The organism is Streptomyces sp. MUM 2J, from assembly GCF_022414535.1.
In the GTDB taxonomy this organism is placed as follows: Bacteria; Actinomycetota; Actinomycetes; order Streptomycetales; family Streptomycetaceae; genus Streptomyces.
Window position 1 is genome coordinate 1 of sequence record NZ_JADWYM010000045.1, and the last position, 53,922, is coordinate 53,922.

50 protein-coding genes, 1 pseudogene and 1 riboswitch are annotated in these 53,922 nt (G+C 72.0%); of the genes and pseudogenes, 32 read left to right on the forward strand and 19 right to left on the reverse strand.

Annotation, left to right across the window (positions count from 1 at the left end):
- Positions 1 to 176: 176 nt before the first annotated feature.
- The 10 genes from I3F54_RS27030 to I3F54_RS27075 all read left to right on the forward strand — a co-directional run bounded on the left by I3F54_RS27030 (position 177) and on the right by I3F54_RS27075 (position 10,389).
- The gene (locus I3F54_RS27030) at positions 177 to 785 is read left to right on the forward strand and encodes a CDP-alcohol phosphatidyltransferase family protein (RefSeq protein ID WP_240121536.1); all 609 of its coding nucleotides are present in this window, start codon (positions 177 to 179) and stop codon (positions 783 to 785) included.
- Positions 786 to 897: 112 nt separating this feature from the next.
- The gene (locus I3F54_RS27035) at positions 898 to 3,393 is read left to right on the forward strand and encodes a mannose-1-phosphate guanyltransferase (protein ID WP_240121537.1); all 2,496 of its coding nucleotides are present in this window, start codon (positions 898 to 900) and stop codon (positions 3,391 to 3,393) included.
- A 109-nt stretch (positions 3,394 to 3,502) separates the two neighbouring features.
- On the forward strand, positions 3,503 to 4,408 hold the full coding sequence (locus I3F54_RS27040) for a DUF881 domain-containing protein (protein ID WP_240121538.1): 906 nt from the start codon (positions 3,503 to 3,505) through the stop codon (positions 4,406 to 4,408).
- Positions 4,405 to 4,737: a small basic family protein gene (locus I3F54_RS27045; protein WP_003977440.1), complete on the forward strand. Its 333-nt coding sequence runs from the start codon at positions 4,405 to 4,407 to the stop codon at positions 4,735 to 4,737. Before I3F54_RS27040 ends, I3F54_RS27045 begins: the two co-directional genes overlap by 4 nt.
- Positions 4,738 to 4,742: 5 nt before the next feature.
- Positions 4,743 to 5,618, forward strand: a complete 876-nt coding sequence (locus I3F54_RS27050) for a DUF881 domain-containing protein (protein WP_240121539.1) — start codon at positions 4,743 to 4,745, stop codon at positions 5,616 to 5,618.
- 82 nt (positions 5,619 to 5,700) lie between these two features.
- The gene (locus I3F54_RS27055; RefSeq protein ID WP_240121580.1) at positions 5,701 to 6,585 is read left to right on the forward strand and encodes an FHA domain-containing protein; all 885 of its coding nucleotides are present in this window, start codon (positions 5,701 to 5,703) and stop codon (positions 6,583 to 6,585) included.
- Between the two features lie 44 nt (positions 6,586 to 6,629).
- Positions 6,630 to 7,367 (forward strand): MerR family transcriptional regulator, encoded by a 738-nt coding sequence (locus tag I3F54_RS27060; protein ID WP_240121540.1) that lies wholly within the window; start codon positions 6,630 to 6,632, stop codon positions 7,365 to 7,367.
- An 80-nt stretch (positions 7,368 to 7,447) separates the two neighbouring features.
- A complete protein-coding gene (locus tag I3F54_RS27065; RefSeq protein WP_004002801.1) occupies positions 7,448 to 7,921 on the forward strand; it encodes a bifunctional nuclease family protein in 474 nt (157 codons plus the stop codon).
- 275 nt (positions 7,922 to 8,196) lie between these two features.
- Positions 8,197 to 8,880 carry a MerR family transcriptional regulator gene (locus tag I3F54_RS27070; RefSeq protein WP_240121541.1) on the forward strand — a complete coding sequence of 228 codons (684 nt, stop codon included), beginning with the start codon at positions 8,197 to 8,199 and terminating at the stop codon, positions 8,878 to 8,880.
- Positions 8,881 to 8,967: 87 nt separating this feature from the next.
- The gene (locus I3F54_RS27075) at positions 8,968 to 10,389 is read left to right on the forward strand and encodes a DNA polymerase IV (RefSeq protein WP_240121542.1); all 1,422 of its coding nucleotides are present in this window, start codon (positions 8,968 to 8,970) and stop codon (positions 10,387 to 10,389) included.
- Between the two features lie 137 nt (positions 10,390 to 10,526).
- On the opposite strand, the gene I3F54_RS27080 is transcribed toward I3F54_RS27075, so the two are convergent.
- Positions 10,527 to 10,904 carry a PRC-barrel domain-containing protein gene (locus I3F54_RS27080; protein WP_240121543.1) on the reverse strand — a complete coding sequence of 126 codons (378 nt, stop codon included), beginning with the start codon at positions 10,902 to 10,904 and terminating at the stop codon, positions 10,527 to 10,529.
- A gap of 113 nt (positions 10,905 to 11,017) precedes the next feature.
- A riboswitch (glycine riboswitch) is annotated at positions 11,018 to 11,115 on the forward strand.
- 176 nt (positions 11,116 to 11,291) lie between these two features.
- On the opposite strand from I3F54_RS27080, the gene gcvP reads away from it, so the two are divergent.
- A complete protein-coding gene (gene gcvP, locus I3F54_RS27085; protein ID WP_240121544.1) occupies positions 11,292 to 14,177 on the forward strand; it encodes an aminomethyl-transferring glycine dehydrogenase in 2,886 nt (961 codons plus the stop codon).
- Positions 14,178 to 14,231: 54 nt separating this feature from the next.
- Here gcvP and I3F54_RS27090 read toward each other — a convergent pair whose 3' ends face one another.
- From I3F54_RS27090 to I3F54_RS27110, 5 genes are all read right to left on the reverse strand, one after another.
- Positions 14,232 to 14,651, reverse strand: coding sequence for a molybdopterin-binding protein (locus I3F54_RS27090; protein ID WP_240121545.1), 420 nt, complete (start codon positions 14,649 to 14,651; stop codon positions 14,232 to 14,234).
- Positions 14,652 to 14,678: 27 nt separating this feature from the next.
- The gene (locus I3F54_RS27095; protein WP_240121546.1) at positions 14,679 to 15,770 is read right to left on the reverse strand and encodes an ABC transporter ATP-binding protein; all 1,092 of its coding nucleotides are present in this window, start codon (positions 15,768 to 15,770) and stop codon (positions 14,679 to 14,681) included.
- Positions 15,767 to 16,612, reverse strand: coding sequence for an ABC transporter permease (locus I3F54_RS27100; protein WP_240121547.1), 846 nt, complete (start codon positions 16,610 to 16,612; stop codon positions 15,767 to 15,769). The genes I3F54_RS27095 and I3F54_RS27100 overlap by 4 nt, the downstream gene beginning before the upstream one ends.
- Positions 16,609 to 17,457 (reverse strand): molybdate ABC transporter substrate-binding protein, encoded by an 849-nt coding sequence (gene modA / locus I3F54_RS27105; RefSeq protein ID WP_374205969.1) that lies wholly within the window; start codon positions 17,455 to 17,457, stop codon positions 16,609 to 16,611. The genes I3F54_RS27100 and modA overlap by 4 nt, the downstream gene beginning before the upstream one ends.
- 164 nt (positions 17,458 to 17,621) lie before the next feature.
- Positions 17,622 to 18,023 (reverse strand): molybdopterin-binding protein, encoded by a 402-nt coding sequence (locus I3F54_RS27110; RefSeq protein ID WP_240121548.1) that lies wholly within the window; start codon positions 18,021 to 18,023, stop codon positions 17,622 to 17,624.
- Between the two features lie 283 nt (positions 18,024 to 18,306).
- Here I3F54_RS27110 and I3F54_RS27115 point away from each other — a divergent pair, with 283 nt between their 5' ends.
- Positions 18,307 to 19,095, forward strand: a complete 789-nt coding sequence (locus I3F54_RS27115) for a DUF4118 domain-containing protein (protein ID WP_240121549.1) — start codon at positions 18,307 to 18,309, stop codon at positions 19,093 to 19,095.
- Between the two features lie 133 nt (positions 19,096 to 19,228).
- Here the strand turns inward: I3F54_RS27115 and I3F54_RS27120 are convergent, their stop codons facing one another.
- Together I3F54_RS27120 and I3F54_RS27125 are read right to left on the reverse strand one after the other, a co-directional pair.
- Positions 19,229 to 19,435, reverse strand: a complete 207-nt coding sequence (locus I3F54_RS27120) for a DUF5999 family protein (protein WP_240121550.1) — start codon at positions 19,433 to 19,435, stop codon at positions 19,229 to 19,231.
- 359 nt (positions 19,436 to 19,794) lie between these two features.
- Complete coding sequence (locus I3F54_RS27125; RefSeq protein ID WP_240121551.1) at positions 19,795 to 20,385, reverse strand: hypothetical protein; 591 nt, start codon at positions 20,383 to 20,385, stop codon at positions 19,795 to 19,797.
- A gap of 556 nt (positions 20,386 to 20,941) precedes the next feature.
- Between I3F54_RS27125 and I3F54_RS27130 the strand changes: the two genes are divergently transcribed.
- Both I3F54_RS27130 and I3F54_RS27135 read left to right on the forward strand, forming a co-directional pair.
- Positions 20,942 to 22,459 (forward strand): glutamate-cysteine ligase family protein, encoded by a 1,518-nt coding sequence (locus I3F54_RS27130; RefSeq protein WP_240121552.1) that lies wholly within the window; start codon positions 20,942 to 20,944, stop codon positions 22,457 to 22,459.
- 118 nt (positions 22,460 to 22,577) lie between these two features.
- Entirely contained in the window at positions 22,578 to 23,357 is a 780-nt protein-coding gene (locus I3F54_RS27135) for a CPBP family intramembrane glutamic endopeptidase (protein WP_240121553.1), read from the forward strand.
- Positions 23,358 to 23,396: 39 nt separating this feature from the next.
- Here the strand turns inward: I3F54_RS27135 and I3F54_RS27140 are convergent, their stop codons facing one another.
- Entirely contained in the window at positions 23,397 to 24,206 is an 810-nt protein-coding gene (locus I3F54_RS27140) for a PhzF family phenazine biosynthesis protein (RefSeq protein ID WP_240121554.1), read from the reverse strand.
- 279 nt (positions 24,207 to 24,485) lie between these two features.
- On the opposite strand from I3F54_RS27140, the gene I3F54_RS27145 reads away from it, so the two are divergent.
- From I3F54_RS27145 to I3F54_RS27155, 3 genes are all read left to right on the forward strand, one after another.
- Positions 24,486 to 25,109, forward strand: a complete 624-nt coding sequence (locus tag I3F54_RS27145) for a PadR family transcriptional regulator (protein ID WP_240121555.1) — start codon at positions 24,486 to 24,488, stop codon at positions 25,107 to 25,109.
- A 304-nt stretch (positions 25,110 to 25,413) separates the two neighbouring features.
- The gene (locus tag I3F54_RS27150; RefSeq protein ID WP_240121556.1) at positions 25,414 to 26,421 is read left to right on the forward strand and encodes a DMT family transporter; all 1,008 of its coding nucleotides are present in this window, start codon (positions 25,414 to 25,416) and stop codon (positions 26,419 to 26,421) included.
- Between the two features lie 190 nt (positions 26,422 to 26,611).
- A complete protein-coding gene (locus I3F54_RS27155) occupies positions 26,612 to 27,568 on the forward strand; it encodes a DMT family transporter (protein WP_240121557.1) in 957 nt (318 codons plus the stop codon).
- An 84-nt stretch (positions 27,569 to 27,652) separates the two neighbouring features.
- Here the strand turns inward: I3F54_RS27155 and I3F54_RS27160 are convergent, their stop codons facing one another.
- Positions 27,653 to 28,285 (reverse strand): FMN-binding negative transcriptional regulator, encoded by a 633-nt coding sequence (locus I3F54_RS27160; RefSeq protein ID WP_240121558.1) that lies wholly within the window; start codon positions 28,283 to 28,285, stop codon positions 27,653 to 27,655.
- The gene (locus I3F54_RS27165; protein ID WP_240121559.1) at positions 28,285 to 28,965 is read right to left on the reverse strand and encodes a pyridoxamine 5'-phosphate oxidase family protein; all 681 of its coding nucleotides are present in this window, start codon (positions 28,963 to 28,965) and stop codon (positions 28,285 to 28,287) included. Before I3F54_RS27165 ends, I3F54_RS27160 begins: the two co-directional genes overlap by 1 nt.
- Before the next feature lie 47 nt (positions 28,966 to 29,012).
- Between I3F54_RS27165 and I3F54_RS27170 the strand changes: the two genes are divergently transcribed.
- A complete protein-coding gene (locus I3F54_RS27170) occupies positions 29,013 to 30,344 on the forward strand; it encodes an aminotransferase class I/II-fold pyridoxal phosphate-dependent enzyme (protein WP_240121560.1) in 1,332 nt (443 codons plus the stop codon).
- Positions 30,345 to 30,425: 81 nt separating this feature from the next.
- Here the strand turns inward: I3F54_RS27170 and I3F54_RS27175 are convergent, their stop codons facing one another.
- Positions 30,426 to 31,394: a DMT family transporter gene (locus tag I3F54_RS27175; RefSeq protein ID WP_240121561.1), complete on the reverse strand. Its 969-nt coding sequence runs from the start codon at positions 31,392 to 31,394 to the stop codon at positions 30,426 to 30,428.
- Positions 31,395 to 31,469: 75 nt separating this feature from the next.
- On the opposite strand from I3F54_RS27175, the gene I3F54_RS27180 reads away from it, so the two are divergent.
- On the forward strand, positions 31,470 to 32,393 hold the full coding sequence (locus I3F54_RS27180) for a LysR family transcriptional regulator (protein ID WP_240121562.1): 924 nt from the start codon (positions 31,470 to 31,472) through the stop codon (positions 32,391 to 32,393).
- Here the strand turns inward: I3F54_RS27180 and I3F54_RS27185 are convergent.
- Positions 32,380 to 32,847, reverse strand: coding sequence for a pyridoxamine 5'-phosphate oxidase family protein (locus I3F54_RS27185; RefSeq protein ID WP_240121563.1), 468 nt, complete (start codon positions 32,845 to 32,847; stop codon positions 32,380 to 32,382). The genes I3F54_RS27180 and I3F54_RS27185 overlap by 14 nt on opposite strands.
- A 248-nt stretch (positions 32,848 to 33,095) precedes the next feature.
- On the reverse strand, positions 33,096 to 33,530 hold the full coding sequence (locus tag I3F54_RS27190; protein WP_240121564.1) for a Rieske (2Fe-2S) protein: 435 nt from the start codon (positions 33,528 to 33,530) through the stop codon (positions 33,096 to 33,098).
- Positions 33,531 to 33,623: 93 nt separating this feature from the next.
- Here I3F54_RS27190 and I3F54_RS27195 point away from each other — a divergent pair, with 93 nt between their 5' ends.
- From I3F54_RS27195 to I3F54_RS27225, 7 genes are all read left to right on the forward strand, one after another.
- Complete coding sequence (locus I3F54_RS27195; protein ID WP_240121565.1) at positions 33,624 to 34,388, forward strand: HipA family kinase; 765 nt, start codon at positions 33,624 to 33,626, stop codon at positions 34,386 to 34,388.
- 29 nt (positions 34,389 to 34,417) lie between these two features.
- On the forward strand, positions 34,418 to 34,834 hold the full coding sequence (locus tag I3F54_RS27200) for a DUF3037 domain-containing protein (protein ID WP_240121582.1): 417 nt from the start codon (positions 34,418 to 34,420) through the stop codon (positions 34,832 to 34,834).
- 290 nt (positions 34,835 to 35,124) lie between these two features.
- On the forward strand, positions 35,125 to 35,886 hold the full coding sequence (gene fabG / locus I3F54_RS27205) for a 3-oxoacyl-ACP reductase FabG (protein ID WP_240121566.1): 762 nt from the start codon (positions 35,125 to 35,127) through the stop codon (positions 35,884 to 35,886).
- A 13-nt stretch (positions 35,887 to 35,899) separates the two neighbouring features.
- Complete coding sequence (locus I3F54_RS27210; RefSeq protein WP_240121567.1) at positions 35,900 to 36,664, forward strand: SDR family oxidoreductase; 765 nt, start codon at positions 35,900 to 35,902, stop codon at positions 36,662 to 36,664.
- Between the two features lie 205 nt (positions 36,665 to 36,869).
- Positions 36,870 to 38,459 (forward strand): ABC transporter substrate-binding protein, encoded by a 1,590-nt coding sequence (locus tag I3F54_RS27215; protein WP_240121568.1) that lies wholly within the window; start codon positions 36,870 to 36,872, stop codon positions 38,457 to 38,459.
- A 79-nt stretch (positions 38,460 to 38,538) separates the two neighbouring features.
- A complete protein-coding gene (ung, locus tag I3F54_RS27220) occupies positions 38,539 to 39,222 on the forward strand; it encodes a uracil-DNA glycosylase (RefSeq protein WP_240121569.1) in 684 nt (227 codons plus the stop codon).
- Between the two features lie 190 nt (positions 39,223 to 39,412).
- Complete coding sequence (locus tag I3F54_RS27225) at positions 39,413 to 39,895, forward strand: hypothetical protein (protein ID WP_240121570.1); 483 nt, start codon at positions 39,413 to 39,415, stop codon at positions 39,893 to 39,895.
- Positions 39,896 to 39,905: 10 nt separating this feature from the next.
- Here the strand turns inward: I3F54_RS27225 and I3F54_RS27230 are convergent, their stop codons facing one another.
- Positions 39,906 to 40,421, reverse strand: a complete 516-nt coding sequence (locus I3F54_RS27230; RefSeq protein WP_240121571.1) for a hypothetical protein — start codon at positions 40,419 to 40,421, stop codon at positions 39,906 to 39,908.
- A 259-nt stretch (positions 40,422 to 40,680) separates the two neighbouring features.
- Here I3F54_RS27230 and I3F54_RS27235 point away from each other — a divergent pair, with 259 nt between their 5' ends.
- A complete protein-coding gene (locus tag I3F54_RS27235; protein WP_240121583.1) occupies positions 40,681 to 41,592 on the forward strand; it encodes a Gfo/Idh/MocA family protein in 912 nt (303 codons plus the stop codon).
- On the opposite strand, the gene lnt is transcribed toward I3F54_RS27235, so the two are convergent.
- Both lnt and I3F54_RS27245 read right to left on the reverse strand, forming a co-directional pair.
- Complete coding sequence (lnt, locus tag I3F54_RS27240; RefSeq protein WP_240121572.1) at positions 41,510 to 43,084, reverse strand: apolipoprotein N-acyltransferase; 1,575 nt, start codon at positions 43,082 to 43,084, stop codon at positions 41,510 to 41,512. The genes I3F54_RS27235 and lnt overlap by 83 nt on opposite strands.
- A 259-nt stretch (positions 43,085 to 43,343) precedes the next feature.
- Positions 43,344 to 44,789, reverse strand: coding sequence for an MFS transporter (locus I3F54_RS27245; protein ID WP_240121573.1), 1,446 nt, complete (start codon positions 44,787 to 44,789; stop codon positions 43,344 to 43,346).
- A 414-nt stretch (positions 44,790 to 45,203) separates the two neighbouring features.
- On the opposite strand from I3F54_RS27245, the gene I3F54_RS27250 reads away from it, so the two are divergent.
- Both I3F54_RS27250 and I3F54_RS27255 read left to right on the forward strand, forming a co-directional pair.
- Positions 45,204 to 45,944, forward strand: coding sequence for an SDR family NAD(P)-dependent oxidoreductase (locus tag I3F54_RS27250; RefSeq protein WP_240121574.1), 741 nt, complete (start codon positions 45,204 to 45,206; stop codon positions 45,942 to 45,944).
- A gap of 410 nt (positions 45,945 to 46,354) precedes the next feature.
- Positions 46,355 to 47,209 carry an alpha/beta fold hydrolase gene (locus I3F54_RS27255; protein WP_240121575.1) on the forward strand — a complete coding sequence of 285 codons (855 nt, stop codon included), beginning with the start codon at positions 46,355 to 46,357 and terminating at the stop codon, positions 47,207 to 47,209.
- A gap of 235 nt (positions 47,210 to 47,444) precedes the next feature.
- Here the strand turns inward: I3F54_RS27255 and I3F54_RS27260 are convergent, their stop codons facing one another.
- Both I3F54_RS27260 and I3F54_RS27265 read right to left on the reverse strand, forming a co-directional pair.
- Positions 47,445 to 47,624, reverse strand: coding sequence for a hypothetical protein (locus I3F54_RS27260; protein ID WP_240121576.1), 180 nt, complete (start codon positions 47,622 to 47,624; stop codon positions 47,445 to 47,447).
- Between the two features lie 111 nt (positions 47,625 to 47,735).
- Positions 47,736 to 47,873: pseudogene (locus I3F54_RS27265) on the reverse strand (undecaprenyl-diphosphatase); the annotation flags it as partial.
- 234 nt (positions 47,874 to 48,107) lie between these two features.
- Here I3F54_RS27265 and I3F54_RS27270 point away from each other — a divergent pair.
- The 3 genes from I3F54_RS27270 (at position 48,108) to I3F54_RS27280 (ending at position 53,791) form a co-directional block, all read left to right on the forward strand.
- Positions 48,108 to 48,344, forward strand: a complete 237-nt coding sequence (locus I3F54_RS27270; protein WP_240121577.1) for a hypothetical protein — start codon at positions 48,108 to 48,110, stop codon at positions 48,342 to 48,344.
- Between the two features lie 223 nt (positions 48,345 to 48,567).
- The gene (locus tag I3F54_RS27275; protein ID WP_240121578.1) at positions 48,568 to 50,151 is read left to right on the forward strand and encodes an ATP-binding protein; all 1,584 of its coding nucleotides are present in this window, start codon (positions 48,568 to 48,570) and stop codon (positions 50,149 to 50,151) included.
- Positions 50,152 to 51,391: 1,240 nt separating this feature from the next.
- On the forward strand, positions 51,392 to 53,791 hold the full coding sequence (locus tag I3F54_RS27280) for a 2OG-Fe(II) oxygenase (protein ID WP_240121579.1): 2,400 nt from the start codon (positions 51,392 to 51,394) through the stop codon (positions 53,789 to 53,791).
- Positions 53,792 to 53,922: the final 131 nt, after the last annotated feature.

The window sequence follows — 53,922 nt, forward strand, 5'->3', positions numbered from 1 at the left end:
AGCTAAGCCTTACAGCGCCGATGGTACTGCAGGGGGGACCCTGTGGGAGAGTAGGACGCCGCCGAACTCCCTTTGGAGCTCTGGCTCTTGGGCATACAGCCCGAGAGCCAGAGCTTTTTTGCGTTGAGGTAGGGTCAGGGGGCATCGTCAGCTTGTTTCCCACTGGAGGCCCCCGGGTGGAGGTTCAGGAGACCCGTGTCCAGACGGACAGGGTCCTCACCATCCCGAATATTCTCAGCATGGCGCGGCTTCTCGGCGTGCCGCTCTTCCTCTGGCTGATCCTCAGGCCGGAGTTCGGAGGACCGAAGAGCGACGGGTGGGCGCTGCTCGTGCTCGCGCTGAGCGGCGTCAGCGACTACCTGGACGGCAAGCTCGCCCGCCGCTGGAACCAGATCAGCAGCCTAGGCCGGCTGCTCGACCCGGCGGCCGACCGGCTCTACATCCTGTCGACGCTGGTCGGACTGACGTGGCGTGAGATCCTGCCTCTTTGGTTGACGGCCGTACTGCTGGCGCGTGAACTGGTGCTCCTGGTGATGGTGGGCGTCCTCAGACGTCACGGCTATCCGCCGCCGCAGGTCAACTTCCTGGGCAAGGCGGCCACGTTCAACCTGATGTACGCCTTCCCCCTGCTGCTGCTCAGCGACGGAAGCGGATGGATCCCGTCACTCGCTGCTATTTTCGGATGGGCGTTCGCAGGATGGGGTACAACGCTGTACTGGTGGGCAGGAGTCCTCTACGTGGTACAAGTCCGCCGACTGGTCCGTGCGGACGCCATGGCCGACTGAACTCGCCCCTGGCGGTAATGGTGCCGCGATGGCCCGCGGCGGCAATGTGCGGGACAATCTGGACGGGGGAGGTCGGCCACTCCGTCGTCTCTTCGAGGAGGACGCTTCCGACATGAAGGCCGTCGTGATGGCCGGAGGCGAGGGCACACGCCTTCGTCCCATGACCTCCAGCATGCCCAAGCCGCTCCTGCCGGTGGCCAACCGGCCGATCATGGAGCATGTGCTGCGGCTGCTGAAAAGGCATGGGCTCAGTGAGACCGTCGTAACCGTCCAGTTCCTGGCGTCACTGGTCAAGAACTATTTCGGTGACGGCGAGGAGCTCGGAATGGAGCTCACCTATGCCAATGAGGAGAAGCCACTCGGTACCGCCGGGAGTGTGAAGAACGCCGAAGAGGCATTGAAGGACGATGCCTTCCTCGTCATCTCCGGCGATGCCCTGACCGATTTCGACCTGACCGAGCTCATCAATTTCCACAAGGAGAAGGGCGCGCTCGTCACGGTCTGCCTGACGAGGGTGCCGAACCCCCTGGAATTCGGCATCACGATCGTCGACGACGAGGGCAAGGTCGAGCGCTTCCTCGAGAAGCCGACCTGGGGACAGGTGTTCTCGGACACCGTCAACACGGGCATCTACGTCATGGAGCCCGAGGTCTTCGACTACGTCGAACCCGACGTGCCGGTCGACTGGTCCGGCGACGTCTTCCCCCAGTTGATGAAGGACGGCAAGCCGGTCTACGGCTTCGTCGCCGAGGGCTACTGGGAGGACGTCGGCACGCACGAGAGTTACGTGAAGGCACAGGCCGACGTCCTGGAGGGCAAGGTCGACGTCGAGATAGACGGCTTCGAGATCTCGCCCGGCGTCTGGGTGGCCGAGGGAGCCGAGGTCCATCCCGACGCCGTGCTCCGGGGCCCCCTCTACATCGGCGACTACGCCAAGGTCGAGGCCGGCGCGGAGATCAGGGAACACAGCGTCGTCGGTTCCAACGTCGTCGTGAAGACGGGCGCGTTCCTGCACAAGTCCGTGGTGCACGACAACGTGTACGTCGGGCAGCACAGCAATCTCCGCGGCTGCGTCGTCGGCAAGAACACCGACATCATGCGGGCGGCCCGGATCGAGGACGGCGCGGTCATCGGTGACGAATGCCTGATCGGTGAAGAATCGATCGTCCAGGGCAACGTGCGGGTGTACCCGTTCAAGACGATCGAAGCCGGCGCGTTCGTGAACACGTCGGTGATCTGGGAGTCGCGCGGGCAGGCCCATCTCTTCGGTGCCCGGGGGGTCTCCGGGATCCTGAACGTCGAGATCACACCGGAACTCGCCGTACGACTGGCCGGCGCCTATGCGACGACCCTGAAGAAGGGCTCCACCGTCACCACCGCGCGCGACCACTCCCGTGGCGCCCGCGCGCTGAAGCGGGCGGTGATCTCCGCGTTGCAGGCCAGCGCCATCGACGTCCGCGACCTGGAGAACGTGCCGCTTCCCGTGGCTCGGCAGCAGACCGCACGGGGCAGCGCCGGCGGCATCATGATCCGGACCTCGCCCGGGGTGCCGGACTCCGTGGACATCATGTTCTTCGACGGTCAGGGCGCGGATCTGTCGCAGGCGAGCCAGCGCAAGCTGGACCGGGTGTTCGCGCGGCAGGAGTACCGGCGCGCGTTCCCCGGCGAGATCGGGGACCTGCACTTCCCCGCCAGCGTCTTCGACTCCTACACCGGATCACTGCTGAGGAACGTCGACATCACCGGGATCGCCGACTCCGGCCTCAAGGTCGTCGTCGACGCCTCGAACGGCAGTTCCGGGCTGGTGCTGCCCAGCCTGCTGGGCAAGCTCGGTGTGGACTCGCTGACCATCAACCCCGGCCTCGACGAGTCCAGGCCCACCGAAACCGCCGAGGTGCGCCGGTCGGGGCTGGTGCGCCTCGGAGAGATCGTGGCGTCCTCGGGCGCGGCGTTCGGCGTGCGGTTCGACCCGGTGGGCGAGCGGCTGTCCCTGGTGGACGAGAAGGGCCGCATCATCGAGGACGACCGGGCACTGCTCGTCATGCTCGACCTGGTGGCCGCCGAGCGGCGCAGTGGGCGCGTGGCCCTGCCGGTGACCACCACGCGGATCGCCGAGCAGGTAGCCGCGTACCACGGCACGCAGGTGGAGTGGACGACGACCTCTCCCGACGACCTGACCCGGGTCGGGCGCCAGGAGGGGACGATCTTCGGCGGTGACGGCAAGGGCGGATTCATCGTTCCCGAGTTCAGCGGCGTCTACGACGGTACGGCCGCCTTCGTGCGGCTGATCGGGCTCGTCGCGCGGACCCAGCTCACGCTCAGCCAGATCGACGCGCGCATCCCGCGGGCACACGTCCTCAAGCGGGACCTGGCGACGCCGTGGGCCGTCAAGGGCCTCGTGATGCGCCGGGTCGTCGAAGAGGCCGGAGACCGGTCCGTGGACACCACGGACGGCGTGCGGGTGGTGGAGACGGACGGCCGCTGGGTGATGGTGCTGCCCGACCCGGCCGAGGCCGTCACCCACCTGTGGGCGGAAGGACCGGACGACGCCTCCGCCCAGGACCTGCTCGACGAGTGGTCGGCTGTCGTGGACAGCGCCGGCCGGTAGGCGGGGACCGCACACGCACGTGCCGGGCACGTGTCCCCGAGGGGGCACCGTCCGGCGCGTGGGTGGGGCCGTTCGGAGGTACGGGCGGCGACGTGCGACGATGTGCGGCATGCCGCAGCAGCCCCCCGTTCGGAGCAGTCCCACGCCCCCGGCGCGGCCGGACGCGTCCATGTCGCTGCTCACCAACGTCATGGACCACAGCCTCGACGACGGCTACGCCGAGGCCGCTGCCCGCCGGAAGTCCGAGGGCGAGGGCGGCCTGCCCAGAACCCTCCGGGCGAAGCTGGGGCTCGCGGCCGGACTGGTGCTCGCCGCGCTCGTCGTCACCGTCGGGGCGGCCCAGGCGCGGGTGGCCGCCCCCGTGGTGGCCAAGGAGCGCCAGGAGCTCATCGACCGCATCGACCAGGAGAGCGATGCGGCGGACAAGCTGGAGGGCAGCGTCGACGAGCTGCGGGACGACGTCAGCGCCCGGCAGCGCGAGGCCCTGAAGGAGAGCGGCGGCGACGACCGGGGGGAGCTGGTGGGCATCCTGTCCGGGGCCACGGCCGTGCACGGCCCCGGGGTGAAGCTCGTGGTCGACGACGCCAAGGAGGCGAGCACCGGCGGTGACGGTGATCCGCGTGAGACCAGCGGTTTCTCCGACACGGGACGGGTGCGCGACCGGGACATGCAGCGCGTGGTCAACGGGTTGTGGGAGTCCGGCGCGGAAGCCATCTCCATCAACGGGCAGCGGCTGACGGCGCTGTCGGCGATCAGGGCGGCGGGCGAGGCCATACTGGTCGACAACAAGCCGCTCGTGCCGCCGTACACGGTTCTCGCGATCGGCGACGGCCGGCAGCTGAGCACCGTCTTCCAGGGCAGTGCCGACGGGCTGTACCTGCACGCGCTGCAGGAGAACTACGGCATCAGAACCACTATCTCCGTCCAGGACGAGCTCCGGCTGCCCGCCGCGCCGAGCGTGATCGTCCGAACAGCACAGCCGAAGACCGAGCATTCCGAGAAGGGCACATCGTGATCGCCGTACTGGGCCTCGTCGTGGGAGTCGTGGCCGGCCTGTTGGTCCGGCCGGAGGTTCCGGCGGCCGTCGAGCCGTATCTGCCGATTGCCGTCGTCGCGGCGCTGGACGCCGTCTTCGGCGGTCTGCGCGCCATGCTCGACGGCATCTTCGACGACAAGGTCTTCGTGGTGTCGTTCCTGTCGAACGTCGTCGTGGCCGCGCTGATCGTGTTCCTGGGCGACAAGCTGGGCGTCGGCGCGCAGCTGTCCACGGGCGTCGTCGTCGTCCTCGGTATCCGCATCTTCTCGAACGCCGCGGCGATCCGCCGCCACGTGTTCCGGGCGTGAGGCCGATGAGCGACCGCAACGACCAGGACGACCTGAACGGCCAGGACGGCCAGAACGCGGTGCCCGAGACCCCGCCGCGCGAGGAGCCGTCCCCGGAGACGCTCCCGGCCGCCGAGCGGACCGCGCCCGCCCCGGAGGAGACGGTCGCCGAACCGGAGCCCACCGGCCGGCGGCGCCTGGTGCAGGGGCTGTGGCCGCCGCGGGTCACGCGCGCCCAACTCATCGTCGCGCTGCTGCTGTTCGGCCTCGGCTTCGGGCTCGCCGTGCAGGTCGCGTCCAACAGTGACAACGACAATGCCCTGCGCGGAGCGCGCCAGGAGGATCTCGTGCGCATCCTCGATGAACTGGATGACCGCACACAACGTCTTGAGGACGAGAAGGAAGGTCTCGAGAAGCAGCGGGAGGAACTGGAGAACAGCTCCGACCAGGCCGAGGAGGCCCGCAGGCAGACGGCCGAGAGGGAACGGCAACTCGGCATTCTGGCGGGCACCGTGGCAGCTCAGGGACCTGGCATCACGATGACGATCGACGACACGAAGGGAACGGTCGAGGCGGACATGCTGCTCGACGCGATCCAGGAGCTGCGTGCCGCCGGCGCGGAGGCGATCCAGGTGAACGGCGTCCGCGTGGTCGCGAACACGTATCTGACGGATTCCGGCAAGAGCGTGAGCGTCGACGGGAACAAGATCGCGCCACCGTATCGTTTCAAGGTCATCGGCAAGCCGCAGGACCTCGAGCCGGCCCTCAACATCCCTGGAGGCGTGGTTCAGACTCTGGAGAAGGAGCAGGCCACCGTGGCCGTCGAACGGGTTGACAAGATCATTGTGGACGCCTTGCGAGCTGCGAAGCGGCCTGACTACGCTCGGTCGTCCTCCCAGTGAATCGGGGGTGCATGGGAGGCGTCCGGCAAGGGCATGAGGTTGCGGGGGGTCGGCGCACCGATCGGGTGGTGCGTGGTGGAAACTGTCTGGGGGATACGGACGTTGTGAGGATGTCCGGGTCGACCGGTGTGTTCAGTCAGGGTGTGTCCTGCCCCACGGGCGGGTCTGTTTCGGTCAAGGGGAATCGCCCGTGAAGTTGTTTGCGAAGTTGTTCGGCAAGAGTGCGCGAGAGGGCAGCGACAACGCGACCGCCCGCCATCGCGCAGAGCCTGACGCAGCGGGCCAGCGCCCGCTGTTCCGGGACCAGGTGGGTGGTCCCGGGGGAGACGTGCCCGGAGGTCAGGGCGCGCCGTCGGTTGACCCTGCCCAGTCCGGCGGCATAGGTTTCGGACAACCGTCAACCTCAAGTACGGGTGGAGGGTTTTCCCCGATGTCGGCCCTGGTGTGCACGAGGTGCGGTAACCGCAACGCGGAGAACAGCCGCTTCTGCTCCAACTGCGGTGCGCCGCTGCGGGCGGGAGCCGTTCCCGAGCGGGCGTCCGAGACGACCTCGACCATTTCCATCTCCGGTCTCGAGGCCTACGACGCCGAGGTCACGGGGCAGACGGCGATGCCGTCGCTGTCGCCCGAGGCGCAGGCGGCCGTCGACGCGCTGCCGGCCGGCTCCGCGCTGCTGGTCGTACGCCGAGGGCCCAACCAGGGGAGCCGTTTCCTGCTGGACGGCGACCTGACCACGGCCGGCCGCCACCCGCAGAGCGACATCTTCCTGGACGACGTGACCGTCTCCCGGCGCCATGTGGAGTTCCGGCGCGGATCGGACGGCTCGTTCACGGTGGCCGACGTGGGGAGCCTGAACGGTACCTACGTCAACCGCGAGCGGATCGACCAGGTCGCTCTGTCGAGCGGCGACGAGGTGCAGATCGGCAAGTACCGGCTGGTCTTCTACGCGAGTCAGCGGGGCTACTGACCCGCCCCCGGACGCCGTCCGGGGGGAATCCCCAGGGAAGGCGCATGCTTCGAACACCGAGCGGCGGCGCCGGCAGCGGTGCCGCCGCCGCGGACAGTGGTCCGATGAGCATCGGCGCGGTGCTGAACGTCCTGCGCGAGGAGTTCCCCGAAGTCACCATCTCCAAGATCCGTTTCCTGGAGTCGGAAGGGCTCATCGAGCCGGAGCGGAGCCCGTCCGGGTACCGCAAGTTCAGTGCCGGGGACGTGCAGCGCCTGGCCCAGGTCCTCAGGATGCAGCGGGATCACTATCTGCCGCTCAGAGTGATCCGAGAGCATCTGGACGCCGTGGAGCGCGGCGAGGCGGTGTCCCTGCCCGCGCTGAGCCGGCAGCGGGCCGGGGAGCCCGTGCCGGAGTCGCCGGGGGAGCGGACCGCGGCCCGGATCGGGCGGGCCGAGCTGCTGGCCGCGGCGGAGATCGGTGAGCAGGACCTTCGGGAGTGGGAGTCGTACGGGCTCATCGCCCCGCTGGAGGACGGCCTGTACGACGCGGAGGCGGCCACCGTCGCCACCCTCGTCGCCCAGCTGGGCCGCTTCGGGATCGAGCCACGGCATCTACGGGTGATGAAGGCCGCCGCGGACCGGGAGGCCGGGCTGGTGGAACAGGTGGTGGCCCCCCTGAAGCGCCACCGCAACCCGCAGACCAGGATCCTCGCCGAGGCGCGTACCAGGGAGCTGGCGGGGCTCACGGTGAAGCTGCACACCGCGCTGGTGCAGACGGCGCTCGGCGTGCGGTTGCCCTGAGGGGCGCTCGCGGTGCGTGATCGGCCACGCGTTCTGGGCCCGACTACCCAAACGTCCCGGGCACGGCCTAGGGTTACTGTGTGAACGAGCTCGATGTCGTAGGTGTCCGGGTCGAAATGCCCTCCAACCAACCGATCGTGCTCCTGCGCGAAGTGGGAGGCGACCGCTACCTCCCCATCTGGATCGGGCCGGGGGAGGCGACGGCGATCGCCTTCGCCCAGCAGGGGATGGCCCCTGCGAGGCCGCTGACTCACGACCTTTTCAAGGACGTGCTGGAAGCTGTCGGCCAGGAACTCACCGAAGTGCGCATCACGGACCTGCGTGAGGGCGTCTTCTACGCCGAGCTGGTGTTCGCCAGCGGTGTCGAGGTGAGTGCCCGTCCGTCCGATGCCATAGCGCTCGCCCTGCGCACCGGTACGCCGATCTACGGCAGTGACGGGGTGCTCGACGACGCCGGCATCGCCATTCCGGACGAGCAGGAGGACGAGGTGGAGAAGTTCCGCGAGTTCCTCGACCAGATCTCGCCCGAGGACTTCGGTACCAGCAGCCAGTAGGGCCGGGGCGCCGCCGGCCCGGTGCGCAGGGGCGGTGGGGCGCCGTCCGGCGGCTCAGCGCCGCGTGGTGGGTGCCGATGTCCAGGCACATGCCTGAGGCCATTGCGGGCGTCCTGCGGCCCTCCGCGAGCGCATTCGGCTAGCCTTTCCCCGCGGCGGGGTACGGGAAACCACTCCCAGGGTGATTATCACTCGGCGTGCCGAGTGTGGCGGTCGTTGACGCACCCGTGGTGGCTGCCTACCGTCGAGGAGGCAGGTCAAGGACGGAGGTCGGCGTGAGAAGCAGCGGCGACGGTATGGCTGAGGACGCCCCCGGACCCGGTCCCGGGGCTGGCGGTCCGTACCCGCCCCAGAGCTCTCGGCTCCGCGCGGCCGGGGGGTATCCCCACCACAGCAACGCGGCCGATCACGCCCCGCAGCGACCGACGGCCGTGCCGAGCAGCGGAGGGGCGGCGTCCATGACGTCCGAGGAGATCGGCTACCGCGGTCCGACCGCCTGTGCGGCCGCCGGGATCACCTACCGGCAACTGGACTACTGGGCGCGCACCGGGCTCGTCGAACCGAGCGTCCGCCCGGCCTACGGATCCGGCACACAGCGCCTGTACAGCTTCCGGGACGTCGTCGTCCTGAAGATCGTCAAGCGTTTCCTCGACACCGGGGTGTCCCTGCAGAACATCCGCACCGCCGTCCAGCACCTGCGCGAACGCGGCTTCAGCGATCTGGAGCGCATGACCCTGATGAGCGATGGTGCCACCGTCTACGAGTGCACCTCGCCCGACGAGGTGCACGCACTGCTCCAGGGCGGGCAGGGCGTCTTCGGCATCGCCGTGGGCGTCGTGTGGCGGGACGTCGAGAGCGCTCTGTCCCAGCTGCACGGGGAGCGTGTCGACACCGGCGAGACCCTGGTCGGGCACAACCCCGCCGACGAGCTGGCGCGGCGGCGCAACCGGGCCGTCTGAGCGGTTTCCCGGGTACCGGGACGGCGCCACCGGCCTCAGGGCGGTCGTTCGGCGGCATTGTCAGTGCCGTGGTGCAGCATCGGAGATGTGAGAGCCGCGCCCACGATCCTGCATCTCGACATGGACGCCTTCTTCGCCCAGGCGGAGCAGGCCTCCAAGCCGAGTCTGCGGGGGAAGGCCGTCGTGGTGGGTGGGATCGGTCCCCGCGGGGTCGTGGCGACCGCCTCGTACGAGGCGCGGGTCTTCGGTGTGCATTCCGCCATGCCCACGGCCCAGGCGCGCCGGCTGGCGCCCCACGCCGCCTATCTCACACCGCGTGGCGGCTTCTACCGGTCGATCAGCGAACAGGTGATGGGGCTGCTGGGGCAGCTGTCGCCGTTGGTGGAGCCGTTGAGCCTGGACGAGGCGTTCGTCGATCTGGAGGCCGGGGGAGCGGCCTCGGACAGCACATCGGCGCGGCTGGTGGGGGTGCGGTTGCGCAGGGAGATCCGGGCGGTGACCGGACTGACCGGTTCCGTGGGCCTCGCCGGCTCCAAGATGCTGGCGAAGATCGCCTCCGAACAGGCCAAGCCGGACGGGCTGGTGCTGATCGAACCCGGGACCGAGCGGGCGCTGCTCGGGCCGATGTCCGTGCGGACCCTTCCGGGTGTGGGGCCGGCGACCGGGGACCACCTGCGGCGCGCCGGGATCGCCACGGTGGACGAGATCGTCGAGGCGGGCGAGGACGAACTGGTGCGCCTGCTGGGCAAGGCCCACGGGCACGGGGTGTACGCCATGGCGCTGGCGCGCGACGACCGGCCCGTGGTCGCCGAGCGGGAGGCGAAGTCGGTGTCGGTCGAGGACACCTACGACGTCGACATCCACGACCGGACGCGGATCGGGCTGGAGGTGCAGAGGCTCGCGGAGCGGTGCGTGCGCAGGCTGCGCCGCGCCGGTCTCTCGGGGCGCACGATCGTGCTGAAGGTGCGGCGCTACGACTTCTCCACGTTGACCCGCTCGGAGACGCTGCGCGGTCCCACCGACGACGTGGCGGTGGTGCGGGAGGCGGCGGCGCGTCTGCTGGACTCCGTGGACACCACGGGCGGTGTACGGCTGCTCGGCGTCGGCGTCAGCGGGCTCGCCGACTACACCCAGGAGGACCTGTTCGCGCAGGCCGCGGAGGCTGCGGACGCCGCGCGGGTGGCAGAGGCGGCGGAGACCCCGCCGCAGAACGCGGGGGGTGGTGAGGGGACCGGGGAGGACCGGCCGCCGGGGCCGGAGCGGGCGGCGCTCGTGGAGCGGCGGTGGTATCCGGGCCACGACGTGCGGCACGCCGCGTACGGGCCCGGATGGGTGCAGGGCAGCGGGCTCGGCAGGGTCACCGTCCGCTTCGAGACGCCGTACTCCGGGCCGGGACGGGTGCGCACGTTCCGGGTCGACGATCCCGACCTGGAACCGGCGGAGCCGCTGCCGCTCGTGCCGGCTCCGTCCGGCGGAGGAGGGGCCGCGGTGGACCGGACGCATGCCTGAGGGGCGGGGCCCTCCGTCCCGCGGGGCTCGCCTCTCCCGGCGCTTGCGGCACGGCACTGGGCCCCCGTGCACAGGCCCCTGTGCCCCCGTGCCCCGGTGCCGCGCCCGGAACCGCCGCGCGGACGCGGCGATTCCGATCAGGCGTCGGCGTCCTCCGTACCGGCGAGTCTGCCGAAGTCGCGGTCGGGCGGAGGGGGCGGCGCCGCGATGTCGAGGCCGTAGTGGTGGTACAGCTGGAGTTCCTGGTCGGGGGAGAGGTGACGGCCCACACCGAAGTCGGGTGCGTCCTTGATCAGGGCACGGTCGAAGGGGATGTGCAGGGTGCCCTCGATCAGCTCGCTGGGTTCCAGGGGGACGAAGGCGTCCCGGGAGAACAGGCCGGTGCGTATGGCGGCCCACTCCGGTACGCCGGTGGCGTCGTCGAGGTAGACCTCGTCAATGGTGCCGATCCTGACGCCGTTGCGATCGAACGCCTTGCGGCCTATCAGGTTGCGCGGATCGATGTCGGTCTGCACGGTCCCTCCACTCGGTCGCAACTCATCCGTAAGCACTACAAAAGAGCACATTCGGGCGAGCGGCCACTCGAAGGCCCGTACGGTGGGGTCGCTGGTACGCTGGCAGCGGCTGTTGACCCCGTGCGGGAGAGTCCTCCGGAGAGGTTCGCGGAGGCGCCGAAGGAGCAAATCCTCCCCGGAATCTCTCAGGCTCACGTACCGCACGGACGAGGTCACTCTGGAAAGCAGGGCGGGTGTCGACGGCTTCCGCTCTCACCGACGGTGAAAGCCGGGCGCCCTGGGGCGGCCCGGTGAAGCTCTCAGGTTGAGATGACAGAGGGGGAGGCCGTCCGGGCACCCGCGCCGTGGTGCCCCTCGAAGGTCGCGTCAGACCAGGAGGCCTCCGCAATGACCGCCCACCGTACCCCGCTCTCCGAGCTCGAACAGGGCATCCCCTTCGAGCAGCGCCACATCGGGCCCGACCAGGAGGCACGGGCCAAGATGCTCGCGCAGGTCGGATACGGCTCGCTCGACGAGCTCACCGCCGCCGCGGTGCCGGATGTGATCAAGAACGCCGATGCGCTGGACCTGCCCGGCTCCCGCACCGAGGCCGAGGTGCTGGCCGAGCTGCGCACGCTGGCCGACCGCAACCAGGTCCTCGACTCCATGATCGGCCTCGGGTACCACGGCACCTTCACCCCGCCCGTCATCCTGCGCAACGTCATGGAGAACCCGGCCTGGTACACGGCCTACACGCCGTACCAGCCGGAGATCTCCCAGGGCCGGCTGGAAGCCCTGCTGAACTTCCAGACCGTGGTCGCCGAACTGGCCGGTCTGCCCACCTCCGGCGCCTCGCTGCTGGACGAGGGCACGGCCGCCGCCGAGGCCATGGCCCTGTCCCGCCGGATGGGCAGGAACAAGAAGGGCCTCTTCCTGGTCGACGCGGACACCCTGCCGCAGACCGTCGCCGTCATCGAGACGCGGGCCGAGCCGACCGGCGTCGAGGTGGTCGTCGCCGACCTCGGCGACGGCATCCCCGCCGACATCGCCGCCCGTGAGATCAACGGCGTGCTGATCCAGTACCCCGGCGCCTCCGGCGCCGTACGCGACATCAAGCCGCTCATCGACCAGGCGCACGAACTGGGCGCCCTCGTCACCGTCGCGGCCGACCTGCTCGCCCTGACCCTGCTGAAGTCGCCGGGCGAGCTGGGCGCGGACATCGCCGTCGGCACCACCCAGCGCTTCGGTGTTCCGATGGGCTTCGGCGGACCGCACGCGGGCTACATGGCCGTGCGCGAGAAGTTCGCACGCAGCCTGCCCGGGCGGCTCGTCGGCGTCTCCGTCGACGCGGACGGGCACAAGGCCTACCGCCTTGCCCTCCAGACGCGTGAGCAGCACATCCGCCGGGAGAAGGCCACCAGCAACATCTGCACCGCGCAGGTGCTGCTCGCCGTCATGGCCGGGATGTACGCGGTGTACCACGGGCCCGAGGGGCTCCGGGCCATCGCGCGGCGCACGCACCGCTATGCCTCCGTCCTCGCGGCCGGACTGCGCGCCGGCGGTATCGAGGTCGTGCACGGCGCGTTCTTCGACACGCTGACCGTCAGGGTGCCCGGAAGGGCCGCCGAGGTCGTCGCCGCCGCCCGCGGCAACGGGGTCAACCTGCACCTGGCCGACACCGACCACGTCTCGATGGCCTGCGACGAGACCACCACCCGGGCGCAGCTCGCGGTCGTGTGGCGGGCCTTCGGGGTCGACGGCGACGTCGAGGCGCTGGACGCGGACACCGGGGACACGCTGCCGCAGGGGCTGCTGCGCACCGACGACTACCTGACGCACCCCGTCTTCCGCGAGCACCGCTCCGAGACCGCGATGCTGCGCTACCTGCGCAAGCTCTCCGACCGGGACTACGCGCTCGACCGCGGCATGATCCCGCTGGGCTCGTGCACGATGAAGCTCAACGCGACCACGGAGATGGAGCCGGTCACCTGGCCGGAGTTCGGTCAGCTGCACCCGTTCGCGCCCGCCGAGCAGGCGCAGGGCTACCTCACGCTCATCCACGAGCTGGAGGAGCGTCTCGCCGAGGTCACCGGCTACGACAGGGTGAGCCTCCAGCCCAACGCCGGCTCGCAGGGCGAGCTGGCCGGCCTGCTGGCCGTCCGCGGCTACCACCGGGCCAACGGCGACGACCAGCGCACGGTCTGCCTCATCCCGTCCTCCGCGCACGGCACCAACGCGGCCAGCGCCGCCATGGCCGGGATGAAGGTCGTCGTCGTCAGGACCGCCGAGGACGGCGAGATCGACGTCGAGGACCTGCGGGCCAAGATCGAGCAGTACCGCGACGAGCTGGCCGTGCTCATGATCACCTACCCGTCGACACACGGCGTGTTCGAGGAGCACGTCGCCGACATCTGCGCGCAGGTGCATGACGCCGGCGGCCAGGTGTACGTGGACGGTGCCAACCTGAACGCCCTGGTCGGTCTCGCCAAGCCCGGCCACTTCGGCGGGGACGTCTCCCACCTGAACCTGCACAAGACCTTCTGCATCCCGCACGGCGGCGGCGGCCCGGGCGTCGGTCCGGTGGCCGTGCGCGGCCACCTCGCGCCGTACCTGCCGAACCACCCGATGCAGCCCGAGGCCGGACCGGAGACCGGCGTGGGCCCGGTCTCCGCCGCCCCCTGGGGCTCCGCGGGCATCCTGCCCATCTCCTGGGCGTACGTCCGCCTGATGGGTGGAGAGGGGCTCAAGCGGGCCACGCAGGTGGCCGTGCTCTCCGCCAACTACATCGCCAAGCGGCTGGAGCCGCACTACCCGGTCCTCTACACCGGGCCGGGCGGGCTCGTCGCCCACGAGTGCATCATCGACCTGCGTCCCCTGACCAAGGCGACCGGCGTGAGCGTGGACGACGTCGCCAAGCGGTTGATCGACTACGGCTTCCACGCGCCGACCATGTCGTTCCCCGTGGCCGGCACGCTGATGATCGAGCCGACCGAGTCGGAGGACCTGACCGAGCTGGACCGGTTCTGCGAGGCGATGATCGCCATTCGCGCGGAGATCGAGAAGGTCGGCTCGGGCGAGTGGCCGGCGGAGGACAACCCGCTGCGCAACGCCCCGCACACCGCCCGCGCGCTCGGCGGCGCGTGGGAGCACCCCTACAGCCGTGAGACGGCGGTCTTCCCGGCCGGGGTGTCCGCCTCGGACAAGTACTGGCCGCCGGTGCGCCGTATCGACCAGGCGTTCGGTGACCGGAACCTGGTCTGCTCGTGCCCGCCGCTGGACGCCTACGAGGACTGAGCGACGCGTCGAAGGGGCCTCCGCCGGATACGGTCGGGGGCCCCTTCGTGCTGCTCAGAGGGTTGCGAGGGCGACCTCGGTCGCCTTGAACAGGGCCACGACGGCGGAGCCCTCGGCGAGGGCCAGGTCGTCGGCGGCGTCCCGGGTCACGGCCGCCGTCAGTTCGCCGCCGTCGACGGCGACCTTCACCGATGCCATGGCGGGGCCGGTGGCGATTCCGGTGACGGTGCCGGGCAGGCGGTTGCGGATGGACAGGCCCTGGACCGGGCCGGTGGCCAGTGAGACCTCCGTCGACTTCACCAGGGCCCTCACGGAGGACCCCGGGGCGAGCCCGAGGTCCTCGACCGCCTCCTTCGTGATCGCGGCGGTGAGCTGCCCGCCGCCGGTGAGCGCGACGCGGACGGTCGCCATGGCCTCGCCGGACGTCACGGTGGCGACCGTGCCGGCGAGCTGGTTGCGCATGCTCAGGGTCATGGCCGTCACCGTAGTGCCGGTGGCCGGTCAGGCCGGGTAGGCGTGGGTCTGCGTCGCCTTGACCGTCGCCCAGACCGGTGCACCCGGGTGCAGGTCCAGCTCGGCCGCGGCGGCCGTGGTCAGGTCCGCGGCGATCGGGAGCGCGCCGGTGAGGTCGGCGCGGATCTGGTCGCCGTGGATCTCCAGACCCTCGATCGCACAGTGCCACAGGTTGCGGGCGCTGGAGCCGGTGGGCCGGTCACGGTGCAGGGTCACGGCTCCCGGTGGGAACGCGACGAAGACCGGTCCGGTCAGCTCCTCCGCGGTGGTGATCTCGGATCCGGCGTCGAGCCGGACCGTGTGGCCCTCGGCCCGGCCCCGGTACAGGTTCAGGCCGACCAGCTGGGCGATGTAGTCGGTGCGCGGGTGGCGGGCGATGTCCGAGGGGGTGCCCTCCTGCACGACGCGGCCGTGTTCGACCACGACCAGCCGGTCGGCCAGGACCGTGGCGTCCAGCGGGTCGTGGGTGACCAGCACGGCGACAGCCTCGAACTCGGCGAGGTGCCGGCGGAGCTGGGCGCGGACCTCCAGCCGGGTGCGCGCGTCGAGCGCGGCCAGCGGCTCGTCGAGCAGGAGCAGGCGCGGCAGGGTGGCGAGCGCCCTGGCGAGGGCGACGCGCTGGGCCTGCCCGCCGGAGAGGTGGCGCGGCTTGACGCCGGAGTGACCGGCCAGGCCCATGCGGTCCAGCCACCCGGCGGCCCGGGCGCGGGCCTCGGCCTTGCCGGCGCCGCGGCAGCGCGGACCGAAGGCCACGTTGTCCAGGGCCGTCAGGTGCGGGAAGAGCAGGTAGTCCTGGAAGACGACGCCGACCGGGCGGGCCTCGGGCGGTGTGCGGTCCAGCTCCGCGCCGTCCAGCCGCAGGTGACCGCCGGTGAGCGGGTCGAGGCCGGCCAGGGCGCGCAGCGCGGTGGTCTTGCCGGCGCCGTTCGGGCCGAGCAGGGCGACCACGTCGCCGGGGGCCGCGGTCAGGGACACGTCGAGGCGGAACGGGCCACGGTCGACGATCAGGTGGGCGTCGAGGCCGCCGTCCCGGGCGCCGTGCGGGGCCGGGGCGGAGGTGGTGGGCGTGGCGTCGGTCATGAGGGGTGTGTCCAGCGGTCCCGGAGCCCCGCGAGGACCGCGACGGAGACCGCCAGCAGGACCAGGCTCAGGGCGATGGCGGCGGCCGGGTCGTTCTGCAGCGCGAGGTAGACCGCGAGCGGCATGGTCTGGGTACGGCCGGGGAAGTTGCCCGCGAAGGTGATGGTCGCGCCGAACTCGCCCAGCGCGCGGGCCCAGGCCAGGACGGCGCCCGCGGCGACCCCCGGGGCGATCAAGGGCAGGGTGACCCGCCGGAACGCGGTGAAGCGGGAGGCCCCCAGGGTCTGCGCCGCCTCCTCGTACCGCCGGTCGGCGGCCCGCAGGGTGCCCTCGACGGTGATGACGAGGAACGGCATCGCCACGAACGTCTCGGCGAGGACGACGCCGGCCGTGGTGAACGGCAGGGTGACGCCGAACCAGGCGTCCAGCCACCGGCCGATGATGCCGTTGCGGCCCAGGGCGAGCAGCAGGGCGACGCCGCCGACGACCGGGGGCAGGACGAGCGGCAACGTCACCAGGGCGCGGACCGGGCCGCGGCCGGGGAAGTCGGTGCGGGCCAGCAGCCAGGCGAGGGGGACGCCGAGTACGAGGCTGAGCGCGGTGGCGGAGGTCGCGCAGACCAGGGACAGCCTGAGCGCCTGCCACACCTCGGGGCTGGTCAGTTGCTCCGGCAGGCTGCTCCACGGGGCCCGGACCAGCAGGGCGGCCAGGGGCAGCACCAGGAACGCCAGTCCTGCCAGGGCGGGCAGCAGGAGCGGCAGCGGAACGCCGGTCCGGGCGCGACCGCGCCGCGGGCCGCTCCGGTGGACGTCCGCTGTGCCGGTCCTGAGGCGCGGCGTCATGGCGTGCGGAACCCTGCGTCGGTCAGTACCTTCCGGCCGTCGGCGGACCGCACCAGGTCGATGAAGGCACGGGCCGCCGCGGCGTTGTCCCCGTTCTTCAGCGCGACGATCGGGTAGTCGTTGACGGCCCGCGCCGACTCGGCGAAGTCCACACCCCGCACCTTGGCACCCGCGGCTCTCACATCGGTCCGGTAGACGAGGGCGGCGTCCGCCTCCTTGAGCACGACCTTGTTCAGGGCGCCCTTGACGTCCTGCTCGTAGGAGACCGGGGTGAGCCGCACACCACCGGCGTCCAGGGCCTTTCGCGCGGCGGCGCCGCACGGCACGGACGTATCGCACAGGACGACCTTGAGGCCGGGCCGGGTCAGGTCCGTGAGGGAGGCGATCCGGTCGGGGTTGCCGGGCAGGGTGGCGATCTCCAGCTGGTTGCGCGCGAAGGTGACCGGGGCGCCGTCAGCGGCCCCCTCGTCCGTCACGACGGCCATCGTCCGGGTGCTGGCGGAGGCGAAGACGTCGGCCGGGGCACCGCCGGTGATGCCGGCGGCGAGGGTGTCGCTGCCGGCGAAGTCGAGGCTGACATGGGTGCCGGGGTGGGCCTTCTCGAACCGCGCGCCCAGCTCGGTGAAGCTCTCCTTCAGGGAGGCGGCCGCGAAGACGGTGACGGTGCCGGAGAGCTTCGCCGAAGCGGAGGACGGGCCCCGGGAGCCGGTGGCGGCGCCGTCCGCCCCCGACGTCCCGGACGAGCCGGAGCAGGCGCTCAGGGCCAGCAGCGCGGCGGCCGACACGGCGGTGAGCCCGGTGGGCCGGCGACGACGGCCGGTTCGTCGCGTGGGACGGGTCGTCACGGGTCCACTCCCTCGGTGCTTCGGTGCGGGGCTCGGAGAACCCCTCCTGTGCGCCGATGATACTGCCGTAGATGCGAGGTGGAAGTCATCTGTCGCATCGCATGAGCGAAGTCCCGAGTCGCTGTGGGGTCGCATATGAGTTCCGACGAGGAACGGGTCTCCGGTCAGGTCCTGTCGATGTGGACGTTCGTCGACTTCACGCGTGCCGTGGCCTCCACGCCGACCTCCAGCCCGAGCTCCTCCACGGCCTCGCGGGTGAGCAGGGAGACCAGCCGGTGCGGGCCGGCCTGGATCTCGACCTGGGCGGCGACGTCGCCGAGCTTGATCGCGGTGACGATGCCGGGGAAGGCGTTGCGGACCGAGGTGTACGGCGCCACGTCCCCGTCGCCGCCGATGCCCGCCCGGGCGAGCTCGACCGAGAAGGCGGCGAGGTCCCGTCCGTCGATCAGCCGCCGTCCGCTGTCGTCGCGGTGGGTGGTCATCCGGCCGGCGTCCGCCCAGCGGCGCGCGGTGTCGGGGCTCACGCCGAGCAGCCGTGCTGCCTGGCCGATGGTGTAGGACTGCATGCCGGTCACGATAGGGGTGCGGCGGCCGGTCCCGCCGCCGGACCCGTCGGGCCGCGGGTTCGCGGGCGCGGGCGGCGACGGGGACGCGTCTGCGGGGCGCGGGCACGGGGGCCGAGGCGCACACCCGCCCGGCCGTCCGCCTCGGCGTGCGGGGCCATGGACGGAACCCCCGGGCGCGAGGACACTCCGGGTGGCGGGCCGAACGCATCGGGCCGTCGGCCCCGGCCGGGGCCCGCCCGCCCCAACGAACCGTCCGCAGTCGCCCCAGCGCAGGAGGTGCCCGATGAGTACGGCAACCGGGACACGGCGACCGTTCCGTCCCCCGCACCGGCTGTGGGTGGCCGGCCCGGCCGCACGGGACCGGCTCGCCCTGGTCGCCGGCCCGTTCGCGCCCTGCGCCGTGGCGGTCGCGCTGGTGCCGTTCCGCGATCCTTCCTTACGGACCCACGCCGCGTTGTTCCTGGTCGTGACCGTCGTCGCGGTCGCCATGCTGGGCAGCCGCACCGCGCAGGTGCCGACCGCGCTGGCGGCCGCCGCCTGCTTCGACGTCTTCCACACCCGCCCCTACGGCAGTTTCGGCATCTCCGCCCCCGCCGACGTCGAGACGACGCTGCTTCTGCTGGCCGTCGGGCTGATGGTCTCCCGGTTCACGGCCAGGGCACGGCGCCTGGAGGCGGGCACGGCCACCGGTGCCGGTTACCTCGCCCGCCTCCACGCGACCGCCGCCCTCGTGCACACGGCACGGCCGGCGGACACCGTGGTCGACCATGTCTGCGGGGAACTGGGCGAACTGCTCGGCCTGGTCGCCTGCCGCTTCGAGTACGGGACGCTGCTGGGCCGGCCGGCCCGGCTGGAGGCGGACGGCGTGGTCACGGTCGGGCGTCGGTCCTGGGACCTGGAGGCGCGGGGATGGCCCGGGGGCGAGATCGAGCTGCGTGTCTGGGGCAGCGGCCACTACCTCGGGCGTTTCATGCTGACGCCGGGGACGGGGCCCGCGCCGACGCTCCAGGCCCGGTTGGTGGCGGTGACGCTGGCCGCTCAGACGGGAGCGGCGCTGGAGGCGGCCCGCTGAGGGGGCCGCTCGACGAACCGGCGGGGTGGGCGCCCCGGCGGTGTCGGAGGGCAGAGAGAGGGGCCGGTGCGCAGGTGTCGGCCGCGGCCGGCCCCGGTGGGGCGGTGGCGGCACGGGTGCCGCCGGGTGGTGCTCAGGCGGCCGTCATCACCTGTCCGGTGCCCAGCGGGCGGTGCGGGGCGATGACCTGGCCGTCCGGCAGGAGCTCACCGGTGTCCTCGAAGAGGAGCACGCCGTTGCACAGCAGGCTCCAGCCCTGCTCCGGGTGGTGCGCCATGAGGCGGGCCGACTCCCGGTCGGCGGAATCGGCTGTCGGGCACGGTGGCTGGTGCTGGCACATGGGTGGGATCTTTCGCTCTGATGTGATCATGTCCGGGCCCCCGTAGATGACACGTTCGGTTGGAATCCAGTGTTGCCCTACGGGCGTCGATCCGCAGGGATTTCACAGCACCGCTTCTCACAGAATGATGACGCATCACCCGGCCGGGCGGTTCAATTCAACTCGACTATCACTTTGGGTGGTTGGCAGTGGCCCAGAGTGGCTGACGCACTCGGGGAATTCGACCCTCTGAGCGGACTGCCGCTCGGAGGAGCGGGATCCGGCGCGTAGATCGGGAAATGCCCGGCCGACGGCGCCGTGCCCCGCCGCCGCGAGTATGCGACGACGGGGCACGGAAGGAAAGGGGCTGGAGCGGATCTTCAGGCGGGCGAGCCGAGCAGCGGGGTGGTCGCCGGGGTCACCCGGTGGGTGAGGACCGGGAGCAGGTCGGCGACGCGGTGCGGGCGGTCGGCGGAGATGCCGGGCGGGGCCGGTGCCAGCGGTACCAGCAGGTCGGAGGCGGCCGGGTGGCCGGCCGCGCCGTCGGCGGTGCAGTCGCCGTGCAGCCACAGGGTGAGCATGTACAGGCCGGGCACGGACAGCAGGCGCGGCTGGTAGGGCTGGGTCACGGACTCGGCCTGGCGCAGCGCCCGCTCGGTGGCGGCGACGTAGGGACCCTCGAAGAAGTGCGAGAAGGCCCAGCCGTCGGGGGTGAGCCGGGTCTCCGCCGCGGCCACCGCGCGGTCGCCGCAGCGGATCAGGAAGCGCCAGCCGACGAGCCGGGTGGCGGTGGCGCCTTCGGGGGTGGTGTGGTGCAGGACGTGCAGGGGGAGTGGCAGCTCGGGGACTGCGGGGTGCGGGGCTGAGCGCAGAGAGGGCGTCGGTGCCTCGCGGACCGCGGTGGGGGAACCGAGTGCCGTGAGGACGGAGCGCAGGGCGGGTGCGGGAGCCGGGGGGACATGCAGCGGCATGGTGGGTCGCCTCTCGTTCGACAGGCATGGCGGCGCGAGTGCGGGGCGGGGGCGGACGACACTGTCAGCTCTCGGGGTCACAGAGGTGAGGCCGGGATGTGGAGCGAGGGGTGTGCGTGCGGCTGCCGTCCGTCACCGGGACGGCAGGCGCGTGACCGTGGGCGCCCACCTAGTGCCTTGTGTGCGGAGTTTATACGACACGTGTTCACATGCCGTTTCGGCTAGCCGTTTCGGGCGCTCTCGGCAAGGGGCCATCACGTCGACGATACGCGGGAATCCTCCCGATTTCGAACGGACCTCACGCTGATGACCTCGGCAGCTGAGCAGGCAACGGTCGGCCAATTCTCGTCGGCGTTTTTCACGAGATGCCGGGACCCCGAATCCGCACTCCGCCGCTTGCCCGGCGAATGTGCCTCCGGACTCCGTCCCCAGCGTAGCGGGCGGGGCGCACGGGCGGGACGTTATCGATCGCATCGGCTGGGCATCATCCCACCTGACCCGGACACCTGACCCGGACACCGGCGGCCGGGCCGCCCGTCACGAAGGGACGCGTTGCATGGGCGAGAAGGTCGTGGCAGGTCGGTTCGACCTGTCGGATCGCCAGCACTACCGCGAGAAGCTGCGGCAGTGCCTGACGGGGCTGGAGCAGCTCCTGGCCCGGCAGCGGTTCGATCGCCCGAAGAACCTGATGGGGCTCGAGATCGAATTGAACCTGGTGGGCGCCGACGGGCAGCCGAAAATGCTGAACGCGCAAGTACTCGAGCGCATCGCCAGCCAGGATTTCCAGACGGAACTCGCCATGTTCAACCTGGAGGTCAACATCGCTCCCCACCGCCTGGGTGGCCGGGTATTCGACCGGCTCGCCGAGGAACTGCGCACCTCCCTGGCATATGCCGACCGAAAAGCCGGCGAGGTCGACGCGTCGATCGCGATGATCGGGATTCTGCCGACCCTCGACCGGGACGACCTGGTCTCGTCCAATCTTTCCGAGGCCGACCGGTACACCCTGCTCAACGATCAGATCGTGGCCGCCCGGGGAGAGGATTTCTCCCTCGACATCAAGGGAGTGGAGCATCTGATCTGCACCTCGGGGTCGATCGCCCCGGAAGCCGCCTGTACTTCCGTGCAATTGCACCTCCAGGTCACCCCTGCGCGCTTCTCCGACGTGTGGAATGCCGCCCAGGCGGTCGCCGCGGCGCAGATCGCCGTCGGCGCCAACTCGCCCTTCCTGTTCGGCCGTGAGCTGTGGCGCGAGTCGCGGCCCCCGCTCTTCCAGCAGTCCACCGACACCCGCCCGCCCGAGCTTCAGGCGCAGGGGGTCAGGCCGCGGACCTGGTTCGGGGAGCGATGGATCACCTCGGCCCACGAACTGTTCCAGGAGAACCTGCGCTACTTCCCCGCGCTCCTGCCGATCTGCGACGCCGAGGACCCCTTGGCGGTCCTGGCGGCCGGCGGCGTGCCGAAGCTCGCCGAACTCGTCCTGCACAACGGCACCATCTACCGCTGGAACCGCCCCGTGTACGGGATCGCGGACGGGGTGCCGCACCTGCGCGTGGAGAACCGGGTGCTGCCCGCCGGACCCACCGTCACCGACGTCGTCGCCAACGCGGCCTTCTACTACGGTGCTGTCCGCGCCCTCGCCGAGGACACCCGGCCGGTGTGGACGCGGTTGCCGTTCGAGGCCGCCGCCGCCAACTTCGACGCCGCGTGCCGGTACGGCATCGACGCCCGCCTGGAGTGGCCGCGCCGCGGCAGGATGGGGGGCACCGCCCACGTCGACGCGGTGAGCCTCGTCAGGGACGAACTGCTCCCGCTCGCCGAGGCCGGGCTCGACGCGTGGGGGGTCGAGCGCGCGGACCGGGACCTGTACCTGGGCGTCATCGAGGAGCGCTGCCGCCGCCGGACCAACGGTGCCGCCTGGCAGGCCGCCACCTTCCACCGCGCCCGGGAGACCGGGATGACCCGGGACGCCGCGCTGGCCGCGACCACCCGGCGCTACCGCGAGCTGATGAACCTCGGCGACCCGGTCCACACCTGGCCGGTCGGCCTGCCGGAGCCGGTTCCTCTGGGGTGATGCGGCGCCCGGCGCCCGCCCCCCTCCGCGTCCCCCGTCCACCCTCTTCGTAGTCTCTTGCGAGGCCCCGCACCGGTGGACACCGGACCGAGCGGGACTGAGCAACTGGAGGCGGCAGGTGGCGGAGACCTTTCCCGAGCGGCGGCTGGCGCGGCGGACACTGCGCGACGAGACACTGCTGGTTCTCGCGCTCTCGCTGGGCGCCAGCGGCCTGTCGGCGCTGATCAGCTTCATCGGATCGGTCACCGCACCGGGCGGACTGAAGGACCAGGCGGCCACCCTCAACGCCTCGGCCGCGCCCGGCCGCCCGTGGCTCGACCTGGCCTGGCAGCTCTTCGGGATCGCCTCGGCGCTGGTGCCCGTCGCGCTCGTCGCGCACCTGCTGATGCGCGAGGGCGAGAGCCTGCGCACCCTCGGCTTCGACCGCACCCGGCCGTGGCCCGACCTCGGCCGTGGGGCGGCGGTCGCAGCCGTCATCGGCAGTACCGGCGTCGCCTTCTATCTCGCCGCCCGCGGTCTCGGGTTCAACCTGACCGTGGTGCCCGAGGCGCTGCCCGACGTGTGGTGGAAGTTCCCGGTGCTGATCCTGTCCGCCGTGCAGAACGCCGTCCTCGAAGAGGTCATCGTCGTCGGCTATCTGCTGCGCAGGCTGGGCCAGTTGGGCTGGAGCCCGGGTGGCGCGCTGGTCGCCAGCGCCGTCCTGCGCGGCTCCTACCACCTCTACCAGGGCATCGGCGGATTCCTCGGCAACATGGTGATGGGCGTCGTCTTCGTCTGGCTGTACCGGCGGTGGGGGCGGGTCGGCCCGCTTGTGGTGGCGCACTCCCTGCTCGACATCGGTGCCTTCGTGGGGTACGCGCTGCTGGCCGGCCGAGTGGACTGGCTGCCGACGGCCTGACGGCCGTACGCCCCTGCCCGCGCCGCCGGCACGCCCCGCTCAGGCGAGCAACTCGCCGTCGATCACGGTGACCGCCCGGCCGCCGAGCAGGGTGCGGCCGCCGCGCAGTTCGGTGCGGACGCGGCCGGGGCGGGGCGAGGCCTGCAGGCCGGTCAGTTCGGCGCGGCCGAGCCGCTCGGACCAGTAGGGGGCGAGCGCGGTGTGGGCGCTGCCCGTGACCGGATCCTCGTCGATGCCGAGGCTCGGGAAGAAGCAGCGGGAGACGTAGTCGTAGCCCCGGGTGGCGTCCTCGGCGCGGGCGGTGGCGATGATGCCGCGCCCGGAACGGCCGGCCAAGGCCCTGTGGTCCGGCGTGAGAGCGCGCACCGTCTTCTCGTCGGCGAGCTCCACGAGCAGGTCGCCGACGTTCGGGCCGGTGTCGTGGGCGGTTCGCGGCTCGGCGCCCAGGGCCTCGGCGACCCCGTCCGGTACGTCGACCGCGGTGAGCGGTGCGGTGGGGAAGTCGAGGGTGATCGAGCCGTCCTCGTGGGGCGAGGCGACGAGCACCCCGCTGCGGGTGGCGAACCGGACGGGGCCGACGTGGGCGCCGGTGCCGGCGAGGACGTGGGCGGTGGCGAGCGTGGCGTGGCCGCACAGGTCGACCTCGGCGACCGGCGTGAACCACCGCAGCGCCCAGTCGGCCTCGGCGTCCTCCGGCAGCCGGTGGGCGAAGGCGGTCTCGGCGTGGTTCACCTCCATCGCCACCTTCTGGAGCCGGTCGTCGTCGGGGAAGGCGTCGAGCAGCAGGACGCCGGCCGGGTTGCCGGTGAAGGGGCGGTCGGTGAAGGCGTCGACGATTCGGATGCGCATGCCTCCACACGCTAGGGGCGACGCAGAGCCCCGGGCCAAGTCCAATGCGCGGGTCGTGGACCGTTTTCCGGCGAGACCGTCGTGTCTCGGCGAACGCCCGGCGCCGCCCGTCCGGGCGACCTGCCCGGAGTCCCGTCGGCCCCGTACCGCGGGCTGCCTGGCACGGCCCGGCGCGGGCGCGGCCGTTTGGCCGACTGCTCACCGAGGGTTGTCAGTCGATAGTTTCCGATATATCGTTGAGGCATCGCGACAGATCAACGATGGAATGGAGTGGTTGCGATGCGTACCCATGGATTCGGATACGAGCGTGGACACGGCGGTCCCGGGCAGTACGGCCGGGGCGGCTTCGACGGGCGGCGCGGTGCCTTCGGGCCCTTCGGGCCGGGTGGGCCCGGTTTCGGCGGGCCGGGCTTCGGGCCGGGCGGCCCCTGGGGGCCCCGGGGGCGCGGCGGGCCGCGCGGCAGGGCGCGGAGGGGAGATGTGCGGGCCTCGATCCTCGCCCTCCTCAAGGACCGGCCGATGCACGGCTACGAGATGATCCAGGAGATCGCCGAACGCAGCGGTGGTGCGTGGAAGCCGAGCCCCGGCTCGGTGTACCCCACCCTCCAGCTGCTGGAGGACGAGGGGCTGATCGTCAGTGAGGCCGAGGGTGGCAAGAAGCTGTTCTCGCTCACCGAAGCGGGCCGGACCGCTGCCGAAGAGGGACCCGAGGCGCCGTGGGAGGAGGCCTCGCGCGGAATCGACTGGGAGGCCCTCCATGACGTCCGCCAGGCCGGCTTCGGGCTGATGGAGGCCTTCGGGCAGGTCTGGAAGACCGGCAGCAAGGAGCAGCGCGAGAAGGCGCTGGCCGTGATCGGCGAGGCCCGCAAGAAGCTGTACCTGATCCTCGCCGACGAGGACTGAGCCCCCACCGGCGAAGGGCGCCCGGCGGAACCGTCCGCGGGGCGCCCTTCGCCGTGCCGCGACGGGGATCGCGGGGTCCGGCCCCGCCGTGCCGGCCGGAGGGTGGGCTCGGGCCGCTTGCCGTCGACCCCGGCGCCCGGGCCGTCGAGGTGCTCGCCGCCGGCATCGGGGTCCGTGAGGTCGCGCACGTCCCGTAGGGGGACGCCGGGTCGCAGCACCCTGTCCGGTGGCCGTGGTGGCCGGCCGTCCAGCCCGTGAGACAGGTGTCATAGAGGATGACGCTCCTGTCGTCGCCTGTCATCATGTGCCGGTGCATACGTCTGGAAGCAGTCAGGGCCACCGCGGGAAGAGCCTCGGGCTCTCCCTCGCCCTCGCGTCGGCACTCGCCTTCGGCGGATCCGGCGTGGCGGCCAAGCCGTTGATCGAGGCGGGGCTCGACCCGCTGCACGTGGTGTGGCTGCGTGTCGCGGGGGCGGCCCTGGTGATGCTGCCGCTGGCCGTGCGCCACCGGGCATTGCTGCGTCGGCGGCCCGCGCTGCTCGCCGGGTTCGGTCTGCTGGCCGTGGCCGGGGTCCAGGCCTGCTACTTTGCCGCGCTCTCGCGCATCCCGGTCGGCGTCGCACTGCTGGTGGAGTACCTCGCGCCGGCGCTCGTGCTGGGTTGGGTGCGGTTCGTGCAGCGGCGGCCGGTCACGCGCGCCGCTGCCGTGGGCGTCGTGCTCGCCGTCGGCGGACTCGCCTGTGTCGTCGAGGTGTGGTCGGGCCTGAGCTTCGACGCCTTCGGACTGCTGCTCGCCCTCGGTGCCGCGGGTTGCCAGGTCGGCTACTTCGTGCTCTCCGACCACGGCGGTGATTCCGGCGCCGACGCTCCCGACCCCCTGGGTGTCATCGCCTACGGTCTGCTCATCGGTGCCGCCGTGCTGACCGTCCTCGCCCGCCCCTGGGACATGGACTGGTCCGTGCTCGCAGGGAGCGCGCGCATGGACGGCCGGCCCGTCGCGGCCTGGCTGCTGCTGGCCTGGATCGTGCTGATCGCCACCGTCGTCGCCTATGCCACCGGGGTGCTGTCGGTGCGCCGGCTCTCCCCGCAGGTCGCGGGTGTCGTGGCGTGCCTGGAGGCGGTCGTCGCGACCGTGCTGGCCTGGACCCTGCTCGGCGAGCACCTGTCCGCGCCGCAGCTCGTCGGCGGTGCCGTGGTCCTCGTGGGAGCGTTCATCGCCCAGTCCTCGGCGCCCGCGAGGAGCTCCGCGGAGCCGGTGGTGAGCGGCGGCGGCCCGGAAAGGGAATTGGCGGCCCGGGGCACGGCCGCCTAGGGTGCCGGTCATGCATTCGGACGCGCTCGTTCTGCCGCCGCCGGCCGCCTGAGGCGGGCCCTCCGGTGGAGTACGCCCGGCGCGGGTCGCCGGGCCGAACGGTGCTGCCCGCAGAAGAAGCCCGCGGATCCCGCCGCCGCTCTGGCCGGCCGGGATCCTCCCTCCTTCCGAGCTTCTGCGGAGAGAACGCGTGTCCCTTCCTGTTTCCGGTCCCGCTTCCGGTGCCGTTTCCGGCCTGCCCGTCGGGCGAGGCCTGTTGTGTCTGATCGTCGCCGGTGTCGCCTGGGGCACCGCGGGTGCCGCCGCGTCACTGGTCTACCGCACCAGTGACCTGGGTCCCGTCGCCCTGTCCTTCTGGCGGTGCGCCGCCGGACTCGTCCTGCTGCTCGCCGCGAGGCTGCTGCATCCGGGAGCCCGCGGCTCCACCGGCCCGGGGCCGCTCGCCCGCAGTACGGGGCGGGCCGTGGCCACGGGCGTGGGTCTGGCGGTGTTCCAGACGGCCTACTTCGCCGCCGTCGCCGCGACCGGGCTCGCGGTGGCCACCGTGGTCACGCTCGGTGCCGGGCCCGTCCTGATCGCGTTCGGTGCCCGGCTCACCCTGGGGGAGCGGCTCGGCTCGGGTGGGGCCGCCGCCGTCGCCGGTGCGCTCACCGGGCTGGCAGTGCTCGTCCTCGGCGGCGGGGGGACGGCCGTACGGCCCTGGGGGGTGCTGCTCGCGCTGGTGTCCGCCGCCGGGTACAGCACGATGACGCTGCTCACCCGCCGCTGGGGGCGTGCGGGAGGTGCCGACGCCTCGGCCACGACCGTGTCGGCGTTCGCCGTGAGCAGCCTGTGCCTGCTGCCGTTCGCCCTCGCCCAGGGGCTGGTGCCGCACACCGTCGATCCGGTCCGCACCGTGGTGCTGCTCGCCTACATCGCGGCCGTGCCGACCGCCCTGGCCTACGCGCTGTACTTCGCGGGCGCGGCCGTGGTCCGGGCGGCGACCGTCTCCGTGATCATGTTGCTGGAGCCGGTCGCCGCGGCCGTACTCGCCGTCGCCGTCCTCGGGGAGCAGCTCACGGCCACCACCTGCGCCGGCACGCTGCTGATGCTCGGCTCGGTGGCCGGACTGGCGTGGGCGGAGGCCAGGGCGGCGGTACCCGCCTGACGCCGGGGCCGTGGACAGCCTCGCCCGGTGGCCGTACCACCCTGCCACCGGGGCGGGCGCGCTGCCGTCGGCGGGCGCGCCCGGTCAGGGGGAGCGCCGGCGCAGCAGGTGGTCCCGTGCCGCCGCGTCCCCCGGCCCGCCCCGGGCGGCGAGGCCGGCCGCGATCCGGTCCTGCGTCTCGGCCGGACGGTGACCGGCGTACTTGAACTTGGCCCGTACGCCGGTCACTTCGAGCCGCAGACCGCGGATGCCCGACAGCTTCCGCCCGTACGGCTCCTCGCCCGCCGCCGCCCGTGCCGAGCCGCCCTCCGGCTGGAGGTGGCCGAGCTGGCGGTTGAGCAGTACGGCCTTGTCCGCCGGGTCGTCCACGACACGGGCGCGGCAGCGCAGCTGGACGGCCGCGTAGAAGCTGGTGGGCGTGCCGTGTGCGGCCGGGCCGCCGGGCGGGGCCTGCCACGGGCCGGGGACGTACACGTAGTCGTCGATCACGCTCAGCACCACGACCGGGTCCGCCTCCAGCGCCGCACGCAGCGGGTTGGGCCGGGCGAGGTGGGTGACGGCCTCGGCTCGGTCGGCGTCGTAGGCGAAGCGGAGCGGCTGCACGAAGGGCGGCTCGCCCGCGGGGCCGTTGACGGCGAGTCGGCCGAAGTCGTGGACGGCGAGCCAGTCCTGCCACTCGGCGTCGTCGCGGGGTGCGTCCCAGGGGCGGATCAGCATCACAGGGCCGCCAGGTAGCCGGGCAGAGGGGTGCCGGGCGCGAGCTGCGGGTCGGCCAGGGGCGCCTCGTAGCCCTTGCGCAGCGGGACGAGGCCGGCCCAGTGCGGCAGCGCGAGGTCCTCGGGGTCGTCGTCGACGCCTCCGGTGCGCAGCTTGGCGGAGACCTCGTCCAGGTCGAGGCGTATGACGGCGGTGGCGGCCAGCTCCTTCCTGCCGGCCGGCCGGGAGTCCTTCGCGCGGCCCGGTACGACGTGGTCGACCAGGGCGTCGAGCGCGCGCCGCTTCTCGTCGGGGTCGGTCACGTCGTGGGCGACCCCGTGCACCACCACCGAGCGGTAGTTGACCGAGTGGTGGAAGGCCGAGCGCGCCAGGACCAGCGCGTCGACGTGCGTCACCGTCAGGCAGACCGGGAGGCCCTCCCCGGCCCCGCCCGTCATCCGCAGCGGGCGTGACCCCGTCGAGCCGTGGACGTAGAGCCGGTCGCCGACCCGTCCGTAGAGCGTCGGCAGCACCACGGGGGCGCCGTCGCGGACGAAACCGAGGTGGCCGACGTACGCCTCGTCGAGGATCGCGTGCACGAGCTCCTTGTCGTACCGGGCGCGATCGGCGGCGCGGGTGGGCACGGTGCGGTCGGTGGGACGGTACGCGGCGGATGGCGTCGTCTTCGGGGTCCCCTGCATGGCGCTCTCCCTAGCTTCCCTCATTGCACTAGTGCATAATGTGTTTTGTGCTAGGAGAATATCCGATCAAAGGTCGGCGTGCAGCGGAGATCGCCGCCGACGTCGAGCGCGCGGTCGCCGGGGGTGCGCTGAGCCCCGGTGAACCACTGCCACCCCTGCGGGAGTTGGCCGTCCACCTGGGGGTGAACCCGAACACGGTCGCGGCGGCCTACCGCACCCTGCGTGAACGCGGCGTCATCGAGACCGCCGGGCGGCGCGGCAGCCGAGTGCGCCCCAGACCGGCGACGACGGGCCGCGAGTACATCGCGGTGGAGGTCACCGAGGGCGTGCGCGACGTCTCCACCGGCAACCCGGACCCGGCGCTCCTGCCGCCTCTGGGCCCCGCCTTCGCCGAGGCGGCCGGGCAGGGGGACCGGGAGCCGGTCCTGTACGGGGCCGCGGCGGTGGAGCCGGATCTCGCCCGCCTGGCCCGGGCGGAGATGGACGCCGACGGGGTGCCGGACGGGCCCCTGGCCGTCGCCTCCGGTTCGCTGGACGCCATCGAGCGGGTCCTCGCCGCGCACCTCAGGCCGGGGGACACCGTCGCCGTGGAGGACCCCGGCTGGGGGAGTCTGCTCGACCTCGTCCCGGCGCTCGGGCTGCGCACCGCCGCCGTCGGTGTCGACGACGAGGGGCCGCTGCCCGAGGACGTGCGGCGCGCTCTCACCGGTGGGGCCCGCGCGCTGGTCGTCACCGACCGGGCGCAGAACCCGACCGGTGCCGCCGTGAGCACCGCACGCGCGCGTGCCCTGCGCGCGGTGCTGCGCGACCACCCGGACGTCCTGCTCGTCGAGGACGACCACGGTCACCGCATCGTCGACGTCCCCCTGCACCCGCTCGCGGGCACCACCCGCAACTGGGCCGTGGTCCGCTCGGTGGCCAAGGCCTACGGCCCCGACCTGCGCCTCGCCGTGCTCGCCGGGGACGACGTCACCCTCGACCGGGTGCGCGGACGGCAGCGGCTCGGCCCCGGCTGGGTCAGCCGGATCGCCCAGCGGGCCGTGGTGAGGTTGTGGGCCGAGGGCGCCGTGGACGCCCGTGCGGTCGCCGCGGAGTACGGCAGGCGCCGCGAGGCGCTGATCGGTGCGCTGGCCCGGCGCGGTGTCGCGGCGCACGGCCGCAGCGGGCTGAACGTGTGGATCCCCGTCCCCGACGAGACCGGTGCCGTCGCCCGGCTCCTCCAGGCGGGATGGGCGGTCGCGCCCGGAGCCCGCTTCCGGATCGGCGCACCGCCCGGGATCCGCGTCACCGTCGCCACCCTGCCGGACGCCGAGGCCGAGCCGCTGGCGGAGGCGATCGCCGCCGCCCTGGGCCCCGGCGCCGAGCGCAGCACGGTCTAGTGGTCGCTGTCGCTGTCGCTGTCGCTGTCGCTGTCGCTGCCGGGTGCCGGCCGTGGGTGGTCGGGGCCGGTGGCGCTGCCGTCACGGCTTCGGTCTCACCTGCGTCAGCGCTGCCCCGGCGAGGACGATCACCGCGCCCACCGGGGTCGACCAGCGCAGCGACTCGCCGAGCAGGGCGACCCCCGCCACCGTGGCGATGACCGGGATGAAGTACGTGACCATCTGCGCGGTCGTCGGACCGACCTCGGCGACGATGCCGTACTGGACGAGCATCGCCACTCCGGTGCCCAGCGCGCCCAGCGCGATCACCGCGAGGAGCGGCAGCACCGGGACGCCGGCCGGAGGGGATGTGAACAGCGGCGTGACGAAGGCGAGTTGGGCGGTGGCCAGCAGCAGTTGCGCCCCGGTCAGCGACAGGTGGGAGTGGCCGCTGCCGGCCAGGGTGCGGCGGACGTGGATCCAGCCGACCGGGTAGCTGAGAGAGGCCAGCAGCGCGAGCGCCGTGCCCCTGGCGTCCACGCCGGAGAACCCCTGCCAGACGCCGAGGACCGTCAGCACGCCGAGGAAGCCCAGGCCCAGGCCGGCCACCCTGACCCGGGTCGGCCGGTCCTCGGAGAGGGCGACCAGGGACAGGGCCATCCCCCACAGGGGGGACGTCGCGTTGCAGATGCCGGCCAGCGTCGACGGGATCGACATCTCCGCGAAGGCGAACAGGGAGAAGGGCAGTGCGTTGAGCAGCAACGCGGCCACCGCCAGATGCGCCCATGTGCGCAGCCCGCGCGGGAGCCGCTCACGCCTGACCGCCAGCGCGATCGCGAGCACCGCCGTGCCGAACACCAGCCGGCCGAGGGTCACCTGGAAGGGGGCGAATGCCTCGGTGCCGACCTTGATGAGCAGAAAGCTGAAGCCCCAGATCAGCGACAGGGCGGCGAACCGCACGCGCCAGTCGAGGCGGGGGCGCGAGGAGGCGGAACTCCGGACGGGGGGTGTGGACGGTGCGCCGGGTGCCGCGGCGCGGGCGGCGGGGGAGGGACGCGAGGCGGTGCTCATGGAGGCAACCATGCCGTCGGCCCATCTCGTAGCACAATCGAGAATTCGCACCGTGTATCTCGTAGTATCGCTTACATGTTGAATCTGGAGCGCCTGCGCACGCTCGACGCCCTGGCCCGGCACGGCTCGGTGAGCGGTGCCGCGGAAGCGCTGCACATCACCACGTCCGCCGTCTCCCAGCAGATGTCCAAACTGGAGCGGGAGGTGGGCCAGCAGCTCCTCGCCAAGAACGGCCGGGGGGTGCGCCTGACGGACGCCGGCCGGTTGCTCGCCGAGCACGCCGCACGCATTCTGTCGCAGGCCGCCCTCGCCCAGGCCGACCTGGAGGCGCAGCGCGGGCAGGTCGCGGGGGAACTCAGGATCTCGGCGTTCCCCACCGCCGCACGCGGGCTGTTTCCCCTCGCCCTCTCCGCGCTGCGCGCCGAGCACGCGGCACTGCGGGTGCGCTCGTGCGAACTGGAGCCGGAACACGGCATCGCCGGGGTCGTCCGCGGCGACCTCGACCTGGCCGTCGTCCTCGACTGGTACAACAAGCCGATGCCCCTGCCGGACGGTCTGGCCAAGGCCTCCGTCCTGGACGACCCCGCCGACGTGGCCATGCCCGTCGACCACCCGCTCGCCGGGCGGGACGAGGTGGACCTCACCGAGTTCGCCGAGGACGAGTGGATCACCTGGGGGCAGGGGGAGTTCTGCCACGAGTGGCTGATGTTCACGCTGCGCGCCAAAGGGGTGGAGCCCAACGTCGCACACCGCGCCGCGGAGACGCACACCCAGCTCAACCTGGTCGCGTCCGGTCTCGGCGTGTGCATCGCCCCGCTGCTGGGCCGCCATCCGATGCCCGCAGGCGTCGTCACCGTCCCGCTCAGGCAGCGGGTGCGGCGTCACGTCTACGTCGTCTGGCGCACCGACGCCGATCGCCGCCCGTCGATCCGCGCGGCCGTCAGGGCGCTGCAGACCGTGGCGGAGCGGATCGGCGGGGAGGCCGCTACGGGGGGCTGAGCTTGCGGAAGTCCCAGGAGACGACCTTCTCCGGGACGAGCCGCAACCAGGCGTGCCGGCCGTCGTGCGGCAGGGCGTCCAGGCCGAAGTTCTTGCGTGCGAACAGCGTCTCCACCGCGTCCAGTTCGGCGCACAGCTCCCCGGTCCGCGGCACCTCGCCCACCACCTCCACGGTGCCGGACAGCTCCACGCCGCGCAGCTCGTGGTACTCCTCGCCCGTGTCGACCACGATCGCGACCCGCGGATCGCGCCGCAGCTCGGTCCAGCGCCTGCTGCGCACGACCGAGTACAGCCACAGGGCCCGGCCGTCCCACAGGAACCACAGGGCGCTCACGTGCGGAAATCCGTCGGCCGACACCGTGGCTACCCGGCAGGTGCGCTGGGCGGCGAGGAACTCGTCCAGTTCGCCGGGCGTCATCATGATCTTCCGGCCCCGGCGTTGAACGACGGTCATGCAGCCCCCTCTTGTACCCGGAGATCCCCTGACAACACGTCAGAAAAGGATGCAGTGTCTTCCTCCGGCGCGCAACGACGTGCGGAGTGGCCCGCCCCGTGCCGCGGGCCCGGCGGGTCGCCATCCCCCCGGGGTGCCGACGCCCCCGTTCCCGGCCCGTGGCCCCGGACACCGCCGCCCGCTCCGCCACCGCGGCGACGGGGGTGTGGCAGAACGTTTCACTCCGGGCCGGCGGTGCGCGGCGCCCGTCACGCGAGAGTGATCGAGTCCCCGCTCACCGTGATCTGCTCGGCGGGCAGCGGCTTGGTCGCCGGGCCCTTCTTCACGCTGCCGTCGGTGACGGAGAACTCGCTGCCGTGGCACGGGCACGTGATGGCCCCGTCGGCGATGCCCGTCACGGCGCAGCCCTGGTGGGTGCACGTGGCCGAGAACGCCTTGAAGCTGCCCGCCGCCGGCTGGGTCACCACGACGCCCTGATCCTTGAAGATCTTTCCCCCGCCCTCGGGTATGTCCGAGGTCTTGGCGAGCACCGTGCCGGCCGCACCCGCCTTGGACGAGGCCTTCGACCCGTCGTCCCCGGCCCCGCACGCGGTCAGCGCGACGGCGACGCCGACCGCACCGGCCGCCGCCACGACGGTGCGCCGGCTCGGGGCCGAGGGGGTCTGGAGCGGTTCGCTGGTCATGCTGACGTCCCTTCCCGGGGCTGCTGATGATCTGTTGCCCTCTGGTACGGGCCATGTCCCCGCGTCGTTCAGCCCCGGACGTAACCTGGGGCGATGCTGAAGGAAGTGACCGCGACCCGCTACATCACGCCCCTGCGTGAGGGAGGTTCGCTGCCGGGGCTCGTCGAGGCCGACGACTTCGGGACGTACGTCATGAAGTTCGCCGGCGCGGGACAGGGCCGCAAGACACTCGTCGCCGAGGTCGTCGGCGGAGAACTCGCCCGCCGCCTGGGCCTGCGCGTGCCGCGGCTGGTCGCGATCGGCCTGGACCCCGTGCTGGGGCTCGGCGAGCCCGACCAGCAGGTCCAGGAACTGCTGAAGGCCAGCGGAGGGCTCAACCTCGGCATGGACTTCCTCTCCGGCGCTCTCGGCTACGACCCGCTCGCCTTCCCGGTCGGCCGGAAGGAGGCGGGGCGGATCGTCTGGTTCGACGCGCTCGTCGGCAACGTCGACCGGTCCTGGTGCAACCCGAACCTGCTGATGAGCCGGGGCGAGCTGTGGCTGATCGACCACGGTGCCACCATGATCTGGCAGCACAACTGGCGTGGGGCCGAGGCCCTGGCCGCCCGCCCGTACGACGCCTCCGACCACGCCCTGAAGCAGTTCGCGCCGGACGTGGCGGCCGCCGCGGCCGAGCTGGCGCCGCTCGTCACCGCGGAACTGCTGGCCGAGGTCACCGCCGAGATCCCCGACGCCTGGCTCACCGACGAGCCCGGCTTCGACGCGCCGGACGACCTCCGCCGGGCCTACGCACGGCCCCTGCTCGCCCGGGCCGCCGACATCCACGAGCGCATCCAGGGAATCCAGGGGGACCGGTGAGCGAGCGACGCATCGACGTGGCGGGCGCGATGACCGAGCGCCACATCACCCGGGCCGGCCAGGGCGGCGACCGGGACGTGTACGAGTACGCGCTGCTGCGGGTGGTACCGCGGGTCGAGCGCGGCGAGTGCATCAACGCGGGCGTGCTGGTCTACTGCCGCGCGAAGGCCTACGTCGGTGCCCGCACCCACCTCGACGAGGCGAGGCTGCTGGCCCTCGACCCGCAGGCGGACGTGGCCGGGATCCGGGCGGCGCTGCACGCCGTGCAGGAGGTGTGCGCCGGCGGCACCGGTGCGGGCCAGGCGGCCGGCGACGACGCCGGCCGACGCTTCCGCTGGCTCGTCGCGCCCCGCTCGGCGATGGTCCAGCCGGGTCCCGTCCACACCGGCCTGACGGTCGACCCGGAGGCCGAGACCGTGCGTCTGCTGGACCTGCTGGTGCGCTGACGTCCTGCCACGGGGAGCGGGCGGTGGGACGGGGTACCGCGGCGGGTGGCTCGCACGCCGGCCGCACGCGGGCGACGCCCCGTCGCGGGCACGGCCGGCTCGGCCCCCGGAGTGCGTCACCAGGGGCCGAACGGGTGGTGGCCGGGCAGCGGCACGGGTAATGGATCACAACCGGTCTGTGTGCCGTTGACACCGCGTGCCAGGGCTTCTAGCGTCACGTCTGCTGAAGGTACTAAGCGGTCGCTCACTAGAACGGGCGCACTTTCTCAAGGGCGAGGAGAACACCAGCCATGTCCACCACTGAGCAGCGGGTTGCCGTAGTGACCGGTGCGGCGCGCGGCATCGGCGCCGCCACCGCCGTCCGACTGGCCGCCGAGGGCCACGCGGTCGCGGTGATCGACCTCGACGAGGGCGCCTGCAAGGTCACCGTCGAGAAGATCACCGCCGCCGGGGGCCGGGCCGTCGCCATCGGCGCCGACGTCTCCGACGAGGCCCAGGTCGAGGCGGCGATCGCCCGCGTCGCCGAGGAACTCGGCGGCCCGACGATCCTGGTCAACAACGCGGGGGTGCTCCGTGACAACCTCCTGTTCAAGATGAGCGTCTCCGACTGGGACACCGTCATGAGCGTGCACCTGCGTGGCTCCTTCCTGATGAGCAGGGCCTGCCAGAAGCACATGGTCGACGCAGGCTTCGGCCGCGTCGTCAACCTCTCCTCGTCCTCGGCGCTCGGCAACCGCGGCCAGGCCAACTACTCCGCCGCCAAGGCCGGCCTGCAGGGCTTCACCAAGACCCTCGCCAAGGAGCTCGGCAAGTTCGGCATCACCGCCAACGCGGTCGCCCCCGGCTTCATCGCCACCGAGATGACCAAGGCCACCGCCGACCGCGTGGGCATGGGCTTCGAGGACTTCAAGGCGGCAGCCGCCACCCAGATCCCGGTGCAGCGCGTCGGTGAGCCCGAGGACATCGCCAACGCCGTCGCCTTCTTCACGGGCGAGGCGGCCGGCTTCGTCTCCGGCCAGGTGCTGTACGTCGCCGGTGGACCGCTCGACTAAAGAGGACACGCACATGACTTCGCAGCTCCCCGAACTCTCCGGCAAGGTCGCCCTCGTCACCGGCGCCAGCCGCGGCATCGGCTACGGCGTCGCCGAGGCCCTCGTCGCCCGCGGCGACCGCGTCTGCATCACCGGACGCAACGAGGAGGCACTCAAGGAGGCCGTCGAGAAGCTCGGTGCCGACCGTGTCATCGGCGTCGCCGGCAAGGCCCACGACGAGGCCCACCAGGCCGTCGCCGTCGAGCGCGCCATGGAGGCCTTCGGCCGCGTCGACCACCTCGTCAACAACGCCGGGACCAACCCGGTGTTCGGCCCGATCGCCGACCTCGACCTGAACGTCGCGCGCAAGGTCTTCGAGACCAACGTCGTCTCCGCGCTCGGCTTCGCCCAGCGCACCTGGCACGCCTGGCAGAAGGACAACGGCGGCACGATCGTCAACATCGCCTCCGTGGCGGGTCTCTCGCCCTCCCCGTTCATCGGCGCCTACGGGGTGAGCAAGGCGGCGATGATCAACCTGACGGTGCAGCTGGCGCACGAGTTCGCGCCGGGGGTCCGGGTCAACGCCATCGCCCCGGCCGTGGTGAAGACCAGGTTCGCGCAGGCCCTGTACGAGGGCCGCGAGGAGGAGGCCGCAGCCGCCTACCCGCTGAAGCGGCTCGGCGTGCCCTCCGACATCGGCGGTGCCGCGGCGTTCCTCACCTCGGAACAGTCCGCCTGGATCACCGGCCAGACCCTCGTCGTCGACGGCGGCATCTACCTCAACGCCGGCGTGGCCTGACCCGGCCACCCGGACGGGCCGGAACGGGCGCCGCTTCTGTACGAAAGCGGCGCCCGTGTCCACTCCGGCACCCGCGGAAGGGGCCTCTGGCCCTCTCTGACAACGTCGTCATAAACAGTGTGTCAATCGAGACCTGAGAAGCGGAGCCACCAGCCCGGACACTGCGGTATGGTCTGCCGACCCTTGGTATGGCAGATCGAGGAGCGTGCGCGTGTTCAACCGGAACCGATGCCTGCGGCAATTGGCGGCGATCGCTTCCATATCCTCCCTGGTGGCCGGATGCGGCCTCCTGTCGGATGGCGACCCGGCCGACGCCGGCCCGATCGTCGTGGGAACGACCAGCTCCCCCAGCACGCTCGATCCCGCCGCCTCGTGGGACGGATCCTGGGAGCTCTTCCGCAACATCTACCAAACGCTGCTGGCCTACCCGAGCGGCGCGACCACGCCCCAGCCGGACGCCGCCGAGGAGTGCGCCTTCACGGACGACTCCAACCGCACCTACCGGTGCACGCTGCGGGCCGGCATGACGTTCTCCGACGGTGACGCGCTGGACGCCAAGGCCGTCAAGTACTCCATCGACCGGATCAAGAAGATCGACGTTCCGGCCGGTCCCACAGGCCTCCTGGGCAGCCTGGACTCCGTGGAGGTGAGCGGGGACCGCGAGGTGGTGTTCCACCTCAACCAGTCCGACGCCACCTTCCCGTTCGTGCTCGCCACGCCGGCCATGTCGATCGTCGACCCCGACGACTACCCCGCCGACGCCCTGCGCAAGGACGGGCACGTCACCGGCTCCGGGCCGTACGTCCTGAAGGCCTACACCGAGGGCAAGCAGTCCGTCCTCGTGAAGAACGACCGGTACAAGGGCCTCGCCAAGCGCAAGAACGACGCGGTGACCATCCGCTACTTCCAGGAGTCGGCCAAGATGGCCAAGGCGCTGCGCGCCAAGGACATCGACATGATCTACCTCGGTCTCGGCGCCAACGACATCGTCGAGCTCCAGAAGAAGGACCCGGGCGACGGACTCCAGCTCATCGAGAGCGCGGGCACCGACATCAACTACCTGGTGTTCAACCCCAAGGACAAGTGGGCCGGCAAGACGGCCGTGCGTCAGGCCGTCGCCCAGGTCGTCGACCGCGCGGCCATCGCGCACAAGGTCTACAAGGACACCGTGGACCCGCTGTACTCCATGGTTCCGAAGGGCCTCACCAGCCACACCACCGGCTTCTTCGACGACTACGGCGACCCCGACCCCAAGAAGGCCCGCACCACGCTGAGGGAGGCGGGGATCACGGAGCGGGTGCCGCTCACCCTCTGGTACACCACCGACCGCTACGGCTCCGAGACCGCCGTCGAGTTCAAGGAGCTCAAGCGGCAGCTGGAGGACTCCGGCCTGTTCACCATCACGCTCAAGAGCAGGCCCTGGAAGACGTACGTGGAGGGCTACCAGAAGGGCGAGTACGCGGTCTTCGGTCGTGGCTGGTTCCCGGACTTCCCGGACGCGGAGAACTTCATCGCGCCGTTCGTCGGCAACGACAACGCCCTGGGGACGCCGTACCCCCAGCCCGAGATCACCGGTGTGCTGCTGCCCCGCTCGCGCCGGGAGAGCGACCGCGCCAACGTCGTCAAGGACTTCAAGCGCGCCCAGCAGATCCTGGTCGACGACGCCCGGCTGTTGCCGCTGTGGCAGGGCAAGCAGTACACCGCCGCCAGCGACGACATCTCCGGGGGCGAGCGTGCGCTGGACCCGTCGATGATCATGATGATGTGGGAGCTGTCCCGCAAGACCAGTTGGTAAAGCCGTCCGGGACCCCGATGTCAGTGGGCGCCTGTAGGTTCTGAGACCTGAAGCGACCGCACGACAGAAGGACGTTGACGTGACCGACACCGCCATGCTGCCCGAGTCCTGGCGCGGGGTCCTGGGCGACGAACTCCAGCAGCCCTACTTCAAGGAGCTGATGGAGTTCGTCGAGGAGGAGCGGGCGAAGGGTTCCGTCCACCCGCCGCGCGACGAGGTCTTCGCCGCACTGGAGGCGACGCCGTACGACCGGGTGAAGGTGCTGATCCTCGGCCAGGACCCGTACCACGGCGAAGGGCAGGGCCACGGGCTGTGCTTCTCGGTCCGGCCCGGCGTCAAGATCCCCCCGTCACTGCGCAACATCTACAAGGAGATGCACCAGGAGCTGGGCACGCCCGTCCCGGACAACGGCTATCTGATGCCGTGGGCGCAGCAGGGCGTGCTGCTGCTCAACGCCGTGCTCACCGTCCGCGGCGGCGAGGCCAACTCGCACAAGGGCAAGGGGTGGGAGAAGTTCACCGACGCGGTGATCCGCGCGGTGGCGGACCGCCCGGACCCGGCCGTCTTCGTCCTGTGGGGCAACTACGCCCAGAAGAAGCTCCCGCTGATCGACGAGACCCGCCACGTGGTGGTGAAGGGCGCGCACCCCTCGCCGCTGTCGGCGAAGAAGTTCTTCGGCTCCCACCCCTTCACCCAGATCAACGAGGCGGTCGCCCGCCAGGGCCACACCCCGATCGACTGGACCGTCCCGAACCTGGGCTGACGTGCCGCCGGGCCGGTCCCGCACGGGGGCGGATCGGAGCGGATCGGTGCCGCCTGAGCCCGATCGTCCCTCCCTGCCGCTAGCGTCGGGGCCAGTGCCGTGACCGGAGCGGCCCGCCGCGAGCCGGCGCACCCTCCGGACGCGGCACCGGCAGCCGGCAGGACGGCGGACGAGAGGCACGGAGGACGTGGTGGCCGAGCGACGGGAGCAGGCGGCGCCGGACGCGATGCTGACCCGGATCGGGCAGGTGGTGATCCTGCACCACGGCGGCGACCGGGAGGAGGCCCGGCGCCGCTTCCTCGACCTGTGGGCGGAACTCGGTGCGGACGGCGACCCGCTTCACCGCTGCACCCTCGCCCACTACCTGGCCGACACCCAGGACGACCCCGAGGACGAACTCGCCTGGGACCTGAGGGCGTTGACCGCCGCCGCCGAAGTCACCGACGACCGTCCGGCCCGCCACGAGGGCGCGCCCGCGGCCCGCGCGCTCTACCCCTCGCTGCACCTGAACCTGGCCGCGGACTACGTCCGGCTCGGCCGCCCCGACGCCGCCCGCACCCATCTCCACCGGGCCCGTGGGGCGGCCGCGTCCCTCGCCGAGGACGGTTACGGCGACGGGGTCCGGGCGGCGATCCGGCGGATGGAGCTGCGGCTCGGTGAGCACCGCGACTGATCCTGGGAGCTCACCGGCCGTACGCCCGGTCGCACGCCACGGCCTCCGGGCTGTCCGCGCGCCAGCCGCCGTACCGCCTGCCGAGTGCGCAGACGTCGCCGTGCTCGCGGACGGTGCCCCGCACGGACTCGGCGACGTCGGGGAGGCCGAGCTGCGGGGGCCGGTGCGATTCCGGATTCCCGGGGTGCTGCTCCGCGGCACGGGGCCGCGACGGCGCGTGCCGTGCCCGCTGCTGCCCGTCGGCCGCATCGGGACCGGCCACGCGGTGCTGCGGCGCCTCGTCGGTGCCGGGCTCCGCCCTGCGGGACGGCCCGACCAGTTCGAGGGCCTCGCGGGCCGGTGCCTGCACGATCTGCGGCTCGGCCGACCCGTCCGGCCGGGGCACGGACGGCAGGGCCGGCGCGGACGACCCCGAGGGCGGCGGGTGCGGTCCGGAGACGGGTGGGCGCTGGACCGTCACACAGCCTCCGAGGGCCGATACGGCCACGGTGACCAGGAGCGTTGCGGTGGTCGTCGTTCGATGCACCCGCGCAACTCTGCTGCGTCGGGGGCCGGCTCGGACGGTGGACAGGCGCAGGATGCCCCGCACGGGTGATCTCCGCACTCCTACGGAGGGTCGGGGGCCGTCCACGGCTGACGTCACTCGCCCCTGACGCGTCGACGCGCGCCGCGCTGTCGCGGACGGGCCGCGCGCGCTCCGCCGGGCTTCCGCCGGCCGGCGGCTTCCCGGGGCCCCGTATGCTGCGGGAGGCGGGATGGAACAGGCAAGCAGTGTGGGAGGGCCCGTGAAGGTCGGCTGCATCGGACTCGGCGACATCGCGCAGAAGGCGTACCTGCCCGTGCTGGGGATGCTGCCCGGGGTGGAACTGCACGTGCAGACGCGTACCCCCGCCACGCTCGCCCGGGTCGCCGACAGCCTGCACCTCGCGCCGGCGCAGCGGCACGCGGACCTCGACTCCCTGCTCGCCCGGGACCTTGACGCCGCCTTCGTGCACGCGCCCACCGCCGCACATCCCGAGATCGTCACCCGGCTGCTGCAAGAGGGTGTCGCCACCTACGTGGACAAGCCCCTGGCCTACGAACTCGCCGACTCCGAACGGCTGGTGGCACTCGCGGAGGAGCGGGACACCTCGCTGGCCGTCGGCTTCAACCGGCGCTTCGCGCCCGGCTACGCCCAGTGCGCCGAGCACCCGCGCGAGCTGATCCTCATGCAGAAGAACCGCGTCGGACTGCCCGAGGAACCCCGCGCGATGATCCTCGACGACTTCATCCACGTCGTGGACACCCTGCGCTTCCTGGTCCCGGGGCAGGTCGACGACGTGACCGTCCGGGCGCGTGTCGAGGACGGCCTGCTGCACCACGTGGTGCTCCAGCTCGCCGGCGACGGCTTCACCGCGCTCGGTGTGATGAACCGCCTCAGCGGCTCCAACGAGGAGATCCTGGAGGTCTCCGGCCAGGACACCAAGCGGCAGGTCGTCAACCTCGCCGAGACCGTCGACCACAAGGGCCAGCCCACCGTGCGCCGGCGCGGCGACTGGGTGCCGGTCGCCCGGCAGCGGGGGATCGAGCAGGCGGTGCTCGCCTTCCTCGACGCCGTCCGGGCCGGGAGGGTGCTCAGCGCCCGGGACGCGCTGGCGACCCACGAACTGTGCGAGCGGGTCGTGGGTGCGGTCCTGGAGCGCTCCGGCGCAGTCTGACCGCCCGCGCCCCCTCCGCCAGCGACAGCACGGCGAGCACCAGCAGGGCCACGTGCACCGGCCAGTCGCCGAAGCGGACGTACGGTGTGACGCCGTCGGCCACGGGTACGTCGTACACCTCCGCCGTGCTCGCCCGGGTGCCCAGCCACGGGCCGACGCGCTGCCCGTCCGGTCCGAAGACGGCGGAGACGCCCGTGAGCGTGGCGTGCACCATGGGCCGGCCGGTCTCGGCGGCCCGCAGTGCCGCCAGCGACGCGTGCTGCCGCGGCGCCCAGCTCCCCTGGAACGTGGAGGTCGACGACTGGCCGACCAGCACGTCGGCGCCGGCCTGCGCGAGCCGGCGGCTCATGTCCGGGAACGCCGTCTCGAAGCACACCAGCGGCCCCAGACCGAGGCCGTGTCCGGCGTCCATCACCACCTGCCCGGTCCCACGTCTGCGGTCCTCCCCGGCCGCCTTGCCGACCGCGGTCGCCCAGCCGAGCAGTGACCGCGCCGGAACGTACTCGCCGAAGGGGATCAGCCGCATCTTGTCGTAGCGGTCGCCGGTGAGGCCGTCGGGACCGACCAGGACGGAACTCTTGTAGATACCGGGCCGGTCGGAGCGCCGGGCGTCCACGTTGACCAGGATGTCCGCACCCGTCTCCCGGGACAGCGCCGCGATCCGCCGGGCCAGGTCCGGCCGCTCGCCCAGGTCGAAACCGACGCTGCTCTCGCCCCAGACGATCAGGTCGAGGTCCTGGCCGACCAGCCGGCGGGTGAGCTGCTCCTCGCGGTCGAAGCGCCGGTTGCCGCTGTCGGTGCCGTCGACGATCCCCGGCTGGACGACGGCGATCCGGGCCAGGCCCGTCTCGTGCGGGCGCGGCGACCACACCCAGGCCGCCGAGGTGGCCGCCGCGGTGGCGACCAGGCCGGCCACCGCCGGGACACGCGCCGCGCGCACGGCCACGAGAACGGCGACCGCCACGTTCACGGTCACCAGCAGGAAGCTCACCAGCCACACCCCGCCGACCGAGGCCAGCCGCAGCGCCGGCGCCACCTGCCACTGGCTCGCCCCGAGCATGCCCCACGGCCCGCCCAGCGCCTGCCAGGAGCGCACCAGCTCCGCGGCGAGCCACGCCGACGGCAGTACGACCAGGGCCGCCGCGATCCGTCCCCGAGCCGGAACACCCGCCAGGAACCGCCGCACCAGCCAGCCCCAGGGCGCCCACAGCACACCGAGCAGGCCCGCCAGCACCAGCGTGAACACGTGCAGGCTCGGCAGCAGCCAGTGGTGCATGGCCAGCATGAAGCCGAACCCGCCGCTCCAGCCGTCGAGCGCCGCCCGCCGGGCCGTGGGCGCCGTCCGCGCGAGCAGGATCCACGGGACGAGCACGCCGTACGCGCACCACCACAGGGCCGGCGCCGGGAAGGCCAGCACGGGCAGCGCACCGGCCGCCGCCGCCAGCGCCGAACGGCGCCACGGGGAGGCGAGCCAGCCTTCGAGCGTCTCCATACGGCGCCTTCCTACCCGGTGGGGCCTCCCAGTGTCGCGCGCCGGACACGCCGGCCGACAGAGGGCCGGGGCGGTGGCACCGGGCGCGCGGCCCTGACGTTCGCGAGCCCACCGGGGTGTGCGTGGCGCGGCGGGACGTGGCGCTGTGCCCGGGGACCGGCACCGGTCCGCCGGACGGACCCGGTGCCGGGCCGAGTGATGCTCCGGGGCGAGCCGACGGCGTTGCGCGCGGAGGGCCACGGCGTTCTCGGCGGCACCCTTACGCGGGCGACCGGGGAGCGTGCTTCGGGGGCATCACACGGGCGGCCACGCTCCCCAGGACCGCCGCGGCGACGGCACTGCCGACGGCGAGCCAGCGCAGCACCTGCTCGATCGCCGTCCCCAGGCCGGTCGCGTCGGCGCGCACCTCGATCAGGGTCGCTGCGGCGGTCACGCAGATGCCCGCGACGCCGATCACGATGGCCAGTTCCACCCCGGAGGCCTGACCGACCCGCTCGGCCGGGACGACCGCCTGCGTACCGCTGCTTCCCAGGGTCCAGCCCATGCCGTACCCGAATCCGGTCAGTACGAGACCGGGTACGTAGATCGCGAGGCTGCCGCCGAGCGACACGAGGAACAGGCCCACCGCACCCACCAGCGTCATGAGGACCATCGTCCGGGGGACGTCGAAGCGCTCGCCGAGCCGTCCCGACAGGGGTGCCGCCACCCCGGCGGCGACGGAGGCCGCCAGGAAGACCATTCCGGAGACGAGCGGCGAGCGTCCTGTCACCTGCTGGAGATAGATCGTGACGCCGTACATGGCGACGACGAAGCCGATGTTGGCCACGGTCGACATCAGGGTGGTGATCAGGAAGGGTCTGTTGCGGAAGAGATCGAGCGCGACCAGCGGCCAGCGCGCCACCCGCTCCCTGAACACGAAGCCGATCAGCAGCAGCACCCCGGCCGCTGCCATGGCCGCCGTGACGGCGGGGCGCCAGACCTGCTGGCGGTCCACCGTCAGGGTCACGGTGGCGATGCCGAGGGTCACCAGGGCCAGGCCCGGCACGTCGATCGAGCGCGGCACCGTGGTGTCGCGGGACTCGCGCACCCCGGCGACGACCATGGCGATGGCGGCGGCACAGGTCGGCACGTTGACCAGGAACACCACGCGCCAGCTCAGCAGTTCCGTCACCCCGCCGCCGAAGACGGGACCCAGCGCCAGGGCCAGGGCCCCGATCCCGTAGGCGTTGCCGATGGCCCGCATCGTCCGCTCCGGCGGGTACGCGTCGGTGATCACGGCGATGGCGAGCGGGAACAGCACGCCCGCACCGATTCCCTGGGCGATGCGCAGCGTGATGATGCTGGACGGAGTGGAGGCCAGGCCGGCACCCAGGGAGCAGAGGGCGAAGACCACGAGACCGATCATCAGCACCCGCCTGCGCCCGAAGATGTCCCCGAGCCTGCCACCCGGGATCAGGGCGGTCGCCAGCGCCAGCATGTAGCCGCTGATCACCCACTGGAGGTCCGTGGTGGTCGTCCCCACGTCCGAGGCCATCCGGGGCAGGGCGAGGTTCAGCGCCAGGAAGTCGAGCTGGACGACGAAGATGCAGAGCGAGGACGCGATCAGCGTCAGCCGGGGATTCGCCGGACGGTCACCGGGTCCGGGGGAGCCCGCGGCCGGGGTTCCGGCGGTACGGGACTTCCGTCGGAGCGGTCCGAGGTTCATGGCGTTCTCCCGTGTACGCGTGTCCTGTCCGTGACCCGGTCGGCACGCCCTCTGCTCCCGCCTGCCGCTGCGGTCTCCGCGGGGACGGCCACGACGGGCCGGGACCTCGGACGGAATGGTCTGTCTTGTGGCTCTTGTCGTCGAGTAGTTGCTTTATACGGGAAAGGACTTCGCCTCGCCCGCCGCCCCGGCCGACCGTCGGGGGGTGTCGCCGGAGAGCCTCGGTGCTGGTCCCGCTTCCGGCGCCGGTGCCGTGCTGCGCCCGATCGGAGCACCGGGCAGCGGGCCGTCGGTGCCGTCGGTGCCGTCGGTGCCGGGGTGGGCCGAACGTGGCCGGCGACAGGCGCGCCCGGTGCATTGCGCAGACCCCGGATGTGATCGATGATCGATCGGTCTTGTTCGAGGGAGGCAGTCATGAAGCGTCTGGTCACGGTCGTCACCGGCGGCAGCCGCGGGATCGGCGCCGCCGTCTGCCGGCGGCTCGCGGAGGAGGGCCACGACATCGTGGTCGGCTACATCCGGGACGCCGAGGCCGCCGAGGGCGTGGCCGGCGCCGCCCGCCGCTCCGGGGTGCGGGCCGTGACCGTGCAGGCCGACACCTCGGTGGAGGCGGATGTCGAGCGGCTCTTCGACACCGCCGAGCACCGCCTGGGGCCGGTGACCGGGCTGGTCAACAACGCGGCGGTGACCGGACCGCTGGGGCGGCTGGCCGACGTCGGCACCGGTGCGCTGCGGCGCGTCGTCGACGTCAACGTGACGGGCGCGCTGCTGTGCGCCCGCAGGGCCGCGCAGCTGATGTCGCCGCGCGGCGACGGGGTGATCGTGAACATCTCCTCCGGCGCTGCCACACTGGGCAGCCCCGGCGAGTACGTCCACTACGCGGCGACCAAGGCCGCCGTCGACACCCTCACCGTGGGCCTGGCCAAGGAACTCGGCCCGGACGGCGTCCGCGTCAACGCCGTCGCGCCCGGGGTCGTCGACACCGACATGCACACGGCGATGGGCGAGCCGGGCCGGGCCCGCCGGATCGGCGCGGAAGTCCCCCTGCGCCGCGCGGGCAGGGCGGAGGAGATCGCCGCGGCGGTGGCGTGGCTGATGTCGCCGGAGGCGTCGTACACGACGGGAGCCGTGCTGCGGGTGTCGGGCGGACGATGAGGATGCGCACCCGGACGCGGGCCGGCGGCGCCGGATTCGGTGAGACTGGTGCCGGGTGGGTCGACGGCCGGGAGCGGCGGCCGGTCCCCGAGTTGTCCGCCGGTCGCTGGTGCCACGGGAAGGGCGAGGACACGGACCGTCCACGGGGCCGCCGGAACCGCTGGTGCGGAACCTGGTCGGACCGGTCGACGAGGCAGTCGGGGCAGCGCCTCCGGGATGCTGCCCCATCCGGCCGGCGATAGGCTGACCGGGCGAGGTCTCCCCGGAGTCGGCCGGCAAGCGCCTCCCACCGGGCCCACGGCTTCCTCCTGCGGGCACTCTCCCGCTCGCTGCCGGGTTCCGGCCTTGCCCCCTCTCCGACGGGCCCGCGTGGATGTCCCTCCCGCCGTGGTCTCACAGAGGGGAACGCGATGCGAACGGTGGAGCTGAGCGACGGCCGCACCCTGGCGTACGAGGACTACGGTGACCCCGACGGCAAGCCCGTCGTGTTCACGCACGGGTTCGGCGACTCGCGTCTCATCAGGAATCCCGACGACGCCCTGACCGCGTCGCTCGGCGTCCGTGTCATCGCCCCGGACCAGCCGGGCGTCGGCGGCTCCTCGCCCAAGCCCGGCCGGAGGATGGCCGACTGGGGGCAGGACGTCGAGGAACTCGCCGACCGGCTCGGTATCGGCGAGTTCGCCGTCGCCGGTCACTCGGGTGGCAGCCCGCACACGCTCGCGATCGCCCGGCACCGACCCGATCGCGTGCCGAAGGGCGTACTGGCGTCGCCCGTCGGGGACTTCGACGACGCCTTCATGCGCAGGCAGCTCGTGCTGAGGGACCTGAAGCTGATCGCGCGGATCCACCGCCTCCACCACCTGCTGCGGTGGGCCAGCAGGACCAATGCGAAGAAGGCCCTGAAGGACGTCCCCTCGTACGTGGAGTCGGTCGCCGAGGAGGACCGCTCCGATGCTGCGACGATGCTGGGCGATCCCGCTCAACGTGCCATGTTCGAGGCCAGTTTCGCTGCGGGCGCGGCCCACGACGGCGAGGGGACCTACGAGATGACCCTCGCCCTGTGGGACTGGGGCTTCGCCCCGGAGGACGTCCGGCAGCCCTTCGAGGTGTTCTACGGTGACGCCGACGACATCATCTCCCCGCGCATGCCCGTGCGGGTCGCCGCGGAGCTTCCGAACGGAACGGCCCACGTCTGGCCCGGTGCCGGACACTACGGCTTCGTCGACCGTGAGCGCTGGACGGAGTTCCTCTCGGCCGTCACGTGAGGCGTGTCAGGTCACGCGCGCGCCCGTCCGGCACGGTTCCCGATGTGCCGGGGAAGCCGCTCGTGGTCACCGCGTGTCCGGCTGCCCGGCGGCGATGGCCGACCTGCCGGAACCGGAGGTGCCGCCGAGGGGTACGGCGGCACCTCGGCGCGCCGCCCGGACCCTCACATCCGCGATCACGTCGAGCGGCCGGAGCGGTCGCCGGCGACGAGGTGGGCGGAGGACCGGAGGAGGCTCAGGCGGCCTTGACGACCCCGCCGCGGACGGCCTCGGCCCACTCGACCACCAGCAGTTCGTACTCCTCCCGTTCCTGGGCCGTCAGCCTGCCGCCCGTGCGCAGCCACAACGCCCTTATCTGCTCGTTCACTTCGGCGGCAGAACGCACGGAACCACAGGGGATGGAATCGGGGGACATGCGGACAAGCCTAGGGGCAAGGGCTGACACTGCGCTACCGGACCGCTACGCAGACCGTATGGAGTCGGTCACGGCCCGGGACGCCGCCCGGCCCCGTGGCCGAACCGTCGGTCAGCTCGCAGACTCCGCCGCGTGCGGGCTCAGCGCACCCACCATCACCAGGCCGATGATGACGACGCCGAGGACGATCCGGTACCAGACGAACGGCATGAAGCTCTTGGTCGAGATGTACTTCATGAACGAAACTATGTCGACGTGTCCTGAGCGGCTTTGACCTGCTGTTTTCCGCCACTTTTCAAGATCGAATAGTAGGGCAGTGGCAGATGGCGCCTTCCAGTGCTCTCTCTCGCTGGCCGCGAAGCGCGGCCACCTGCTTTGCAGCGAATCGGCAATCTCCTGCTCCATGGCCAGGGGAACGTGCGAGTAGAGACCTTCCACGCCGGCGACCTCGCGGCCCATGCGGGTCTCCACGGCGATGCGACTGTGTCGATCTTCATCCAGCCGCTCCTTGCCGCCGTGACGAAGCAGGTACAGCCGCTTTCCCGCGTTCGTGGCCGCGGGGAACCGGCCCCTGACCCGCGGCCAAACTGTCCGACAAGGCACTGGCCGCAGTGCGCGCCCCGGTCGCTCACCAGCCCGGATGAGATCTTCGGCAAGGGCAGGATGCATGAGGCCGACTGGGACGACAACGGTGCCCCGGATGAGCCGATCGGCACGTGAAGAGCTGTGCCGCGGTGACCTGCATGCCCTGGCGGTCGCCGGAGGCGCTCCAGCGGTCACTGCACCCCAGCGGGCGCTGGCCGCGTTTCTGCGTCTGCCCGCCGGGTGATCTCCGCACCGGGGCACCGCTGCTCTGGCACTCGTGCCCGTACAGGGCGGTGTAGCCGGTGGTCGGGTGCACGGTCGCCTCAGGTTGTCGGTGCCGTCGGCTAGCGTGCGAGGTATGCGCTACTTCAATACGGCCGGGCCGTGCGTCCCCACGCGTCACTACATGGTGCCGGCCCAGGAGCGGCTGCCCAGGGCCCGCGGGTACATCGAGCAGGGCCAGTACTTCGTGGTGCACGCGCCACGGCAGACCGGGAAGACGACGGTGCTGGCGGCGATGGCCCGGGAACTGACGGCCTCGGGCCGGTACGCGGCGCTGCACTTCTCGTGCGAGAGCGCGGAGGTGGCCGGGGAGGACTACGGCCAGGCCGAGCTGCTGGTGCTGGAGGCGATTCGGCGGTCCGCGGAGTCCGCTGGGCTTCCTGATGAGCTCGCGCCCCCCGCCTCCTGGCCCGACGCGGTGCCCGGGTCCCGGCTCACGCGGGGGCTGACTGAGTGGGTGCGGAGCTGTCCGAGTCCGCTTGTGCTGTTCTTCGACGAGATCGACGCGCTGCGGGGGGAGAGCCTGCGCAGTGTGCTGCGCCAGTTGCGCGATGGCTTCACTGTCAGCCGTGGCGGCTTCCCGCATGCGGTGGTGCTGTGCGGGCTGCGGGATGTGCGTGACTACAAGGCGGCCTCGGGCGGGGATCCGGGGCGGCTTGGTACGTCGAGTCCGTTCAACATCAAGGTGGCGTCGCTGCGGTTGGGCGACTTCACCGAGGCCGAGGTCGCCGAGCTGTACGGGCAGCACACCACGGAGACGGGCCGGGATTTCACGGTGGATGCGCTGGAGCGTGCCTTCACCTTTACCCAGGGACAGCCGTGGCTGGTCAACGCGCTGGCCCGGGAGGTCGTCGAGGAGATGGGGGTGCCGTCGGACACGCCGATCACGGCCGAGCACATGGAGGAGGCGAAGGAGCGGCTGATCCTGGCGCGTGCGACGCATCTGGACTCGCTGGCCGCCAGGTTGGGCGAGGACCGGGTGCGGCGGGTGATCCAGCCGCTGATCGCGGGCGAGCTGCTCCTGCCGACGGACACGTACGACGACGATCTGGCGTACGTGCGCGACCTGGGGCTGGTCGCTCCGGACGCGCCGGTGCGGGTGGCCAATCCGATCTACCAGGAGGTCATTGTCCGGGTCCTGGGAAACAACACGGAGGGCCAGGTCGTCGCCGCCCCGAGCAGCTTCCGGCTGCCGGACGGCAGGATCGACATGGACAAGCTGCTGTGCTCCTTCGCCGGGTTCTGGCGGGAGAACGGCGAGATCCTGGCCACCGCCTCGACCTACCCGGAGGCCGCAGCACAGCTGGTGATGATGGCCTACCTGCACCGGATCGTGAACGGGGCGGGTTTCATCGACCGGGAGTACGGGGTCGGCCGGCGGCGCGTGGACCTGCTGATTCGCCAGCCGTACACCGCTGCCGACGGTTCGCGGGCAGTGCAGCGCGAGGCGCTGGAGCTGAAGGTGTGGCGCCAGGGCCGCACCGACCCCCTCGCCGAGGGGCTGGCACAGTTGGACGACTACCTGGACCGCATGGAGCTGTCCACGGGCACCCTCGTCGTCTTCGACACCCGCCCGCAGGCAGCCCCGGTCCACGAGCGCACCGCCTTCTCGCAGCAGACCACGCCCTCCGGGCGCACCGTCACCCTGCTGCGCGCCTGACGGCCGGGAGACCTCAGCCAGGAGCGCCCCCCCGGATCTTCCCTCCCGTGGCCGTGTTCCCTGAGCGGCACGGGTTCGGTGCGGGAGCTGGGGGGCTCGACAGCCAGGAATCGCGGCAGATCGGTGCTGACACGTCAGCACCGTGCCAGCACATGAACCCCTGGGGGCGGGCCGCGGCACGTTCTTCGACAAGCGCGCCGACGGCACCTTCGGTCCCGTGGAGGACATCAAGATCGATGTTCCGACACCCCCGAGCAGTGGGACGCCCTGGGCCGCATCAGCGCCCCAGGTAGCCTCGCCTCCGGTGCCCAGAAGGCCGTGGCAGCCGGGGCCGGTCTCTCGACCAGCGATGAGGCGGCAGAGCACCCGTTACCTCGTCCCCGGAACCACGGTCAGGAGTACGCCAACCCTCGTCAGTGTTCCGAACCGTCGTGTGGGGACGGTGGTGACGCGGGCCCTGGAGGTTGCTGCGGGGGCTCTTGATGCTGCGCTGCTCGAGTGAAACGGGTGGCGCGCTGTCGCTCCAGACGGGGTACGCGCAGCGACCAGCGGTCTTCGGCGCGCGTTGGGAAGGTTGCGCCGAAGACCGCATCCAGCTCCAGGCAACGTCAGCACTGTCCCGGCCAAGAGCCCTCAGCCACTCTTACCTACTGACGAGTCAACAAGGTGAGGCGGCGCGCACGCTGTTGAGCTACATGGCCTCACTAGAACTGCCTGGTGGCTTTGTCAGTGATCTCCTTGCCAAGGTGTACATCCTCGACGACGGCGGCCGTGATGCTGGACCGCGGCGTTGCTGGGCGGGGCGGTTCGCGGCATGTATTCCGACTACGGACCGGAACGGCGCGACGGACGATGACGTGAGCAGTCGGCCAGAGGTACGGCTCGCACGACTGGTGGCGGGCGCCCGTCAGTCGTCCTTGGCGATCCGGGATTCCCGCCGCCGCAAGCCGGGCTGTTCGTCGGCGCGGCCGCTCAGAGAGCTCGACGCACGACATCCCCGCGCGTAGGCACCGGGATGGGGTACCGCCTAAGATCCGGCTGAGGTCGATCTCCACAGGGAACAGAACCGTCACCTTGATCACCCCGCTGAACGCCCCACCGGTCCCGGGCCTTCCCTGAAGCTGCGCGGGTGCCCCGGATGTCAAGGCCGTTCTGCCATCTGAGAACAGGGACTTCCAGCAGCGCTAGGGTTTCCGGGACAGAGGGAATGGCACGCTGCCGACCAGGGGAACGAAACACCATGGGACACGGAGCACGAAAGCAACTGGCGAAGCTGCTCGATGCCTCGGAGCGATGCGGGGACTTCAGCACCCGCATCGAGATGTCCGCCCGCGCGCTGCGGATCGAGGTCGACGGCGTCGGGGTGCTGTCCCTGCCGTTGCGCGCTCCGGTCACCAAGAAGCTGATCGCGCAGGCCCGGCAGGCCCGCTTTGGCCGCGGTGAGCAGACCCTGGCCGACACCAGCGTGCGCGATACCTGGGAGATCACCCCGGACCGGATCACCCTGGGCGGCCCCGACTGGGACCGCACCCTGAGCGGCGTCCTCGACGGCGTCCGTACCGCGCTCGGTCTGCCGCCCACCACCGTCCTGCGGGCCGAACCGCACGCGCTGCTCGTCTACGGCAAGGGCCAGTTCTTCCTGCCGCACCAGGACTCCGAGAAGGACGACTCCATGGTGGGCACCCTGGTGGTCTCGCTGCCCTCGCACCACACCGGCGGCGAACTCGTCGTCTCGCACGCCGGCCGGAGCGTCGTCCACCAGGCGTCCCGGGAGAAGCTGACCTTCGCTGCCTTCTACGCGGACTGCCTGCACGAGGTCAAGCCCGTCAAGTCCGGCTACCGCGTCACCCTCACCATGAACCTCCTCGCCGAACGCACCCGCCCGGCCGGCGAGGACGGCGGCGGCCAGGCCGCCGACCTGGCCCACTGCCTGACCGAACACTTCACTGAGCCGGCCGAAGAGCGCTACGCCTACGGCCGCCAGAAAACGGCGCCCCCGAACCGCCTCGTGTACCTCCTCGACCACGAGTACACCCAGCGTGGCCTGGACTGGGACCGCCTCAAGGGTGCCGACGCCACGCGTGCCACCCGGCTCCGCCAGGCCGCCGGGCAGGCAGGCTGCGAGGCGGTCCTCGCATTGGCCGAGGTGAAGGAGACTTGGGACGCCGTACCGCCCTACGACCGCTACGACTACTACGGCGATGTCGAGCACTTCGACGGCTGCGAGGAGGAGGAGTGCGAGGGTGAGTGCCTCCTCGACCCCGACGGGGAGCCCGGGGCCGAGCGCCGCCGCAGTGGCGACTTCTCCGACTACGAGCTGGGCGACCTGATCGACGACGAGATCACCCTCGACTGGTGGACCCGCCCCGACGGCGCCGACGGTGAGCAGATCTCCCTGCCCGTCTCTTACGCCGAGGTGTGCGCCACCACCGAGAACAAGGACCTCACGCCCTACCAGTCCGAGTACGAGGGCTACATGGGCAACTACGGCAACACCCTGGACCGCTGGTACCGGCGGGCCGCAGTGGTGCTCTGGCCCCGGCAACGCTCGTTCGCGGCACGCGCCGAGGCCGGCTCCGAGGGAGCCCTGCGAGAACTCCAGGGCCACCTGGACACTGGGGAGTTGGAGCTGGCGCGTACGCTCGCCCGGTCGCTCGCCCCGATCTGGAAGCATCGCGGTTCGGGCGAAGCGGCCGCTCCACTCTTCACTGCCGCCCTGCACGTCGCGGTGGGACTGGAGGAAGCGGACACCGCCGCGATGCTCCTTGCGCCCTTCGGGGTGGAGACCCTGGGCGAGCGACACGTCCCCGGTCTCGCGGAAGCGGCCGCACGGTACGGGCGGACGTGGTCGCGCGGGGCCGTCGGCAGCTGGTTCGGCCCGGTCGCCGCGTACACCGGGGCGGATCGCGCAGCGTGGCTCGAGTCTCTGCCCGGCCTCTGTGCCGCGCTGCGGACCGCTGACGGTGACGGAGACGCGGTGGCGACACCGCTGGTGGAGGGCGTCTGGCAAGCGGCCGAGCAGCAGCTCACCGGCTGGCTCGACGTGGGCCGCGAGGCGGAGCGCCGCGCGGGCATGGAACGGCTGGGAGCTCCCTTGGCCCGCATCCTGCAGGCGTGCGACCCGAAAACCGCCGGCACGATCGTCACCGCGCTGCGCGGCCTGCCGGACACCGCCCTGGAATGCCTGTTCCCGGCCCTGCGCACCGCGGCCCGCCGACCGACGACCGTACGAGACGGGGCACCCGCGGCCCGCGCCTTCCAGACGCTCGCCGACCACTGCGAGGCCCGGCTCACCGCGGCCGTCACTCGCCCCGTACGCGCGGCGGACGACTGGTCACTCACCCCGGCCGGTACCTGCCGGTCCGGCTGCGGCCTCTGCCCCGACCTCGACGCCTTCCTCACCTCCCGCACCCGTCGGGTCATGGATTGGCCGCTCGCGAAGGACCGGCGCCGCCACATCCACAGCCGTATCGATCTGGTCGGCCTGCCCGTGTCCCACCCCACCCGGCGTCAGGGACGCCCCTACACCCTGGTCCTGACCAAGACGAACGCGGTGTTCACCCGTGAGCAAGCGGCCCGCATCCGCGCCGAGACCGACTTGGCGTGGCTGCGGGAGAAATGGCCCCGGCCCCGCGGCTGAAAGGGGACAGACAAGCCCCGCGGTTCGCGCGCCTGGAACCGGCAGTCCGCATCCGGGACGCGGACGGTAGCTGTCAAGTCAAATGAAACGTATGTGCGACTATGAGTTGTGTTGCTGTGGTTCACGCCGCC

What these genes read in the sequence shown, in the direction of transcription:
- I3F54_RS27035 (WP_240121537.1), top strand. Translation starts at nt 898, where the DNA reads ATGAAGGCCGTCGTGATGGCCGGAGGCGAGGGCACACGCCTTCGTCCC.
- I3F54_RS27040 (WP_240121538.1), top strand. Translation starts at nt 3,503, where the DNA reads ATGCCGCAGCAGCCCCCCGTTCGGAGCAGTCCCACGCCCCCGGCGCGG.
- I3F54_RS27050 (WP_240121539.1), top strand. Translation starts at nt 4,743, where the DNA reads ATGAGCGACCGCAACGACCAGGACGACCTGAACGGCCAGGACGGCCAG.
- I3F54_RS27060 (WP_240121540.1), top strand. Translation starts at nt 6,630, where the DNA reads ATGCTTCGAACACCGAGCGGCGGCGCCGGCAGCGGTGCCGCCGCCGCG.
- gcvP (WP_240121544.1), top strand. Translation starts at nt 11,292, where the DNA reads ATGACCGCCCACCGTACCCCGCTCTCCGAGCTCGAACAGGGCATCCCC.
- I3F54_RS27090 (WP_240121545.1), bottom strand. Translation starts at nt 14,651, where the DNA reads ATGACCCTGAGCATGCGCAACCAGCTCGCCGGCACGGTCGCCACCGTG.
- I3F54_RS27095 (WP_240121546.1), bottom strand. Translation starts at nt 15,770, where the DNA reads ATGACCGACGCCACGCCCACCACCTCCGCCCCGGCCCCGCACGGCGCC.
- I3F54_RS27100 (WP_240121547.1), bottom strand. Translation starts at nt 16,612, where the DNA reads ATGACGCCGCGCCTCAGGACCGGCACAGCGGACGTCCACCGGAGCGGC.
- I3F54_RS27110 (WP_240121548.1), bottom strand. Translation starts at nt 18,023, where the DNA reads ATGCAGTCCTACACCATCGGCCAGGCAGCACGGCTGCTCGGCGTGAGC.
- I3F54_RS27115 (WP_240121549.1), top strand. Translation starts at nt 18,307, where the DNA reads ATGAGTACGGCAACCGGGACACGGCGACCGTTCCGTCCCCCGCACCGG.
- I3F54_RS27120 (WP_240121550.1), bottom strand. Translation starts at nt 19,435, where the DNA reads ATGTGCCAGCACCAGCCACCGTGCCCGACAGCCGATTCCGCCGACCGG.
- I3F54_RS27125 (WP_240121551.1), bottom strand. Translation starts at nt 20,385, where the DNA reads ATGCCGCTGCATGTCCCCCCGGCTCCCGCACCCGCCCTGCGCTCCGTC.
- I3F54_RS27130 (WP_240121552.1), top strand. Translation starts at nt 20,942, where the DNA reads ATGGGCGAGAAGGTCGTGGCAGGTCGGTTCGACCTGTCGGATCGCCAG.
- I3F54_RS27140 (WP_240121554.1), bottom strand. Translation starts at nt 24,206, where the DNA reads ATGCGCATCCGAATCGTCGACGCCTTCACCGACCGCCCCTTCACCGGC.
- I3F54_RS27145 (WP_240121555.1), top strand. Translation starts at nt 24,486, where the DNA reads ATGCGTACCCATGGATTCGGATACGAGCGTGGACACGGCGGTCCCGGG.
- I3F54_RS27160 (WP_240121558.1), bottom strand. Translation starts at nt 28,285, where the DNA reads ATGCTGATCCGCCCCTGGGACGCACCCCGCGACGACGCCGAGTGGCAG.
- I3F54_RS27165 (WP_240121559.1), bottom strand. Translation starts at nt 28,965, where the DNA reads ATGCAGGGGACCCCGAAGACGACGCCATCCGCCGCGTACCGTCCCACC.
- I3F54_RS27175 (WP_240121561.1), bottom strand. Translation starts at nt 31,394, where the DNA reads ATGAGCACCGCCTCGCGTCCCTCCCCCGCCGCCCGCGCCGCGGCACCC.
- I3F54_RS27180 (WP_240121562.1), top strand. Translation starts at nt 31,470, where the DNA reads ATGTTGAATCTGGAGCGCCTGCGCACGCTCGACGCCCTGGCCCGGCAC.
- I3F54_RS27185 (WP_240121563.1), bottom strand. Translation starts at nt 32,847, where the DNA reads ATGACCGTCGTTCAACGCCGGGGCCGGAAGATCATGATGACGCCCGGC.
- I3F54_RS27190 (WP_240121564.1), bottom strand. Translation starts at nt 33,530, where the DNA reads ATGACCAGCGAACCGCTCCAGACCCCCTCGGCCCCGAGCCGGCGCACC.
- I3F54_RS27195 (WP_240121565.1), top strand. Translation starts at nt 33,624, where the DNA reads ATGCTGAAGGAAGTGACCGCGACCCGCTACATCACGCCCCTGCGTGAG.
- I3F54_RS27200 (WP_240121582.1), top strand. Translation starts at nt 34,418, where the DNA reads ATGACCGAGCGCCACATCACCCGGGCCGGCCAGGGCGGCGACCGGGAC.
- fabG (WP_240121566.1), top strand. Translation starts at nt 35,125, where the DNA reads ATGTCCACCACTGAGCAGCGGGTTGCCGTAGTGACCGGTGCGGCGCGC.
- I3F54_RS27210 (WP_240121567.1), top strand. Translation starts at nt 35,900, where the DNA reads ATGACTTCGCAGCTCCCCGAACTCTCCGGCAAGGTCGCCCTCGTCACC.
- lnt (WP_240121572.1), bottom strand. Translation starts at nt 43,084, where the DNA reads ATGGAGACGCTCGAAGGCTGGCTCGCCTCCCCGTGGCGCCGTTCGGCG.
- I3F54_RS27245 (WP_240121573.1), bottom strand. Translation starts at nt 44,789, where the DNA reads ATGAACCTCGGACCGCTCCGACGGAAGTCCCGTACCGCCGGAACCCCG.
- I3F54_RS27250 (WP_240121574.1), top strand. Translation starts at nt 45,204, where the DNA reads ATGAAGCGTCTGGTCACGGTCGTCACCGGCGGCAGCCGCGGGATCGGC.
- I3F54_RS27255 (WP_240121575.1), top strand. Translation starts at nt 46,355, where the DNA reads ATGCGAACGGTGGAGCTGAGCGACGGCCGCACCCTGGCGTACGAGGAC.
- I3F54_RS27260 (WP_240121576.1), bottom strand. Translation starts at nt 47,624, where the DNA reads ATGTCCCCCGATTCCATCCCCTGTGGTTCCGTGCGTTCTGCCGCCGAA.
- I3F54_RS27275 (WP_240121578.1), top strand. Translation starts at nt 48,568, where the DNA reads ATGCGCTACTTCAATACGGCCGGGCCGTGCGTCCCCACGCGTCACTAC.
- I3F54_RS27280 (WP_240121579.1), top strand. Translation starts at nt 51,392, where the DNA reads ATGGGACACGGAGCACGAAAGCAACTGGCGAAGCTGCTCGATGCCTCG.